Source organism: Paraglaciecola arctica, from assembly GCF_018861065.1.
GTDB classification, from domain to species: Bacteria; Pseudomonadota; Gammaproteobacteria; order Enterobacterales; family Alteromonadaceae; genus Paraglaciecola; species Paraglaciecola arctica_B.
Window position 1 is genome coordinate 106,072 of record NZ_JAHKQO010000019.1, and the last position, 57,671, is coordinate 163,742.

Genomic DNA, 57,671 nt, shown 5'->3' on the forward strand with positions numbered 1-57,671 from the left:
TTTCTTGCTGGGCTGCTCATGCAGCAATTTATCACTTTTTTGGAAAAAACAGAAAGTTAAGAGACCAAAAACTGAGTGGGGTTTACCAGCATTTTGTCCAGAATGAACACGACGAATTATTACGAGGTTTTGATCCCGCTTTTTACGCGCCACAATCACGTTATGGCGAAATAAGTTTGGCAGATTATGACTCCATACCTGGTTTGAATGTGTTAGCTAAGTCGCAAGAAGGTGGTGCTTACATAGTAGCGTCGGAAGATAAACGCTTGGTATTTGTAACTGGACATCCTGAATACGATCCTGAAAGTTTAAAACAAGAATACCAAAGAGATTTATCGACTAATGGTCAGCCGCAAATCCCAGTAAACTACTTTAAAGATAACGATCCTAACAAAGAGCCAATAGTGAATTGGCGAGCGCATGGCAGTTTATTGTTTACTAACTGGTTAAATTATTACGTTTACCAAAATACCCCTTACGATTTAACTCAGCTTTCTGAGTAGAACCTAAATTTTGTGGCTAAGAGCCAAGAATAAAGAGAATAACATTGAGTCAAAGAATTACTGAAAGCAAACTCATTGAAGCGGCAAATAATAGAATATTGTTGCTGGATGGGGCTATGGGCACCATGATCCAAGAACATAAATTAGAAGAAGCGGATTATCGCGGGGAACGTTTTGCTGATTGGCATTCTGATGTGAAAGGCAATAATGATTTATTAGTATTGAGTCAACCGAAAATTATTTATGACATTCATTGTGCTTATCTAGCTGCGGGCGCGGATATCATTGAGACCAATACCTTCAATGCCACCACTATCTCTATGGCCGATTATAATATGCAAGAATTGGCGAAAGAAATAAACATTGAAGCAACGAAATTAGCTAGGCAAGCGGCAGATAAGTTTACCGCGCAAACACCCGATAAACCTAGGTTTGTAGCAGGGGTGTTAGGACCAACTAGTCGCACCGCTTCGATTTCTCCCGATGTAAATGATCCTGCTAAACGTAACGTTACATTTGATGAATTAGTTGAAGCTTACGTAGAAGCCACCCATGGGTTGATTGAGGGTGGGGCAGATTTAATTATGGTTGAAACCATTTTTGATACTCTAAATGCTAAAGCGGCGGTGTTTGCTGTGCAGAGTGTGTTTGAAGAGCTTAATGTTGATTTGCCGGTGATGATTTCTGGCACTATTACCGATGCCTCAGGTCGTACTTTGTCTGGTCAAACGGCAGAGGCTTTTTACTATTCGATGAACCATGTTGAGCCATTCTCATTTGGTTTAAATTGTGCTCTAGGTCCCGATTTATTGCGTCAATATGTTGAGGAAATTTCCCAAGTATCAGAATGTTTTGTGTCTGCGCATCCTAATGCAGGTCTACCTAATGAATTTGGTGAATATGATATGGAAAGTGATGAGATGGCTTCACACATTAAAGAGTGGGCTGCGTCAGGATTATTAAATATAGTCGGCGGATGTTGTGGCAGTACTCCAAAACACATAGAGGCAATCGCGGATGCGGTAAAAGATTACCCACCTCGAAAAATTGTCAAACGAAAGGTAAAAATGCGCCTATCTGGTTTAGAAGCTTTTGTCCATTAGGCGGTTATTATGAGTATAAATGAAATAGATAAAAATCTGCCCATTGATACAGTGGCAAAATCCTCAGCAAACTTTATTAATGTAGGTGAACGTACCAACGTGACGGGTTCAGCGATGTTTAAGCGCTTAATCCTTAATGATGAGTATGAAAAAGCCTTAGATGTAGCTCGGCAACAAGTCGAAAATGGCGCGCAGATTATAGATGTCAATATGGATGAAGCCATGTTGGACTCAGAAGCCGCCATGACGCGCTTTTTAAATTTGATTGCGTCTGAACCTGATATTTCTCGGGTTCCAATCATGATTGACTCTTCTAAATGGTCAGTGATTGAGGCTGGTTTAAAGTGTGTGCAAGGCAAGGCCGTGGTTAACTCCATTAGTTTGAAGGAAGGTGAAGAGAACTTTCTGCATCAAGCCAAGCTTTTAAAACGTTATGGTGCCGCTACGGTTGTCATGGCATTTGACGAACAAGGTCAAGCAGATACTGAAGAAAGAAAATTTGAGATTTGTGAACGTAGTTATAAATTGCTCACCGAAAAAATTGGATTTCCTCCTCAGGATATTATTTTCGACCCTAATATCTTCGCGGTAGCAACGGGCATTGAAGAACATAATAATTATGCAGTAGATTTTATTAATGCTACTCGAAGAATCCGCCAATCTCTTCCACATGCTCATGTCTCGGGTGGGTTATCAAACGTTTCTTTTTCATTTAGAGGTAACAACCCAGTACGCGAAGCTATGCATTCGGTGTTTTTGTTTCACGCTATTAAAGCCGGAATGGATATGGGGATTGTTAATGCAGGGCAACTAGAAGTATACGACCAAATTCCAGAAGAGCTCAAAAAAGCGGTAGAAGATGTGATCTTAAATCGTCATGAGCACGCAACGGATGTGCTGCTAGAATTAGCACCCAAATATCAAGGTGATGGCAAAGCTGTTGTCAAAGACAACCTAGAATGGCGCAAATTACCGGTCAATAAACGTTTGGAGCATGCCTTGGTGCGCGGCATCATGGACTTTATTGAAGAAGATACAGAAGCGGCTCGCCTTGATGCCGATAGACCACTACACGTAATTGAAGGGCCTTTAATGGACGGTATGAATGTAGTGGGGGATTTATTCGGTGAGGGTAAAATGTTCCTCCCTCAGGTTGTTAAATCTGCACGAGTGATGAAAAAGGCGGTGTCATATCTCAATCCGTATATTGAATTAGAGAAAGACCAAGGCAGTAGTAACGGTAAAATTTTGTTAGCTACGGTAAAAGGGGATGTTCATGATATTGGGAAAAACATTGTTGGCGTAGTGCTGCAATGTAACAACTTTGAAATCATCGATCTTGGTGTAATGGTGCCTTGTGCAAAATTATTGCAAGTGGCAAGAGACGAAAATGTCGACATGATAGGCCTTTCAGGATTGATTACCCCTTCACTTGATGAAATGGTACACGTAGCAAAAGAAATGCAACGTTTAGACTTTGACTTACCACTGTTAATTGGTGGCGCAACCACTTCAAAAGCTCATACAGCTGTAAAAATTGAACACAACTATCAACATCCAGTGGTGTATGTGCCAAATGCCAGTCGAGCTGTAGGTGTTTGTCAAAAATTAATTACTACTGAAAATCGCGCATTATACGCAGAAGAATTAGCGCTCGATTATGAAAAAGTGCGTGTCCAACATGCCAAGAAAAAGCCTCGTACTCGACCGGTAACCTTAGAACAAGCGCGAGAAAATGGCTTTAACTATGATTGGGATACCTACCAGCCTCCGATTCCGAATAAGTTGGGTGTAACTAGTTTAAGTGTTGGTTTGGCGGAGTTAGTCGATTATATAGACTGGACACCATTTTTCTTAACTTGGTCGTTAGCAGGAAAGTACCCGCGTATTTTACAAGACGAGGTAGTGGGTAAAGAAGCCCAAAATCTATTTGATGATGCTCAAGTGATGCTCAAGAGTTTATGCAATAACCCAGAGCTAATCGCCAGAGGGGTGATGGGCATATTTCCTGCGAATCGAGTGCAAGATGATATTCAAATCTATGCTGATGAAAGTCGTAATAATGTGACGTTTGTAGCCCACCACCTGCGCCAACAAACCGAAAAACCCAAAGGTGCGAATAATTGTCTCAGTGATTTTATTGCGCCTAAGTCTTCAGGGAAAGCCGATTACCTAGGTGCCTTTGCGGTGACTGCAGGTACCTGGGAGGATGCTTTAGCAAAAGAATACGAAGATGCAGGTGATGATTATAACTCCATTATGATTAAATCTCTTGCCGATAGATTTGCTGAAGCTTTTGCTGAATATTTACATGAAAAAGTACGCAAAGAAATTTGGGGTTATGCACCAGATGAGAACTTATCTAACGAAGAGCTAATCCGCGAAAAGTATCAAGGAATAAGACCTGCTCCCGGTTACGCAGCTTGCCCAGAACATACTGAAAAACAATTGATCTGGGATTTGCTTGAAACAGAGAAAAACACCGGTATGAAACTGACCGAAAGTTACGCTATGTGGCCTGGAGCTGCGGTATCGGGATTTTATTTCTCGCACCCTGAGTGCAGATATTTTGCAGTAGCTCAAATTCAGGAAGATCAATTGTTAGATTATGCTGCTCGTAAAAACTGGAGTCGCTTAGAAGCTGAAAAATGGTTAGGTCCTAACCTCCAATAATGAATAAGGATTGAAATGACGGTGGATGAAAAACCCTTTAGCCAAGCCTGTGAAAACAATAAGCAACCTATCTTTGATGTATTGGGGCGCGTATTAACCAACAGAAAAAAGCTGTTAGAAATTGGTTCTGGTACAGGACAGCACGCAGCTTATTTTGCTCCTAGGCTCAGTCACTTGATATGGCAAACAAGTGATATGCCTATTAATCATGACGCTATTACGTCTTGGCTGGAAGATGTTCCTGTCAGCAACTTGTTACCGCCCATTTCTTTTACTGTGGGTATTAATAATTGGCCGTTAGGGGATTTTGATGCAGTGTATACCGCAAACACTACTCATATAATGCAGCCATCAGAATCAAAACTTATGATGCAGTTAGTCGCCGATGGTTTGCCTAAAGGCGGTGTTTTTTGCCAATATGGGCCGTTTAATTTCCAAGGGCGTTACACTAGTGAGTCTAATGCTGCCTTCGATCAACACCTAAAGGAACAAGGCTGTGGTGGAATTCGAGATGTTGACGAACTGGTGGAGTGGGCTAACTCAATGAATTTAATAGAAAAAATTTCAATGCCCGCCAATAATTTTATGTTGATTTGGCAAAAGAAATAGTGAAATTAAATTTAGTCTTCTGTTTGTCTAAATGGCAGAAGTTTTTCGGCTTCATTTCTATATTGTGAAATTTGAATATTTTCTTGTTGAATAAACCGTCCAATGGCATCTTGGAATGCGGGTTCTCTGAGAAAGTGATTGGAGTAACAGTATATGGGCTCGAATCCTCTCAGAATTTTATGTTCGCCTTGTGTACCAGGGTTAAAATGAGCGATGTCTTGTTCAATACAAAACTCTATACCTTGGTAATAGCAACATTCAAAATGTAAATTCTGTATATCTTGCAACGCACCCCAGTAACGTCCACATAGTTGATTTTTATCGTAAAAAAATAATGCACTTGCGATAGGTTGCTCTTCTTTTAAGGCGATGACTAGCATTAGATTGTTATGTAAGTCTTTAAAAATTTTCTTAAAAAAAGATTCAGTTAAATAGCCGTTATGACCACTACGTTTTAAGTAAGTTTGTTGGTAACAATGGTAAAAAAAGTCCATGAGTTCTTCGGTTAGACTTTCACCATGTAGACGTACCACTTTAACGCCTGAGTTTGCTATTTTTGAACGTTCTTTTTTTACATTTTTTCTTTTGCGGGAATTAAAATAAGTCAAATAATCTTCAAACGATGTGTATTGATTATTAAACCACTCAAACTGAATTGACCTACGTTGTAATTGTCCGTGGGGCTGCAATAACTCACTAAAATCTTGTTCAACAAACAACCAGTGCATGGACGACATACCATTTATCTCTAGTTGGTAATTGATTTCTTTACATAAAGTAGGCAGCAATTGTGATTTATCTACCTTTGAATCGAGCATTAACCTTGGTCCAGTCACTGGAGTGAAAGGGATCGCCGCCACCAACTTAGGGTAGTAATTTAATCCGTAGTGTCGATAGGTGTTTGCCCAAGCAAAATCAAACACATATTCACCATAACTATGAGTCTTTTTGTATAACGGAAGGATGCCTACAGCTAAGGCATTTTGATAAATCACCAAATGAAAAGGTTGCCACCCAGATTTTCCAGCAACCGAACCTGAAGTTTCCAAGGCATGTAAAAAGGTGTATTGGCAAAAAGGGCCACATTTACTTGCTAATTTATCCCAAACCGTTTGACCAATTTGTTCAACAGAGGTGTTAAATTTGAAAGTGTATTTAGAGCTTAAAATTGACAATTTTGAGGTTAACCTTTTGCTAAGTTTACTACCCTAATATGGCAGAAAATGATGCTAATATCATCAAATATACCATCCCAAGATTGGTTGTGGGGTGAGAACACAGTAAAGATTAATTACTCAAAAAGCTTTTGCAGCAGAATTTAGGTCATAATATCAGGTTACAAAAGATAACAAATTTCACTCTATATAATTTGCAAGATAGTGACTCAATTGCGAGAACATTGACTGGAGGCCACGTTAACAATGGTTTAGGTGAACGAAGAATATCTAAGAAAAGGACAAAAAACTGATTTTTGTAAAGGCATCAAGTGCAGCAATACTCGAATTTAATATTGATTGGTTCGAAATAGCAGTCAAAATTTTTTACAAAAATATACCAATAAACTTGCTAAAAATTTTAAACAACAACAGAAACAGCATAGATTTTTAAAATCTCAAGGTTTTACACCTGAACAAATTCGCAACGTAATTGAATCATCAAATGATTAACACTCTTTAGTGTTAACGCTAGCCTTAACAAAACACGACTAAACTGATATCTTTGGCGCGACTTCCAGTAATTATGCCGTGTTGGGCATAATAGAACCCCATTAATTATTAACATTTCAGGATTGTAAATGAGTAAAACAACCGCCGAGATCCGGTGCGCATTTTTAGATTTTTTTGCCGCAAGAGGACACCAAAAAGTATCAAGTTCATCTTTAGTTCCAGCAAATGATCCAACACTTTTGTTTACAAATGCAGGAATGAATCAATTTAAGGATGTGTTTTTAGGCACGGAATCTCGTAGTTATAACAAGGCAACTTCTTCGCAACGATGCGTGCGAGCGGGTGGTAAACATAATGATCTTGAGAATGTAGGTTATACAGCACGTCATCATACTTTTTTTGAAATGTTAGGTAACTTTAGCTTCGGCGACTACTTTAAAGCTGATGCAATACAGTATGCATGGGATTTTTTAACTAAAGAGTTAAAGCTGCCAGCTGAAAAGTTACTGGTCACTATCTACCACGAAGATGATGAGGCCTTTGATATTTGGGCGAATACCATAGGTATTCCAGAAGAAAAAATTATTCGTATCAGTACTTCTGATAATTTTTGGTCTATGGGTGATACGGGTCCATGTGGTCCATGTTCTGAAATCTTCTACGACCATGGTGAACATATCTGGGGTGGGCCTCCAGGAACGCCAGAAGAAGACGGTGATAGATTTATCGAAATCTGGAATCTGGTATTTATGCAATTTAATCGTCAAAGTGACGGGACTATGCAACCCTTGCCAAAACCTTCTATTGATACAGGAATGGGGTTAGAGCGAATTTCCGCTATTTTACAAAATGTACACAGTAATTATGAAATAGATATATTTCAGAATTTAATCGATGCTTCTGCCAAAATCGTGGGGGCAAACGATAAGCAAGACAAGTCTCTACGTGTTATTGCCGATCACATTCGTTCCTGCAGTTTCTTGATTTGTGATGGCATTATTCCATCGAACGAAGGACGTGGATATGTGTTGCGACGCATTATTCGAAGGGCTGTTCGTCACGGAAATAAACTCGGGGCACAAGGCATATTTTTCTATCGTCTTGTGGCAGCCTTAGAAGCTCAAATGGCTGATGCCTATCCAGAACTAACCTCTAACCGCGAACTAATTGAAAAAGTACTAAAAACAGAAGAAGAGCAGTTTTCTAGAACGCTTGAGCGCGGAATGAGTATCCTTAACGAGGCGCTTAACGAGTTAACTTCTGATCTAGTACCTGGCGAATTAGTCTTTAAGTTATATGATACCTACGGTTTTCCAGCAGACTTAACTAACGATATTGCTCGTGAGAAAGAGTTGCGGATTGATGAAGACGGTTTTCAAGCCGCCATGGCTGCTCAGCGCAAACGTGCACAACAAGCAAGTCAGTTTGATACCGATTACAATGAGCTACTAAAGTCTAATACCATTTCTGAATTTACAGGCTATGATCAGCTTAGTAGTCAAGCTGAGATAGTTGAATTATTTGCTAACGGCCAACAAGTAGAAAAACTACAAACTGGTGAAGAGGGAGTGGTTGTGCTCAACAAAACTCCTTTTTACGCGGAATCCGGCGGGCAAACTGGTGATAGCGGTATCCTTAAAAGCGCCGAAGGCAGTTTTATTGTAAAAGATACGGTGAAACTCGGTAATGCTATTGCCCATAAAGGTACGGCGCAATCGGACTTTAAACTGGGTGATTTGGTACAAGCTGAATTTGATCTACAGCGCAGAGAGTCAATAAAATTAAATCACAGCGCAACACATTTGTTACATGCAGCCTTGAAAAAAGTGTTGGGGGAGCACGTGAATCAGAAAGGTTCACTTGTCTCAGATGAGCGTTTTAGATTTGATTTTTCTCACTTTGAAGCGGTTACCAATGAAGAACTGCAAGGTGTAGAAACGTTAGTAAATGAGCAAATTAGAGCCAATCATTGTTTACAAACCAAATTAATGAATTTGGAAGAAGCGAAAGCTGCAGGTGCAATGGCTTTATTTGGTGAAAAATATGCTGAAGATGTACGTGTTGTGTCTATGGGGGATTTTTCTATGGAACTGTGCGGCGGAACACATGTCAATAGAACAGGTGACATTGGTCTCTTAAAAATTATATCTGAAAGCGGTATCGCTGCAGGAGTAAGAAGGATAGAAGCGGTTACTGGGGCGAAGGCGCTGGATTTTGTGCAGAATCAAACGCAAAAAATTAGCGACCTTGCAGGGTTATTAAAAACCGACTCTCAAGGCCTAACGGCTCGACTTCAGCAGGTATTAGATCAAAATAAATTAGTAGAAAAAGAGTTACTTAAGTTAAAGCAACAAATTGCCAGTAACGCCACGACAGATGTGTTGTCTGATGTCTTTGAAATTAAAGATGTGAAAGTACTGTCTACTCAATTACAAGGAGTTGAAGCTAAAGCGCTCAGGTCTATGGTCGATGATTTTAAGAATCAGCTGGGCAGTGCAGTGATTGTATTGGGAGTTGCTGAAGACAATAAAGTTAGCTTGATTGCAGGGGTAACCAAAGATTTAGTTTCCAAAGTTAAAGCGGGTGACTTAATTAATTTTGTTGCTCAACAAGTTGGAGGTAAAGGAGGCGGTCGTCCAGATATGGCACAAGCAGGTGGGTCGCAACCTCAAAATTTAGAAATAGCTATTGCGTCGGTAAAAGCGTGGTTAGAAGATAAATTGTAAAGAAATGAATTTTTCGGTTGTTTTTTGTAGTGACAGCAAAAATAGGGAAAAACCGATAGGGTAAGTTTTCTGGCTATGCTGATGATTTACACTAACTTTAAAGAAGGATTGTATTTTTAACGGAAAAGGAGCAATAGAATGCTAATTTTAACTCGTCGTGTTGGGGAAACTCTAATGGTTGGTGATGATGTCACTGTAACTGTTTTAGGGGTAAAAGGTAATCAGGTGCGAATAGGTGTGAATGCGCCAAAGGAAATATCTGTGCATCGTGAAGAAATTTATATGCGTATCCAAGCTGAAAAGAACGTTCAACTAGCAGCCCATGAGCAGGCAGTGAGTACTGACGAAGATTAGAAGTGATTGGAATAAAAAAAGCTGGGTAACCAGCTTTTTTTATGTCTCCAAAATTCGATTTTTTCCTTCAAATATGACAAATAATAAGCACTTAGCTAAGAATCGATTAAAATGCCAGCAAGCCGTCAATAACATCATAAAAAATGTTTGACTTACTCATGTGGATCGGTAAACTTCGGCTCCTCATTTAGGAGACGTTAACTCTTAGTAAGAGAAAGGCAGCACAATACTTCGAATTTTATTCTTAGTCTGTGATTCCAAAAATGAGTGTGTAATCTAAGTTCCGGAGAGGTGGGTGAGTGGCTGAAACCAGTTCCCTGCTAAGGAACCGTACGTTTATTCGTACCGAGGGTTCGAATCCCTCCCTCTCCGCCATTGGACTTAATTAGAAAACAGTTATGCGCGTGTAGCTCAGCTGGATAGAGTACCTGGCTACGAACCAGGTGGTCGGAGGTTCGAATCCTTCCACGCGCACCATATTCAAAAGATTTTTTAGAAGATAACTAAAAGTTGGTTATACTTCTAAAGCAAACCGGTTAAAGCGCGTGTAGCTCAGCTGGATAGAGTACCTGGCTACGAACCAGGTGGTCGGAGGTTCGAATCCTTCCACGCGCACCAACTATTAAAGCCCTTAAAGTTTATTCTTTAAGGGCTTTTTTATTTCCGTAAAATACTTTTCAATTTTGCTGTTAATCAAACTGAATAGGTGGTTCGTATTAAGTTGTGATGGGCCAATGAAAATCGGTTGATAGTGATAATCTATGATTGGGTAGGTATTCACTATATCCGAATATTTTCTTATTCTTTATGCACTTTTCCTCTTGGCAGTTTGTTGTGTTTTCTCAGGCCCCATGGTACTTATTCCTTATGTAATGTTAAAAAATGAAGGTTTTGTTTTTATGCAACCTGAAGTCGCAAATGCGCTAGCTGAAGCCGCCAATTTATTATTAGTTGGAATGGTAGTGGTATTTCTATTCTTATCAATGTTAATTGGAGCCATTACCTTAATTGCTTGGCTGGTTAAATTAGTGCCTGATGAGTCATTAAAACCGATAGAAAACCAAGGCAAATTGACAAACAATACCTCAGCCAATAATCAAACTGTATCTCCAAAGATAGTCGCCGCGATCAGCGCAGCAATCTTTCAACATAGACAGTCTCACTAGTTAAAATTTTTTAAGGAATTAACTCCATGCGTAAACCTCTAGCGATTACAGATGTTGTATTGCGTGATGCCCATCAATCATTATTCGCAACCAGAATGCGTCTCGAAGACATGCTGCCAATAGCAAATAAGTTAGATGATATTGGATACTGGTCATTAGAAACATGGGGAGGCGCGACCTTTGATGCTTGCATTCGTTATTTAGGAGAAGATCCTTGGGAGCGTATTCGTCAGTTAAAAAACGCCATGCCTAAAACTAAACAACAAATGTTATTGCGAGGTCAGAATCTTTTAGGGTATCGGCATTACGCAGATGATGTAGTAGAAAAATTTGTGGAGCGAGCGCATGCAAACGGTGTAGACGTTTTTCGAATTTTTGATGCGATGAACGATATTCGTAATCTAGAAACTGCGGTTAAAGCGGCGATTAAACAAGGAGCTCATGCTCAGGGCACTATGTCGTATACAGTGTCCCCAGTTCATTCATTACAAACTTGGTTGGATATGGCCAACGAACTGCAAGATATGGGCGTGCATTCTATTTGTATAAAAGACATGGCAGGTTTGCTAAAACCTTACGAATGTGAAGAGCTTGTGTCTAAATTAAAAGAGTCAATTGAAGTACCTATTGCGATGCATTGTCATTCCACAACAGGTTTAAGTGTCGCCACTTATCAAAAAGCGATTGATGCCGGTATTGATATTTTAGACACGTCTATTTCATCAATGAGTATGACTTACGGCCACACGGCAACAGAAACCATAGTATCTATTGTTGAAGGAACAGATCGTGATACAGGTTTGGCATTGCCTGCTTTTACCGAAATTGCGAGTTATTTCCGTGATGTGCGCAAAAAGTATTCGCAGTTTGAAGGTAGTCTTAAAGGTGTAGATGCACGTATTCTGATTGCGCAAGTTCCTGGCGGCATGTTGACTAACATGGAAAGCCAGTTAAAAGAGCAGGGAGCCGAAGATAAAATGGATGAGGTACTGCTGGAAATTCCAAGGGTTCGAGAAGATTTGGGCTTTATTCCCTTGGTTACTCCTACATCGCAGATAGTGGGTACTCAATCCGTGATTAATGTGCTCACGGGAGAGCGTTATAAGAGTATTAGTAAAGAAACGGCTGGAGTACTTAAAGGTGAATACGGAGCCACTTCTGCCGCTGTTAATAAGGAACTTCAAGCCAGAGTATTGGAAGGTAAGGATGCTATTACATGTCGTCCTGCTGACCTAATCAAAGACGAGTTACAAACGCTTACCTCTGAACTAACTGATATCGCCCAAAAAGAGTCTATTCAAACTGCAGACAATTTAGTGGATGATGTATTAACCTACGCGTTGTTCCCACAAATTGGATTAAAATTTCTTAAGAATAGAAACAACCCTGATGCATTTGAGCCAATACCAGGTCAAGAACAGGCTGTTTCAACTGAACCTACCTCTTGCGTTGCAGTTGAGACTAAAAGCTCAGGTGCGGCTTATTCAGTGCGTGTTGACGGTCAATTATTTGAAGTTGAAGTGGCGCAAAGTGGAGAATTGACTCAGGTACAAGCCGTTACTAACTCAGCGCCTCAAAAGGCAAGTACTGCTACATCTGAGCAAGTTTTAAATTCACCGTTAGCTGGAAATATATTTAAAGTGCTTGTCAAAGAGGGTGATTCAGTCAATTCAGGTGACGTTGTCATCATCATGGAAGCGATGAAGATGGAAACCGAAATCCGTGCTTCGGTAACAGGCATCATTTCTAAAATCTCTACCAAAGAGGGTGATGCCGTGCAATCAGGTCAGCCTCTATTAGCTATAGGGTAGGGAATTCAAATGGAAAAGCTCGAGTTATTATGGCGTAGCACTTCACTAGCTCATTTTGAGTTAGGGCAAGTGATCATGATGAGCGTTGGTGCATTGTTACTTTATTTAGCTATTGTAAAGAAGTTTGAACCATTGTTGCTGCTGCCAATTGGCTTTGGTGCAGTCTTAACTAATATTCCATTAGCCGGTTTTAGTGATCCCGGTGGTTTGCTTTATATTGTTTACCATGTAGGGATTGATTCTGGGGTTTTTCCATTGCTTATTTTTATGGGCGTGGGAGCTATGACGGACTTTAGTGCGTTGATTGCTAACCCGAGAATGTTACTACTTGGGGCTGCGGCTCAATTTGGGATTTTCGGAACGTTATTTGGAGCTATTGCTTTGAATATGGTTCCTGGCTTTGAGTTTTCGTTACAAGATGCCGCGGCTATTGCCATTATAGGTGGCGCTGACGGACCAACCGCAATATTTTTAGCCTCAAAACTCGCTCCGGACTTGTTAGGAGCTATTGCTGTAGCAGCCTATTCTTACATGGCCCTAGTGCCCATTATCCAGCCACCAATTATGCGGCTTCTCACCAATGCCGAAGAAAGAAAAATTGAAATGCCGCAACTTAGAACTGTATCTAAGCGCGAAAAAATTATCTTTCCTTTGGCGGTACTCTTTTTGTGCGCTTTATTTTTACCAACAGCCACGCCTTTAGTGGGCATGTTTTGTTTAGGTAATTTAATGAAAGAATCAGGAGTGGTAGATAGATTAAGTAATAGTGCACAAAATGAGTTAATTAACGTGGTAACTATCTTTTTAGGACTCGCGGTTGGCTCTAAACTATCAGCTGATAAATTTTTGACGGTTGAAACCTTAGGTATATTGGCCTTAGGCGCAATAGCTTTCTCTATAGGAACTGCTGCGGGTATATTAATGGCAAAGGCAATGAGTAAGTTAAGTAGTCAGAGAATTAACCCGTTGATTGGAGCCGCAGGTGTATCAGCTGTTCCTATGGCCGCAAGAGTGGTTAATAAGGTGGGGCTTGAAGCAAATCACCATAATTTTCTGTTAATGCATGCTATGGGACCAAATGTAGCTGGAGTGTTAGGTTCGGCGGTAGCAGCTGGGATATTGTTAGCTTTAGTTGGATAATCAATGAAAAGTGCTGGGTAAATTGACGAGTAACCTAAGCGTCAGTTACTTAGCACTTTAATGGTTAAAGGTGGTGGCGATTTACTAAGGCCTGATGTGAATCAACTAACTTTTTGGTATATTCATCTTTAGGCCAATTAAATATTACGTCAGTTTTGCCTGATTCCACTACTTTGCCTTCTTTCATAATGATAACTTTGTCAGATATATGCCTTACAATACCCAAATTGTGAGAAATAAAGATAAATCCTAATCCTAAATCAAGCTGAAGTTTCATTAGTAAGTTTACGGCTTGCGAGCGTACTGACGGATCTAATGCTGCAAAAGGCTCATCTGCGACAATCACTTTAGGATTAAGTATGAGTGCGCGGGCCAGCGCTATTCTTTGGCGTTGCCCATCTGACAACATGTGTCGGTAAAAAAAGCGATGTTCAGACATTAAGCCAACTTGTCTTAAAGTACGCTCTATAAGAGATGTACGCTCTTGAGCATTGAGTTTGGTATTAAGACGCAGAGGTTCTTCCAAAATAGAACCTAGGGTTAATCCGGGATTAAGGGACTCATTGCTGTTTTGAAAAATCATTCTTATATCATGGCATCGAACACTAATATCTGATTTATTGATGTCCATTCCGTTCATAAAAATTTTGCCACTTTTAGGTGTTTCGATACCCACAAGTAGTTTGGCCAACAAGGATTTTCCTGAACTATTGTTGCCAACAATAGCCAAGGTTTCTCCCTCCTTAAGATTGAAACTTACCGGACCAAGATCAAAGGTTACTTCACTTTTTGACCACATCTTTTTAATGCGATTTTGGAAGGTTAGATCCCTAACATTTATTAGATCCATTACTTAGCTTCCCAATGTAGAGGAAAGTGACAACTATAAAAATGAGTATGCACCCGCCGAATTTGAGGTATTGCAACGCATTCTCTCCGAGCTCTGGGGCAACGAGGGCCTAATCGACAACCTATAGGTAAATTATGTAATGTTGGTATAGTGCCATCCAAAGAGCTAAGAGGGGACTTTGGAGGCAAGTCTTTTCGAAAGCTTGGGGCACTATTTAGCAGCGCCTGCGTGTAGGGGTGAAAGGCGCGTTTCCTCAGTTGCAACAGATCGCCACTTTCAACCGTTTGTCCACAATATAAAACAGTCATATAACTTGCCATGTTGGATATGGCTAATAAATCGTGGCTAACGAATAATACACTGGTACTTTTAACTTGATTAACTCTAGAAAGTAACTTCAATATTTGGGTTTTTGCGGTTACTTCCATACCCCTAGTGGGATCATCGGCAATAATTAACTTCGGTTCTGAAGCCAGTGCCATGGCAATCATAAATTTCTGTACTACATCGTTGGGGATCTGATGTGGGTAACTGCTTAAGCATAGTTGATGATTTTTAATACCTACTTTATGCAGTAAGTTTATCGCGAGTTCTCGCTTTTGTTTATTGCGTTGCCAAAACCAAGTTTTAGTTAGATTGTCAGTCGGAAGCATTTCTTGCAGTTGTTGACCTAGGGTTAGTAAGGGGTCAAGGGAATTAATTGGGTTTTGGAAAATCACAGAGATATCTTTGCGAATAATTTTACGCCTTGCTTTAACCGTCATGGTTAATAAATTTTGACCTTTCCATGTCATTCGGTCCGCTGTAATTCTCCAGCGCACCGGCAGTGCTCCAACAATCGCTTTGACTATTAAGCTTTTACCAGAGCCTGATTCACCTACCAAGGCGTGAATTTGCTTTTCATGGATGACCATGTTTATTTTATCAAGTGCCTTTACCCAGCTTCCTGAAATATCAATTTCTAATGTCAGGTTTTTGATATCAAGCAATACCATTAGTGTAATAACCTATTTCTAAGGGCTGATCGCAAACCATCACCCACTAAATTGATAGAAATTATCATAATAAATAAGGCTCCACCCGGTACCGCAATTGTCCAAGGTGCAATGTAAGCGACTTCAATACCTTCTAAAAGCATCGCCCCTAGTTCTGAAGAAGGGGCTTGTGCTCCTAATTTGAGAAACCCTAGAGCACTTATGTCTAAAATAGAAACAGACAGCGCTAGTGTGCCTTGAACAACTAACATCTCCCCCATATTGGGTAAGATAGAATGCATAAAAATGTGGGTTTTGCTCGCTCCATCGAGTTTGGCGGCCATAATATATTCTTTGGATAATTCGTGTCTTATAAAGTCGCGAGTTTGATGCACAAATTGCGGAATCAGAGCAAGAGCAATCGCCCACATACTATTGACGAGTCCAGTCCCTAAAATAGCGATAATAATGATGGCGATGAGTAAGGTGGGAATGGCTTGTATTGAGTCTAGTGTGTGGTTAATAAAACTTGAACGAAACCCTTTGCTCATTCCGGCTAACGCGCCTAATCCTACACCCAAAAACATGGCAACTACGACTAACAACAAACTAATACCAAAGGTTGTTCTGCACCCATAAATAATTCGCGACAATAAATCACGGCCTAATGCATCCGTCCCGAATAAATGGCTAATACCACCGTTAGGATACCAAGACGGTGGGATCAATAAATCACCTATTTGTTGCATATTCGGATCGAAAGGGGCCAACAGCGGACAAAAAATTGTGATAATCAAAAAAAATGCAAAACAAAACAAACCAGCAACAGCAATATGATTCTTTTTAAACTCCATCCAAGTGTACTGCAATGGAGAGGGATAATGTTCTTCTTGATATAAACTAGATTGTGGCACGTTCAGCCCTTCTGCGTCTTGGATCAGTGAGACGAATAGTAAGATCAATCGACATGGTAAAAATCACAACCAGAACTGAAACCGCTAACATTCCAGCCCTAATTGCGGGGTAGTCTTGCTGATAAATAGCTTGTATGAGCCAATTTCCAATACCGGGCCAAGAAAAAATACTTTCAACAATCATCGCGTTAGTTAACAGTGTGGGAAATTGCATCGCTAACAGCGGTAAAATGGGAATCAACGCATTTCTTACCCCGTGACGCATTAACACTTGTCGAGGAGTTAAACCTCTTGCGTAGGCTGCTAATATAAATTCACTGTTTAAGGTTTTGATTACTGAACGTCGAGTAATACGTATGATAAGTGTTGTTGTGACAACCGCAATTGATAAAGTGGGCAAAATAAGATGGCGCAATGCGCTAGTGAGCGCTGCACTTTTATCAATCGAATCAGATAATAAAATATCGATTAAAATAAAGCCTGTGGCTCTCGGGATTTCAAATAATAAGCTAATACGACCAGAAAGTGGAAACCATCCTAATTGCAAAGAAAAGAATAGAATCAATATCAAAGCTAACCAGAATACCGGAATAGAATATCCTAATAAGCTTACCGACAGTAAACTATAGTCAGTAAATTTATGATGCCGTAAGGCGGCTAAAAAACCTAGCGGTAATCCAATGAAAAAGGAAAGAAAAAGTGCATAGGCGCTTAGCTCTATACTCGCAGGGAGATAGTGACTGACATCTTCAATTAGCGGTAAACCAGAACTAAAACTCACCCCCCAATTTCCGGCAAATAACTCGCCCATGTAGTGCCAATATTGAACCAATATATTGGCGTCGACGGCGTATTTCAACTCACTATTTTGACGTTCGGTTAACTCAAGGAGTCTTAGGCCAGTAAGATTCTCTATGGCTTGGCCTGGAAATAAATATGCCAAGATAAATGACAATAAACTTAATACAAACAGGGTAGCCAAGACTAAGTTGGTGTAACGCAGCAAAACTTTTGTCATTAGAGTTTTTTCACTCCACCAAAACGCACACCACCATAGGGATTAATGACCAATCCTTGTAATTCTTTCCTGTGGGCTTGATATCTAGAAGCATGAGCAATAGGGATCAAAGGCAATTGTTCCGCCAAAAGTTCATTGGCTTGGCCATAAAAATAAGTGCGTTCACTGATGTCGGTGTATTGCAAAGCTTTGTTAATCAATAAATCGTATTCTTGTGAACACCACATTGCTCTGTTGGTGCCTGACTCGATTGCTGCGCAAGATAATAATGGTCGGTAAAAATTATCTGGATCACCGTTGTCGGCAGACCAACCAATCAGCACTGAGTCATGTATGCCCTGTGTTAAACGTTCTCTAAAAGTTGACCATTCGTAGCTGATAATATTGACTTGTATGCCAACTTCTTGCAGGTAAGCTTGTATTAGCTCGGCCATTTTAGTTGCATTGGGATTGTAAGCTCGTTGCACTGGCATCGCCCATACCGTCATAGAGAAATTTTCGGGGATCCCTTGCTCACGCAATAACTTTTTGGCTGCGATAGGATTATAACTAAGCGCTTTTACGTCAGACTGAAACGCCCAAGAGGTAGGAGGCACAATATTTTTTGCCAGAATAGCGCTATTAAAATAAATAGCCTCAATCAACGCGTTTTTATCAATTGCCATTCCTAGAGCTCGACGCACTTCTGGATTATTAAATGGTGCTTTAGAAGTATTAAATGCCCAAAAACCAATGTTTAAACCAGGCTTTTCATCTAATACTAACGCATCTTGCTGTTTGATTACTTCTAATTCACTGTGTGCTGGCAACGCAATGGCATCGCATTCGGCGGTAATAAGTTTAGCAAGTCTGAGTGAGCTGGAAGGTGTGATATCAAAAATGAGTTTGTCGGTTAACTGGATATTGCGCCAATATTTTGGGTGTTTTGTATAACGTATGTAGCGGTCCTGACGGAAACTAGCCAGTTGATAAGGACCCGTGCCCACTGGTTTATGATCAATTAACTCTTTTTGATTTCGAGAAATTAATTTGTCGGCATATTCCGCAGACAAAATTACCGCGAAATCTGTAGCGAGGTTGGCTAAAAATGAACTTTCAGGTTTGTTGAGGGTTATTTCTACTCGATAACCATTTAAACGCGTTACTTTTGTTATTAAGTCGGCGAGTTTTAGACTATCAGTGTAGGGGTATCTACCGCCAGATATCTGGTGAAAAGGGTGCGTCATCAAGCGCCAACGATCGATACTAAACAATACATCGTCAGCGTTAAAATAACGCGTTGGCGTAAACGTTTGAGTGTCGTGAAACGATACCTTACGCCTCAATTGAAAAGTATAGGTTTTGCCATCATCGCTAATTAGCCAACTGGTAGCTAGCGCTGGGACGAAGTCGCCAGTTACTGGGTCAAAATCAATTAATCTATCATAGATTTGGTGAGATGATGCATCCACAGTTGTGCCGGAAGTATCTAGTTGCGGATTGAAATTTGCAGGACTTCCTTCTGAACAATACACAATACCATTGGGGTCTGTTTTAGATAGAAGGAGACCATCGCAAGCACATAAGCAGATACTCGATAACATTATCAAGGCGGTTTTGACCCAATGGTTTATATTGCGCTTTTCGATAATATTCACGAAATCAGCTTAACCCAAGTCTTCATTAGTTTGCTCTAACAAATTATATTTTTTTAGATAGCCACGTAATTGATGGTAGGTTAAACCTAATTTTTCGGCGGTTTTCTTTTGATTAAATTGACTATCTGCCAAAGCTTGGTTAATTAAATCTATCTCAAAGTCTTGAGACAATTCCTTTAGATCGACTGGAAATTCAAAGCTTGGGTTTGTTTTTAATTCCTCAGTTGTTGTAATGTCTGCTATAGGTTCAGGTAAGTTGTCTGGTGGTGAAACCACTTCTGGTTGATTAATTCTATCCTGTGTTTTAACTCTCTTTTGAGGGCGGTAATTAGACTCAAATGGATCCAATACGATATTATGTACAGGTAAATTGGGGTTGTTGCTACGGTATACCGCTCGTTCAACCACGTTTTTAAGTTCGCGGATATTGCCTGGCCAGTTGTAATCCAATAGCGTGCGTTTGGCTTTTTCAGTAAAACCGCTGAATAGTTCCATATCTAATTCTCTAGCCATATTGATAGCAAAATGCTCAGCTAACATCATTATATCTTCTCTACGCTCGCGTAAAGGAGGAAGAGTAATCACGTCAAATGCTAACCTGTCCAGTAAATCGGCTCTGAATTCGCCTGATTCAGCTAGAGAAGGCAAGTCTTCGTTAGTCGCCGCCACTAACCTAACATCAACTTTCACACTTCGTGAGCCACCTACACGTTCGAACTCCCCATATTCAATCACGCGCAGAAGTTTTTCTTGCACCATTCCTGACGTATTGGCGAGCTCATCCAAAAACAAAGTGCCGTTATTGGCAGATTCGAATCGTCCTTCTCGGCGTTTTGCTGCACCAGTGAAGGCTCCTGCTTCGTAACCAAACAATTCACTTTCTAACAAACTTTCGTTCAGTGCCGCACAATTAAGTGTTAAATAGTTTTGTTCCCAGCGCTTTGACAAAAAATGCATACGTGCAGCAACTAGCTCTTTTCCCGTGCCTCTTTCCCCGATAATTAATACCGGTTTATTGAGTGGTGCGATCTGTGAAATTTGTTCCAACACTTCTAAAAAGTTATTAGAGTGACCTAGCAAGTTATCCTGTTGGCGAAAACGGCTCATCAATATCCTCAAAAAGTGGTCTAAACGACTAACTAATCGTCTGCTTACAAAATATTGTAGATCTCAGCGACCAGCGTGTAAATTAATATTTCTTTAAAATCAATAATTTAGTTTAAATACTATGTTGGCCTAGTAATTGAATACCATTTACTAAGAAAAACCAATAATCCAGTTAAGTAATAGTATTTAACGTACATTTGATAAAAGAGGTAAAGACTATGGGTATCTTCTCGCGTTTCACAGACATAGTGAACTCAAATATTAATTCGATTTTAGATAAGGCCGAAGATCCGGAAAAAATGGTTCGCTTAATTATTCAGGAAATGGAAGACACATTAGTTGAGGTGCGTTCTGCTTCAGCAAAGACGCTAGCAAGTAAAAAAGAGATTGCGTCGCAAATAGGCAAGGTACAAAACGAAGCTAAGGATTGGAAAGCAAAAGCAGAATTGGCTATCAGTAAAGATAGAGAAGATTTGGCTAGAGCCGCGTTGCAAGAAAAGAAAAAATGTGACGAACATGCCAAAGCCTTGTCTTCAGAACTTACTGTGGTTGATGAGCAGATTGTTAAGTTACAAAGTGAAGTGGGGCAATTACAAGATAAATTGGCCGATGCAAAAGCGCGTCAGAAGGCAATTATACTTAGACAAAAAACGGTTAGCTCTAGGCTTGAAGTGAAAAAAACCTTAGACAACGGCAAAGTGGATGCTGCAATGGGACGTTTCGAACAGTATGAACGCAAAATTGATGATCTCGAATCACAGGTTGATGCTTACGATTTAGGTAAAAAGACCCTAGCAGATGAGTTCGCTGAACTTGAATCTGATGATGAAATTGATGATGAATTGGCAGCTTTGAAGAAAAAAATGCAAAGTAAATCATCTGCTAGTAAAAAATAAGACCTATTTGAGCTGAAAGGAGATAAATTGTGGAAGACGTGATTGGAATCATAATAGCACCTATCATTATATTTATGATCTTTGTCGCTCCGATATGGTTGATAATGCATTATCGGAGCAAAAAACAAATGAGTCAGGGACTGACTGAAGATGAATATGGCACATTGCAAGAGTTAGCCGACAGGGCCGAAAAAATGGCCGAGCGCATCCATACATTAGAATCTATTTTGGATGCTGAGGCGCCAGAGTGGAGGAATAAGGTATGAGGACATATGGCACTTTGCATAGGGATCCAACGAAAGGAAAAATTGCAGGGGTATGTGCTGGAATAGCAGAGTACTTTGGTATGGAGATCTGGTTAGTGCGAATACTCACACTAACAGGTTTTTTCTTACTCGGAGGGCCATTTTTCTTCGTTGGATATATTGCCGCTTGGTTTATCTTAGAAAAAAAGCCGAAGGGATATACTGCTAGACCTAAAGACCATGAGTTCACGGCTAAAGGCTTTCAAAGCAAATCACAAGGTAAAGGGTGGCATAATGTTGATGAACAAGAATCAGAAAAAGTTGTGGTGAAATCTAAGGTTTGGCAAGCAGGTGAATCACCTAAACAGGCTTTTATTGATATTAAACAACGTTTTGAAAAAAACGAAGACAGACTAAGAAAAATGGAGACCTATGTGACATCATCTGAATTCCAACTCAACCGAGAATTAAGTAAATTATAACCAATTCAAAGGGCTAACCTGATGTTAGCCCAAACGGTTAGTTTTTTTAAATCAATAAAAGGTTGATAGATTTTTTATGCAAACGTCTTTTTTTCAACATGCTAGCGTTCAACTCTCCAAACAAAAACTAAAAACAACGGCTGCTAGATTAGTTAATCATCATGTTAATTTGGCGGTAACAGGTTTGAGTGGTAGCGGTAAAACCGCCTTTATTACATCCTTAGTCAATCAATTAATAGAAGCGAATGAATCTGCACATTTACCCTTTTTTTCGGTCGTTCGAGAATCACGATTGATAGGAGTAAAAAGGGATGTGCAACCTAATTTAACGCTTAATCGTTTTGCCTACGAAGATGCAATGTCTAAACTTACCCAACCTTCTCCGCAGTGGCCTTCTTCGACCAAAGGCATTTCCCAAGTTAGGCTGAAAATAAAGTACAAGAAGAGCCAGGGCTTTAGCAAATATTTAACTGAAGACGCCACACTAACACTAGATATTACCGATTACCCTGGTGAATGGTTACTCGACTTACCTCTATTAGACATGAGCTTTTTGCAATGGTCAGCCCATTGCGAGGAGGAGCTCAACGATCCTAACAGAAATGAGTTAGCGCAAGATTTTTTCAATGCTGTGGCTGAGCTGGATTTAATGGCTAAAGGCGACGAATTAGCACTACAACACATTGCTCAGTTATATACAAAATATCTAAATGATTGCCAAGCTCATGGCTATCAACTTTTGCAACCTGGTCGATTTATATTACCAGGAGAATTGTCAGGGGCACCGGTTTTGCATTTTTTTCCGATTGCGAGTAAACAATTGGAACAACAGGATGTTGATTTCAGTAATCTTATCAAAGGCAGTAATGCTGAGTTATTGGTGCAACGTTATGAGCACTATAAAACTCAAGTGGTACAACCATTTTACAAAGAGCATTTTAAACGCTTCGACAGGCAAGTGGTTTTAGTGGATTGTTTGTCAGCATTAAATCGAGGGTTTCATAGTTATCAAGATTTGCAAAAAGCATTAGATTGGTTAATGGGGAGCTTCCAATATGGTTCCTCAAATATTCTTAATCGCTTGTTCCAACCCAAAATTGACAAGTTAGTGTTTGCAGCTAGTAAGGCCGATCACATTACGCCAGACCAACAAACCAATTTGGTAAAGTTATTAGAAAGCATGTTGCATAGCGCACGAAAACAAATTCAGTTTGATGGCGTGGTAACCGAGTCGACAGCAATCGCTGCGATTCGCGCTTCCAAATCTGGACTAGGGCAGTTAAATGGGGAAAGTATTCCGGTGCTGCAAGGTACAAGTAAACAAGGAACAGCCATAACATTGTTTCCCGGCGAAGTACCGCAACATTGCCCAGAGCCTGAATTCTGGTTGCAACAACAATTTGAGTTTCCTAAATTGTCTCCGCCAGTAATGAAGGCTGAACATGTATTACCCCATCTTAGAATGGATCAAATACTCGATTTTCTGCTAGGGGATAAATTACTATGACGCCGTCTTCTATATCTCAAGAGTCGCTAAAAGGAAACTCCGCGAATAAAATTAAAGGAGCCCACGTTTTTGAGAATCAAGATGCCGATAAAGCGACTAAACCAAACGTAAAACCCGCAATTATGGTTACTGATCTTGAGTCAGTTGAGGTAACTGACGAGGCTATTCCTGATAGCTTATCAATGCCGTACCCAGAAGAATTAACCTCTAAAAAAAGAGGGCGAAAATGGACAGTACTATTATTTGTCATCATATTATTAGCGAGTAGCGCAGAATTAGTCTTATTTGTTATCGCTATGGTTGAACAAATGGATTGGTTAGCTGGTGTTTGGCTAGCTATCTTTTCGGTTTTGGGCATTGTATGCATGCGACAAATCTATATTGAATACCGAGGACTCAAACAACTTAAACGTCAAGAAATAGTGCGTGCTCAATCTGAGCAAATGGCCGCTACTAGTGTAATTGGATTGGCAGAACAACATTGCCTGAAAATTGCCGACAGTCTGCCAAAGAATTACCAGAGTTTGGTTGTTTCTTGGCGCGATAGTATTGATTCCCATCATTCCGATAGTGAGGTGTTAGCTTTGTTTGAACACCAAGTGTTAGCCCCTATCGATAAACTGGCGTTAAAACAAGTCAGCAGTAATGCCTCAGCAGCGAGTGTCATGATAGCGGTGAGTCCTTTTGCCTTGCTGGATATGTTGATAGTACTTTGGCGGAATATTCGCATGATAAACCAAGTTAGCAACATTTATGGATTACATTTGGGCTATTGGGGTCGAATAAGTTTGATCCGTAATATTTTCCATACAATGTTGTATGCAGGGGCCGCTGAAATTTTATCTGATGCGGGTAACTACGCTTTAGGTGCCGGACTAACCGGTAAAATTTCCACGCGTATTGCACAAGGAATGGGGGCCGGAGTACTTACTGCGCGGATAGGTCTAAAAGCCATTAATGAAAGTCGTCCATTGCCTTGGTTAAAAGAAACCAAACCGGGTTTATCAGGTATTAGCAAGCAGCTGTTAGCCGACCTAAACTCTCGTCTAGGCTGATAATTTGTAGCCTTGTTAGTGAATTTTAGCCCGTAAGATGTTAATGGTTTGTAAGCTTTTATTTACAAAGTTATTACTGGGCTAATGTTGAGCCAAGGCTTTCGATTTATGAGGGGATGAGTACAATTTTGCATGGAATAGCTAACAAATTAGTGTGATTTTATGTCAAAAAAAACTCGTTATGAGTCTCATCAACCGGATGAGAGAGGCCTCGTAAATTGGAGCGAGAAAGAAAATAAAGTTTGGTCAGCATTGTTGCAAAAACAATCAGAATTGCTTGAAGGTCGAGCATGTGATGAATATATTCACGGACTAGAGTTACTTAACTTACCTACTGAACGAATCCCTCAATTATCAGAAGTCAATTCAACTTTGTTAAAAACAACAGGGTGGCAAGTTAAACAAGTACCATCTTTGATAAATTTTGATGATTTCTTTCGATTATTGGCGAACAAACAATTCCCTGTCGCGACATTTATACGCTCGGATGAAGAGTTTGAGTACCTACAAGAGCCTGATATATTCCATGAAATTTTTGGGCATTGTCCCTTATTAACTAATCCAGCTTTTGCGCATTTTACGCATACCTATGGAAAACTCGGCTACAGTGCAAGTAAACTGGATAGGGCATTTTTAGCTAGGCTGTATTGGTTTACCGTTGAGTTTGGGTTAGTCAATACGACTAAAGGTACTCGAATTTACGGGGGAGGGCTTTTATCGTCACCTGGCGAGACAATTCATGCTCTTGAATCAGGTGATTGTGTGCACTGTGCAATGCAGCCATTAGATGCCTTAAGAACCCCTTACCGTATTGATATTATGCAACCGATTTATTATGTGCTGGACTCCTTTGACTCACTTTTTGATATCGCTGAAATGGATATCATGACTTTGGTCGAAAGAGCCAAAAGTTTAGGATTGTTTGCGCCAAGGTTTTTACCAAAACAGAAACAAGCCGGTTGATAGAGAGACAAGTCTAAACATCCTTTCATTAATTGTTGGACCCTTATTTGCGCCTATACACGAATAGGCGCAATTAAAAACTGTTGCCGCCTGATACTAACCAACTAAGTATTACTCAATGTTATCTCTATATTTCTTGGCGATTTTGTTCCTATTGATTATTGCGAATAGCAATCTGTTATCAAACTAAAACAGACTTGAGCAGGATCGGTAATATTTGACCCAATATATATCGTTAGCTAAACAAGGTTCTTCACCTTGTATCAAGTGAAGGCTAATAACGCTGTCTAACCTTAATCAATTGTAATAATATCTTTACGTTTACCCTGTTTGGGTTGGTCTAGTTGAGTATTAAATGAGGTTGTAAATGCGCTTAGAAGTAAACTGCCAAGATCGCTTAGGAATTGCCCAAGACGTATTAGATATATTAGTCGAACATGAAATTGATCTGCGCGGGATTGAGATAGATGAACAAGGGAAAATATTCTTAAATTTTCCCAATATGGAATTTGCAGACTTTCAACACTTGATGCCCCAAATACGAAAAATAGAGGGGATAGAAGATGTAAAAACCACGCCATTTATGCCTATAGAAAGAGAGCAATACCAACTTAAGGCACTACTGCAGACCTTACCTGACCCCGTTTTTTCGGTTGATACCAAAGGTAGAATTATCCTAATCAATGATGCCGTAGTAACAAATTTAGAAATTCCCAGAAGTGAAATTATCGGTAGTGATATCGCTGACTTACTAAAAGGATTTAACGTTATTCGTTGGTTGGAAGGTAAAAACCCCCAATCCCAAGCACAAAGGATTCGATTCTCAGAACAAGATTATTTGCTTGATATGTTGCCTGTTATGGTTCCAGACTCGGATGGCGAAGGTATATTAGCAGGCGCAGTTTTTATGCTGAAGTCAGAACTTCGTTTAGGCCAGCAACTCACTGTGTTTCATAAAGCGAGCGTAGACAGTTTTATTTCGATTCAAGCAGATAGCAAAGCAATGAAAAACGTAGTTAAAGAAGCCAAAAGGATGGCTGAATTGGATGGGCCTATTATTATTTTCGGTGAGACTGGAACTGGCAAAGAAATGCTTGCGAAAGAATGCCACGAAGCGAGTAGACGCCATGAAGGCCAGTTTTTAAGACTAAATTGTGCCTCTTTGCCAGATAACGTAGCTGAGAATGAGTTATTTGGATGTACCCAACAGGGGAGTAATCAAGATGAAGCTAAAGTTGGTTTACTTGAACTCGCTACTGGAGGCACTTTGTTCTTGGATGAAGTAGGGGATATGTCACTGCAACTACAGGCGATATTATTGCGAGTCTTACAAAACAATAGTTACCGAAGAATAGGAGAGGAAAACGAACGCCCAATCGATGTGAGAATAATTTGTTCGACACAAAAAGATCTAGGAAAGTTAATGCAGGACGGCGTGTTTAGGGAAGATTTGTTTTATCGACTAAATGTTCTGAGTTTAGTGCTACCGCCACTGAGAGAGCGTAAGTCAGATATTATCGCTTTAGCCGAGCGTTTCATCAAACAGCACAGTGTTAAATTAGGTCGCAAAACACCCAAAATGACCAAAGCTTGTGTTGATTATTTACATACCTATCCTTGGCCAGGAAATGTAAAGCAGCTTGAAAACGCGCTTTACCGAGCGGTTTCTTTATTAGAAGGCAACGAATTAGACCGAGAGAACATTCAATTGCCTTCGTGCTCAGCTACAGCAAGTTTTGTATCAGAAGAATTTTCGGGAAGTTTAGATGATGAGGTTAAGCGTTTTGAAAAAGATATTTTAATGCGCTTGTATCCTAGTTATCCAAGTACTAGGCAATTGGCAAAAAAGCTAGGTTTGAGTCATACGGCCGTTGCCAATAAATTGCGAGACTATGGCATTAATAGAAAAACTGTAAAAATAGTGTGAGTGACTTTTTTGAAAAATTGGGGCTATTGATAATGCTAGATAGCCCAATAAGAAATCGAAGTCTGTTGTGTTAAAAGCGCCTGCTAGTAAAAAACTAGCAGATTCATCTATAAATTTTTAATTGGCAATTCAGTGGTATTTTTTACTTGTTTTAGGGCAAAAGTAGAGCTTAGGTGGTCAACTAGGGGAAGGTTAGTCAATTTGGTTTTAAGTAAATGTTCATATTCTTCAATACTTTCTACTACCACCTTCAGTAAATAGTCTTTATCGCCACTTGTGGTATGACATTCAACTATTGATTCAATACTTTGTACCGCTTTTTCAAAGTCATTTAAGGATTCACCATCATGATTTTTTAGGGTGACATAAATAAAAACTGACACGCCTAAATTTAACTTCTTGTTATCTAATAAGGTAACTTTCTGCAAAATAATTTTGTCAGCTTCTAGACGTTTTACTCTTCTCCAACAGGGAGTATGTGACAAACCCACTTTTTGACTTAAGTCTGCCATTGATACCGTCGCGTCCTTTTGCATTACTCGCAAAATTTCCCGATCGAATTTATCTAATTTCATAAAATATCTTTTTAACTAAGAGAAAAAAACTAAGCTCGTAGCATGATGAAAGTTTAATTCTTTTTCAAGACAAAAATGAGGATATTTATCCTAGTGTCTCATTTCTTTTACGATTTATTCTTATAACTGAATTGGTTGCTTTAAAAAGTCGCAAAAGACGTCCTATATCTTTCGCGATATGATCGCTTTATTAGTCTAGAAAACGAGAGAATAAAATGTCGGTTTTTGAGCATAGCGAATTTGACGAACATGAACACGTAGCTTTTCATCAAGATAAAGTCTCAGGATTAAAAGCAATCATTGCTGTGCATAATTCGAATCTTGGAAACGCCTTAGGTGGTTGTCGAATGTGGCCGTATATGAGTGATGAAGAAGCGGTGCGAGATGTTTTGAGGTTATCTAAAGGTATGACCTATAAAGCGGCGATGGCTGGCCTGAAACAAGGAGGAGGCAAAGCCGTAATTTTTGGTAACCCGCGTACTGAAAAAACGCCTGAAAAAATGTTAGCTATGGGTAAATTTATTGATAGTTTGTCAGGGCAATATATCAGTGCTGAAGACTCAGGTTTAACAGTTGATGATTTGAAATTAATGGGGCAACAAACTGATTTTGTCTCAGGAATACAGGCTAAGTATCATATCAATTCTGAACCCGCCGACGGTAATCCGGCACCCTCAACAGCTTACGGCGTCTACGTTGGTTTAAAGGCAACGGTTAAATATTCAATGAATTCAGATTTAAAAGATGTGAAAGTGGCAATTCAGGGATTAGGTCATGTGGGAATTCGTTTAGCTAAACATTTACATAACCAAGGTGCCAAGTTATATGTGACTGATATTCATCCGGAAAATATTGAAAAAGCCGTGAATGAGTTCTCTGCGGTTGCCGTAGCGCCTAATGATATCTACGACCTAGATGTTGATGTATTTGCCCCCTGTGCCATGGGAGCCGTACTTAATGAAGAAAATATCGATAAATTGAACGTGAAAGTCATTGCTGGGGCTGCAAATAATCAATTGGCAAAAGAATCACTCGGACAATTATTAACTGACAAGGGCATAGTGTACGCTCCAGATTATGTGATAAACGCAGGTGGCATAATTGACATTTACCATCAGTCAATCGCTAGCTCTGATAGAGAGTTGAGAGAGCATATCGAAAAAATAAGCAATACGCTCCTAGAAATATACCATCGCGCTCAGTCGCAAGGAATTGCCACTAATATTGTCGCCAATGAAATTGCCGAAGAACGATTTGGTAAATAATTAAATTGTCCTTAAAAGTGGGTTGCATATAACATTAGCTTTGTTCATAATGCGCCCGCCTTAATGAGAACAACAAGTTTTGAGTAAGGTTTTTCAATGGTGACCTTTCGGTCCCCTCGCAATGATACTTTGTGAACCCGGTCAGGCCTGGAAGGGAGCAGCCGCAGCAAACGACTCATGTGCCGAGGTGTGGCTGGAAGGGCACCACCAATCCTACGGATACCATTTTGTTTCAATGTGTACAAGTGTACCTTTGATACGCTTCGATGTTCATCAAAAAATCCAAATGAGTTCATTTACTTGACAGCATCAGTGTGTTCTATAATCTGCTGTGTTTGTGGTAAATATAGGTTTGTTTAATGAGTAAAAATACGGTCAGCAAAAATCTTCCCTCTGAAATGCTTGCGCACGAACTAACTCGGGCTGCTAAGGCTTTGGAAATCGGCGATTTTAGACTGGTCATAGAGATTACTAAAGGGTTGTTGCGTACCGACAATAAAATACCCGAAGCGCATTTTTTGATTGCCAGAGTGGCGATCGAAACGCAACAATTGGAAATTGCTTTAAAAGCCCTTGAAACCGCGGTAGAACTTGATGCTTTGGCCTCAGAGTATTGGGCGTTTTTGGCATTGGTCTATTGTCAAATTGGTAACATGGCGAAAGCTGAAAAATCGGTATTTAGAGCTCAGCAAATCGGTAGTAACCAATCTTATGTATTGCATCCTATGGCACATGTAATGAGTGTGTTAGGACACACCACCGAAGCAATACAAAATTTAAAAAAGGCGACGCAATTATCTCCTGAACACTCTGTATATCATAGAGCGCTGGGTGTCAGTTTGTTGGAAGCTGGTGACTTAACAGGTGCCCAACAATCACTCTACGAAGCCGTGAGAATTAATAAATACGATGCAGAGTCTTGGTGGAGCTTGTCTTCATTGGTGAAGGCAAAAGACAATGATATGGCAGAGCAAATAGTTGCCATTATGGCGGGGACTAATGTTAATCCCAGACAGCGCGCGTTTTTAGGTTATGCTGCAGGCAAATTATTTGAAGATACACAGTGTTGGCAGCAAGCGTTTAAAGCCTTTGAGTTTGGCGCCAAGGCCAAACGGAGTCTTGTGGATTATGATCATTCTCATGCCCAAAACACTTTTGCAACTATTAAAGCTGTGTGTACTAGTGATTGGTTACAAACCGCAGTTGATGAGAATAATGAAATCGCCCCAATATTTATTGTAGGGCAACCAAGAACGGGCACTACCCTGGTCGACCGAATTATTTCTAGTCATAGTCTAGTGCATTCGGCTGGTGAGCCTTTGCAAATGGCGATGTCGCTACGGGCGATATCAGCCACCCGTACCAAAGAGTTTGTTTCTGCAGAATTAATAAGTAACGCTAGGAATATTAAAGGGGCAGATTTAGCTGAATCTTATCTGTCTGGTTTAGCCAATCTACGTGGAAAAACGCCATATTTCATCGATAAATTTCCGATGAACTTTATGTTGTTAGGGTTTATTGTAAAAGCTTTTCCTAAGGCCAAAATAATTCACGTTACTCGAGGGCCAGTCGACACATGTTTTTCGGTATTTAAGCAACTATTCGAAGAAGTTTATCCACACAGTTATGGTCAAGTTGAGATGGCTGAACATTATGTTATGTATCGAGATTTAATGAAGCATTGGCATCAAATTATGCCAGGAAAGATTTTTGATATTGCCTATGAAAATGTCGTTTCTGACAATGAAGGGCAAGCACGTGACTTGCTGCACTTTTTAGGTCTTGAATGGGAAGACGCATGTACAGATTTTGAAAAAAATAATACAGCTGTCGTCACTGCTAGCGCTGCACAAGTGCGTGAAAAAACCCACAGACGTTCAGTTGACCGATGGAAGCAATATAAGAAACAACTTTCACCTACACTAAAAGTATTAGAGGCTGCGGGCATTGTGTCTTCATAGTACATCAAGCCTTTGTGTAACCTATTATTTGAATACCACGCAGTTCGCCCATCTATTATTTTCCTTTATTTTGTCTCAGCTCTATTTTGCTCCATAAAATTTATCGCCTGACTTACCGCATTACTCGCATTCATTTCCATTTGTTGGCGTTCACTTGGCGCCAAATAAAAAGACATGTCGACTTCAAATCTAATATAACGAGGAGGGATTTGATTTAATGCAAGACAACATAAGTCAGCTAAATAATCTTCATCTTTAGACTTGTCCAAACCTAAAAACTGAATTCTCTCTAACACTAAGTGCTCGTAATAGTTATGAATATCATCGTCTAGTTTCATACTTTTGACCTTACAAGTGAATTTCGCGTTTACCGCCTACTATAAACATTAACTGGCTATTTGGCACAGTAGTCGTTCAATAAAACTTTCTATATTTACCTTTACACCAACGTTATCTTTGAAAATTAAGCGTATATTGACGTTAATTTAGTACGTTTATTCCAAAACAATCTGTTTTGGTTGAAATCTAAACTAAAATTTACTCGGTTGGTACGAAAATGCAGCTTTTTTATATATCTTATAATCTAACGCATTACTATAGTTGACCCTAATCCCTACTTCCGTATATTATCTGTTGTGAGGTTCACTACCTTTTTTATATTAAAAGTCGTTTTAACGACAACACACACTTATTGTGGTCCAGGGAGACATACATGTTTAAATTTAAAAAGAGTGCAGCAGCTCTAGCTGTAACTGCATGCTTGGGAGTGTCACTTCCAGCGCTAGCAAATAATACCAACGGTGCCATTACTGGTAATTCAGTTACTACTTCTGGAAACGTTTTAACTGGCGTAACAGTTTCAATCGAAAACTTAGATACAGGCCTTTCGCGTACTGTAGTTTCCAATGATGACGGTGCTTTCCGTTTTCCATTGCTTCCACCAGGGCCGTATAAAATTGTTGCTGAGAAAGATGGTTTTACTACAACCGTTGAAGAAAGTGTTCGAGTAGGTATTAGTGGTAAAGTTAACCTTAACTTAGCACTAAACGATGCAAGCATGGAACGAATCGAAGTTTCTGGCTCTGCGATTTCATTAGTTGATATTACGAGTAACAGTACTGGTATCGTAGTTGACTCAGTTACGCTTGAGAAGGTTCCAGTTCCTCGTGATTTGACAAGTGTTGCGTTATTAGCGCCAGGTACAACTAAAGGTGATTCTAACTTTGGTAACGTACCTTCGATTGGCGGTGCCTCTGCTGCTGAAAATGCGTATTACGTAAACGGTCTTAACCTAACTAACTTCAGAACAGGTGTGGGTTCAAGTAATCCTCCATTTGAAATGTTCGATACTTTTGAAGTGAAAACTGGTGGTTACTCGGCAGAATATGGTCGTGTAACTGGTGGTGTTATTAACGCTAAAACTAAAAGCGGTACTAATGACTTCAAATGGGGTGTCAACGTATTTATTGAGCCTGATGGTCTTCGTGAAGATAAGCCTAATGCCGTTAATGCCCTTGGTCAAACTAACATTGATAACTCAGGCGACGAAAATACCGCTTGGGATGTCAACTTATGGGCCAGTGGCGCAATAGTTGAAGATACTTTATTCTTCTACGTACTTTATAACCCGCGTTCAGATGTGTTTGATTACCTAGGGCGAGAAAATCAAGTTGGTGACGATCTAGTTCGTAGTGTTTTTAAAGATGAAGATGAAGATGCCTTCTGGGGCGCTAAAATTGACTGGTATATTAACGAAAACAATATACTCGAAGTAACTGGCTTTTCTGACAAAAGTGATGAGCTAAATTACACTTATACCAGCACTAATGGCGTATTAGATGAAGGTGTTTATGGTACAACCCAAACAGGTGGTGACAACTATAGCATCAAGTACACTAGTATACTGACTGACGATTTCTCAATCTCTGCAATGTATGGTATCAACGAAGCCAACAGAACCACTTCAAGTCCATTGGATGCTAACCCAGCAATTTATCGTCGATTCGATAGTACTGGTGCGTTTGTTAGAGGTGGTAACTTTGGTAACTTCAATATTGATGTAGGTTCTGATGAACGTGAAGTCTTCCGTATTGATGCTGACTGGTATATCGGTGACCACGAAATACGTTTCGGTGTAGATTCAGAAACCTTAACTGCAACCGCAAATACTACTAACTCTGGTGGTAATTATTATCTTATTTATGTAGATGACGTAACCGATCCAGCCAATCCTACTCCTTATGAAGTGCGCAGACGTACTTATATAGCTGGTGGTGACTTTGAATCTAAAAACTTTGCTTATTACATTCAAGATCAATGGCAAGCAACTGACAAACTAGTTATTAATGCTGGTTTACGTAATGATTCTTTCGAAAACTTTAACGGTGCCGGTGAATCGTTTATTGAGCTAAGTAATCAGTGGGCACTTCGTTTAGGTGCAGTTTACGACGTAAATGGAGACGGCGATTCTAAAGCTTATTTCAGTTATGGTCGTTATTACTTACCAATTGCGGCAAACACCAACATTCGTTTGTCTGGTGCAGAAACTTATATTCACGACTTTAGAGCATTTGAAGGTTTCGCCGATGCGTCAATAGACCTTCCTAACTTTAATGACAGTGGTACAGCTACTTCTCCGCAACAAGTGTTTTCTGACGGTGATGTACCCACTACAGCTGCGATCGTAGACCAATCTATAGATCCAATGTATTCTGATGAGTATATTGCTGGTTATCAGTTCCAGTTGTCTGACGATTGGAGCATGGCGGTTCAAGGTACTTACCGTGAATTGGCAACTACTATTGAAGATGTTGCGATTGACTATGGCTTTAATCAATATTTAGAACGTGAGTTCGGTAGATCTTGTGAAGAGTGTTCTGGTTTCCATTATTATATTCTAACTAACCCTGGTACTGATTTAACTTTCCAAGCTGATGATGGTGAAACTTACACTATCCCTGCTGATGACTTAAATTACCCAGAATCTATTCGTAAGTATGCGTCTGTCGATGTTACTTTTGAAAGAGCGTGGGACGGTGTTTGGATGTTAAACGCTGCTTATACCTGGTCTCATAGCTGGGGTAATAACGAAGGTTATATTCGTTCAGATAATGGACAAGACGATGCGGGTCTAACGACTTTGTTTGACCAACCTGGTTTGTTAGACGGTGCTAATGGTAACCTTCCTAATGATAGACGCCATGCGATAAAATTATTTGGTTCGTATCAAGTAACTGAAGAGTTGAACTTAGGTATCAATGCTAAATGGCAGTCTGGTCGTCCGAAGAATGCATTTGGTTATCACCCAACAGATGTATTTGCTCAGGCTTACGGTTCTGAATCATTCTTTGCTGACGGTGAGTTAGTACCACGTGGTTCTTTAGGTACTACTAGTTCTGTATTAGAAATAGATGTAACAGCTAGTTATAATGTTCCAATCGGCGAAGATTATGATTTAACGCTACGTGCGGATATCTTTAATATACTTAATAGTGACACTGCAACAGAAGTTGCCGAAATCTACGACCAAGAAACTTCAGCTGGTGCTGGAACTGGACTCGTTAGCCCTGAGTTTGGATTACCTTCAAACTGGCAAACACCTCGTTTCGTTCGTTTAAGTGCCTCTCTAAGATTCTAAACTCAGTTTTGAAACCTTAGTTACAAAGCCCTGCAATAGCAGGGCTTTTTTATTATAGTAGTGAAATATTTATAGTTATGGTGAGGTAACCTCAGCGAATGAATGATGTAAAAAATATATTGAATAACTTGGTTAGCGCTGTAAAAGTTGGCGACTCTCATAAAGCTTATGATTGTTTAGCGTTGTTACTATCAGAAAAACCTAATTTGAATGCGAGTTGGTTGGGGGTAGCCAGAATGGCGCTATTATCTGGCCAAGTGACTTCAGCTCGAAAAGCTCTAGCGCTATTTGAAGCGAACGCTCAAAAACCTTTTGCTGATAGATTACAGCAACTAGCAATGTTGATTGAAAGTGGGCAAGTTCAATTAGCGTTTGAAAAAGCGTTAGAGTTAGCCACGGAAAACCCTAATAGACCAGAAATTTACCACTTTTTGAGTACAGTTGCGATGCAGCTAGGTAAAAAAGAGATGGCTATTGAGTATGCAGAACTTGTGTTAAAACAATGGAATACATCTGGACAAACGTGGTTAATCTTAGCGTCACTTGAAAAGGCTTCACAGGGCTCAAGTATACTTAGACGTTTGTTAGAGGTTAAGAACTCGATAGATGAGACCGCTAACCAAGCTTCAAAATCGTGTTTTTACGCCGCTTTATGTAAAGTGTATTTTGATCTCACGGATTTTGAAAAAGCTTTTGAATATGCGTCAAAAGCCAATGATTACCTATTAAAAATACAGACATATCCAATAACTGACGACTCCCAAAATGTTCGTTATATAGCGTCACAACACAGTAGTTTTGTCGATACCTCGCCTACCAAAAGGAAAGTTGACGCAGACAACCCCATATTTGTTGTAGGGCTACCTCGAAGTGGCACAAGTTTGCTAGAGCAGATGTTGTGCAGCCACTCAAATATAATTGATGGGGGCGAATTCAATGGTATGGAACGGGCCTCGAGATGTTTAACTAAGGGATTGGCTATCGGCAGTCGAGCTGAACAACTAGACGTCAATGTTGTTGAAAAACATACTCAAGAGATTCGCCGAGCATATTTGCAATATGCCCATGAAAAATTTGGTTCAGAAGGTGTTGTGGTAGATAAAAGTATGACAAATAACCGATATATATGGTTAATCAAAAAGGTATTTCCCGATTCACCGATAATATTTATAAAAAGAAACACCCTAGATACGGCTTGGTCTTGTTATAGAACACACTTCAGCAGTGGTTTTTCGTGGTCAACCAGTTTGGAAAATATGGGAGAATATTTTTCTCTCGAAGAAGATTTGAATCGTCTTTGGTTGCAAAAATTTAAATCGTCAATTCTTCAAATTAGTTATCAAAATCTAGTCGAACAACCCCAAGCCCTGCTACAGGAAGTTTGCGAGTTTTGTGGATTAGAATTCGAAAATTCTATGTTACATTTTTACGAGAGTAAACGAGCTGTGTTTACCGCCAGTGTTGCACAAGTTCGCGAAGAGGTCCACCAAGAGGCTATCGGATTCGGTAAGAAAATTGAACGCGAACTTAAGCCATTTATTGAACATTATCGGTATTAGGTTACTGAGTTTGATTAATCGATTTGGTGACCTTTATACTAGGGCTCTGAAGATAGAGCGTTAGACAAGTATAATTTAGCTAGCTAATTCTCATATTTTTATATGAGCAAAAAATAAGCTAGCTGATACCTGTGGCTGGGAATGGCGACATTAGTCTCTGTAATATTGCAACTATTTATTTTAAATAAATGTGTACTATAACCCTAAGTACCTCCTTGACAATTTGCTAACTTCCGTGTGAATATTCTCTAGTCTTAGTCTTTAATGTATTGAATTCTAAGCCCCTTAAACAACAGAGCTTAATAGCCCCTTGTCAACAAATTTTATAGCTTGACGAGGATTTAAAACAAAAGAATTGGTTGGGAATTATGTCCAAAATGAGCAAGAGAAACCTTATTGCTTCTGCCGTCGTTAGTGCTGTTGCACTCGGTAGCAGCGCCGTTGTCTCTGCAGACCCGTTAAACGAGCTTCATAAAGAAGAAGCTAAAATTCACGCGGCTGCAGCGAAATCCCAAGAGAAGATAAACAACTTGTACGAACAGTCACAGGAATTGTTTATTGAGTATCGTGGTGTCGTTGACGAAACAGAAAATTTGAAAGTGTATAACGATTACGTTGCAACACTTGTTGCTGATCAGCAAAGAAGTATCGATTCACTACAAACTCAGATTGATGGTATTGATGGCGTTAAACGTGGCGTAGTTCCGCTTATGTTTAGAATGATTGATAGTCTTGAGAAGTTTATTGAGCTAGATGTGCCTATTAACCTAGAAGAGCGAAAAGAGCGTGTAGAACGTTTACGCGATGTTATGGCAAATTCTAACGTAACTACGTCAGAACAGTTCCGTCAGGTAATTGAAGCTTACCAAATTGAAAATCAAATGGGTGCAGCAAGTTCAATTCGTGCCTACCAAGGTACATTGGATTATCAAGGAACTGAAATCACAGTTGATTTTTTCAACCTTGGTAGAACTGCTCACCTAGCATTGTCTCTTGATGGCAAAAGTGCATGGGTTTGGGATAACGACGCTAGAGCTTGGGAAGTGTTAGGTGCCGAATATTTAAGCGCAGTGGTTACTGCTGTTAAAATGGCAAACAAATTGTTGCCACCTGATCTTCTTAAATTACCAATCAAAGCTGCGGAGTAATATTGATGAAAACTGTATTTAAATCCATATTAGCTGCCGCGACGATCGCTTTAGTGGCTTCTTCTGCACAAGCAGCGACATCTCTTGAAGGACTTCTTCAAGAAGTTAAGAAAAACCGTGTATCTGAAGCACGTATAAACAAACAACGTGAAGCAGAGTTTCAGTCTGCTCGTGCCGACAAGCAAGCTTTATTAAGAAAGGCACAAGCTGATCTAAAAGCAGAAAGAGCGCGTGAAGCACGTTTGAAAAAGGCATTTGCTGATAACGAAGTTAAACTAGCTGAAAAAGAAGTCGAATTGACAACTGCAACAGGTACTTTAGGTGAGATGTTTGGTGTGGTTCGTCAGGCATCAGCAGAAGCATACGGTCAGATTTCAACTTCTATTGTGAGTGCTGAATTCCCAGGACGTGGTGCGTTTTTAAAACGTATGTCTGAAGAAGCTAAAGGCCTTCCTAATATCAAAGAACTAGAAGACCTATGGTTTGCGTTACAAACTGAAATGACTGAACAGGGTAGTGTTTCTCGCTTTACAACTGAAGTTGTTAGCTTGGACGGCGGTTCTACACAACAAGAAGTCATTCGAGTTGGTACATTCAACCTAATTGGTGAAGAAGGTTATTTGGTTTACGACTACGAAAATGAAATGGTACAACCATTAGGTCGTCAACCAGATGGATATCTAGTTGATTCTGCACTTGATCTTAGAAATGCGACCTCAGGTTTGGTTCCATTCTATGCTGATCCTTCAAGTGGCGCGATATTGGGGCTATTGAAAGAAAAAGCAACAATGGAAGAGCGTTACCATGCTGGTGGTCCAGTAGGTTACACAATCACTGTTATGTTATTTATCGGTTTGATTATCGGATTGTATAAAGTTGTTACTCTTACCCTAGTAGGTGGCAAGATGAAAGCACAACTTAAAAATATATCGAATCCTTCAAGTGGCAACCCTCTTGGTCGTATACTTCAAGTATATGGTGAGAATAAAACAGCCGATGCCGAAAGCTTAGAGTTGAAATTAGACGAAGCTATACTTAAAGAGCTACCTAGAATCGAAAGTGGTGTAAACATCATCAAGATCTTTGCTGCAATTGCACCACTGTTAGGTTTGTTAGGTACCGTTATAGGTATGATTGAGACTTTCCAACAAATTACTTTGTTCGGAACAGGTGACCCTAAACTAATGGCTGGCAGTATCTCAATGGCATTGGTAACTACTGCGTTAGGTATTATCGCTGCATTACCATTGTTGCTTACTCATAGTATTGTTGCTGGACGTAGTAAATCTATCGTACATATTCTTGATGAGCAGACTGCGGGTATCATAGCTACTCACGCTGAGTCGGAGAAAGCCTAAGATGTTATTTCTGATAGAACAATGGGAGTCTGTCAGGGATTTTATAGCTGCTGGCGGTGACGTATTGTACGTTGTCGCAGCCGCGCTCTTTCTAATGTGGGCATTTATGATAGAGCGCTTCTGGTATTTGGCTTCGGTCTTCCCAAAAATGAGAGATGAAATTATCTCTAACTGGGATGCTCGAGAAGACACTACCTCATGGTATGCGCATAGAATTCGTGACACATGGATTTCACAAGCTTCAGATGGCCTAGATGCGAGAATGTTGCTAATTAAAACACTCGTGGCTATGTGCCCTTTGATTGGTTTGTTGGGAACAGTTACCGGCATGATCGGTGTGTTTGAAACCATGGCAACTCAGGGTACAAGTAACCCTCGTCTAATGGCTGCAGGGATATCTATGGCTACTATTCCGACTATGGCTGGAATGGTTGCTGCTTTATCTGGTGTTTTCTTTAGCTCTCGTTTAGAAGCTAAAGTTAAAATAGCTAGAGAAAAGCTAGTAGATGCCTTACCCCATCATTAAAGAGAGGATCTTATGGGTCGTAAAGTTCGAGTAGAAGAAGATGCAGCAATTGATATGACACCTATGCTTGACATAGTGTTCATCATGTTGATCTTCTTCATTGTTACTACTGTTTTTGTTAAAGAAGCGGGTATTACTGTTAATAAGCCTAATGGTTCACTTGCTGTTATGCCTAAAAATGCAAACATTTTTATCGCTGTGTCTGAAGATGGTAAAGTTTGGATCGATAAACGTCAGGTTGAAACGGATTTAGTTCGTTCAAATTTGGAGCGTTTAATGGCCGAGCAACCATCTGACGTGATAATTATTCAAGCGGATAAGGAAGCTGAACACGGACTTGTTGTAGAGGTTATGGATCAAATCAAAGCTGCAGGTATTGATCGTATCTCAATAGCAACGGAAGGTGGTAGTTAATATGGGTCGATTAATAATTTCTATATTTATTGGTGCTGTAATAGCATTTGGCCTGTTTATTTTAATGGCAGAGTTGATTTCTAACTCTGGAAGGCCGCCACCCGAAGCTGGTGAGACAGTTGTAATTGATATTGTAATGTCAACGCCAGATGATGCGACACAATTAAGACAAAGGGTACCACCACCACCACCGCCGCCGCCTAAACAGCCTCCGAAAATTGAGCCTGTTGAACCGGATGTAGCTGAAGTGAACACTGATGGATTAGGTTTTAATATGCCTAGTGTTGATGTGGGAGGCGCTTCCGTTAATATTGGTAGTGTAGGTGCAATGCGTGACGGAGATGCTACTCCTATTGTAAGGATTGAACCTAAGTATCCGGTTCAAGCTGCTCGAGATGGAAAAGAAGGTTGGGTTAAACTGTCTTTTACTATCAATGAAGTAGGTGGTGTTGAAGATGTTAAAGTTATTGATGCGGATCCAAAACGTGTGTTTGACCGTGAAGCAAGACGAGCATTAGGTAAATGGAAATACAAGCCCAAAATTGAAGATGGTAAACCGATGAAACAATTCGGTCTAACAGTGCAACTAGACTTTAAGTTGGATAAATCATAATGAATAAACATCTAAAACATTTATGTGTGGTTTCGGTGATTTCTGTTGCCACTATTATTCCGATGAGTGTTTCGGCACAAGTATCATCTCCAATTGTTTGTCCTGATTATAAGCGCGGAACTACGAATATTCCTGGCCAAAAAGTCGGGAAAAAAGTAGGGAAGGCGTTAGAAGCTTACAATAATGATCTAATCGACGAAGCACTAGATATTCTCTATGAAATCGACGCTTCGGATACTTTTGATAGAGCATTTACTGATAGATTTATCGGTAACTTGCTTGCCACTCAAAGTGGTAAAGCCGAAAAAGCGATAGATTATTTGCAGAAAGCTGTTGCACCTAAAAAGTTAAATGATGCTGAACAGGTGGGTACAATTAAGTTAATTGCTGACTTAAGTCTTCAGGAAGAACAATATGATAGTGCGATTAAGTATTATCAAGAGTGGATGAAGGTAACCTGTAAAGAAGATTTTGACGTCTATTTTAGAATGGCTAATGCTTATTATCAGACAGGTCGGTTTGCTGAAATTATTGCGCCTATTAATAAGGCAATAGCCTTAGCTGAAAAGCCTAATAAAACTGCTTATGCGCTTAAAATGACTTCTTATTACAATCGTAAGATGTATAAAGAGACCATTGAAGTGCAAGAGGAAACTGTTCGAATATTCCCTGATGACAAAGCACAGTGGACGCAACTAGGCTTTTTCTACATGCTTGTAGAAGATCATAAAAAGGCATTGTCTACTTTTGAGATTGCTTATAATCAAGGCTTTTTGACTAAAGCTGCCGAGATAAAAGCCCTAAGTCAGTTGTATTCAATGAATGACATACCTGTAAAAGCGGCGCAAGTATTGGAAAAGCATATTAAGTCTGGATTAGTTAAAAAAGACGAAAGAATGCTTACTAGTGTTGCATCCTCTTATCAACAGGCTAAAGAGTTTAAAGAAGCTGCGGACTATTATGGTCAATCAGCTGTGTTGAGTTCTGATCCTGATTTGTACCAGAAACAAGGCATGGTTTATTATGCAATGGAAAGGTATAACGATGCGATCAAGGCTTTGCAAAAAGCTTTGGATGCTGGGTCTGATAAAAAGGGCGCGATTCATCTAGCGATGATGCAAGCTAACTTTGATAAAGGTGATTTTAAGTCTGCCTATGCTCATGTATTGGAAGCAAAAAAGGATAACTCCACTGCTCGAAATGCAAGAAGTTGGGAACCTTATATTAAGGAAAAGGCGAAAAACCGAAAAATTAAGCTTTAAATAAAAAGCTCCTTTGGGAGCTTTTTTTATGTTTAAATTTTGTTCTATAGATTGAAAGTAGTACCTTCATTTACCGCGTTCAAACCCTTTACAGTAGTCAATACCAGAAATTTTAATGCAATACTTCATCTCAGTTTTTGTTAGTGCGTTCTTAGTCTTTCAAATACAACCAATCATTTCAAAAACGATATTACCGTGGTTTGGTGGTGGTGCCAGCGTTTGGACTACCTGCATGTTGTTTTTTCAATTTTTCTTGTTAGTTGGTTACATATACGCTTATGTACTTACAAAAACCTTAAGAATCAAAACACAGGTCGTCGTACATTTAATCTTGCTGGCGCTGGGTGTGATATTTCTGCCATTTGGCATACATGATATACACAATATTGAGGTAGCTGCTACTCCTACTTGGGGAGTCCTAACGGTACTATTTATTAGTCTCGGTTTTCCGTATTTAATGTTGTCGGCCAATACGCCATTATTACAACATTGGTTTAGTAGCGATGTTAATAATGTTAATCCCTATAGGCTTTACGCCATCTCGAATGTGGGATCATTTTTAGCGCTAATTAGTTATCCGATTGTATTTGAGCCTTTTATGTCTCTCGACGGGCAACTTGAATTATGGTCAAGTATTTATTGTGTATTCGTCGCATTGGTCGTTTGGATATTTTATGTAGTCGTGATTAAGTCTCAGAGCCAGAAACTTAATAATGCAAAACAACTCGTCAATTCAAAGGTTGGTTTTTCCCAGGTTACGTTATGGTTTTTGCTAGCAGCTTTGGGTGTTGTTTTGTTAGTTTCAACAACCAACGCGTTAACACAAAACGTGCCACCAGTACCCTTTTTATGGATTGTTCCATTGGCTATCTATTTATTAACTTATGTCATGGCGTTCAGCAGTCTGAGACTATATTTAAGGGTCATCTGGATCCCTTGTTTTATGGTGTTGTCGTTTGTTGCCTTGTTAATTTATATTATAGGCGGGCAATTTGACTTTGTTACCCAGTTAATCATTTATCTACTGATCTTGTTGTGCGGTTGTATGATTTGTCATGGAGAATTGAACGCTCTTAAACCACGTCAAGGCAATACCACTTTGTTTTATCTGTTTTTATCAGCGGGAGGTGTTTTTGGCAGTTTCTTGGTGACCTTCGTTGCTAAGGAGTTGTTCGATGAGTTTTTAGAGTTTCCCCTAGCCATTGTCAGTGTGTTGTTGGTCGTGGCGGCTTCATTGTGGTGGGTCCGTAAGGATGAGATAACACAATTAAATAAAGGGCACATTGCTGCAGTAAATCAACTTTTCTTATTGTCGATTGGTAGTTTAGTTGTGGCTTTGGTTTGGTTATTGGTTTTTATTAACCTCAATAGTCAATATCAGCAATATGACGTGGCTAAGGATCGGAATTTCTACGGCATACTTTCAGTGAAAGATATCAATGAAGGTAAAGTTAAAGAGAGAAGGCTCGTAGATGGCACTACCTCTCATGGAAGTCAATCATTACCACTTACGCCATCCCCGGTGCCTTTGAGCTATTATCGTCCGGGGACGGGGGGCCAACTCATCATTGATGAGCTTTCAAACGTTAAAAATTTACAAGTTGGTGTGATTGGTTTAGGGGTAGGGGCACTAGCTGCTTATGGTCGACCTGGCGACCTATATACTTTTTATGAGCTAAACCCGTTAGTCTCTGTGTATGCTAATAGATATTTTAAGTATTTGGAAAATGCCCAAGCCGATGTTGAAGTTAAGCTAGGTGATGCCCGTGTGACTTTGCAAAATGAATTAGACAGCGGACAAAGAAATAACTTTGATTTGCTTATCATAGACGCTTTCTCTGGAGATTTAATTCCGACTCATTTGATGACCCATGAAGCATTCATGTTATATCAACAGCATATCAAAACTTCAGGAGTGATAGCGTTACACATATCCAATAGGCATTTATCATTGTTACCAGTTATTGCACATCACAGTAGAAGCTTAAAAATGCAAATGATGCTGTTTGATACTCCTGGTGGTGGTTATGAACATGATGCCCAATGGGTCGTGTTAACCAATAATCGGCAATTAACTGAATCACCACGTCTAATGGATAAGCAGACGCCTATTATTAGTAGCCAATATCAAAGTGTGGTGTGGACAGATGATTACTCGAGTTTATTACCTATTTTAAAAGTCTTAAATTAGCCGTTTATAAAGCATTTCGTAACATCTGCTTAAAGCTAATCTTTAACCTTTGTTCAATGTGTTTTTTACCACTTAGCTTAAATTTTTCGCAAAGTTCCTTGTCGGTCTTATTTTGTAAAAATGCGGCCACCAACAAGGCTTGTTTATCAATGTCTATTCTTGAAAAATCTAGTGGACTGTTAATTAAGTATTCTCTTAGTAGCCGTTTGCAAGTTGAATAAGTTCGTTTTCCAGATGCAAATTGTTCGATTATCTCTAATTCCTTAGAAAAACTTATAGCTGTAGATGGCATAAATATTAGAAGTTGTTTAATTAACCCTTCGGACATCCATTGAAAGTTTTTGTCCAACTGGTATATCAACTCTTGGTAGAATTCTTTATTCAGGTTCTTGATTCGTTGCTGTTGTTTGTCTGCCAACGCTTTAATGCAAATACCGCTGTGCTCACCACTTGATATCTCGGGTTTTGAGCTAAGCTTCGTGAGTACAAACTCACTAGAGTGCCAAAATCTTAAGATGTCACTATTGCAGCCAAATGAAGTGGTCAAAAACTCAATGTTGTGTTGTATGGCTTGTTGCTCTACAAAGTTAATTAACTTTTTTCCATAACCTTTACGCTGATATTCTGGTTCGATAGCAATTCTACTAATTCTCCATTGTCGCGCTAAGACAAAAGATGCCATGTTATAGGATGAAGTTATACTCTGGGCCACTAAGTGCCCTTTAACACGCCTACTACAATTGGCGATATTATCAGCGAGCTCACCGAAAAAGCGTCCACCTTCCTCTATTATTTGAACCACACCGAGCAAAGTGACGCCCTTGGTCAATATGAAGCACTGTAATTCAGGTGCGTCTAACATACGTTGTAAATCATCTTGACTGGTTTGGTAGTGGGCGTTTATTAATAACCTAAACAGATCCGCTAGTAGGTCTTTATCGTCGATTAGTTCTTGCTTTGAAATGCCGCGGCAGATTATCGGTTGATTGGTTTCGTCATGAATTTTAGCTTCATGCTTGGTATTATGAAATAAAGTATTAAACCAAAACTGTTCTAGTGTGTCTCCCTTATACCAGCGTATTGGTTGTGAAATTTCGACTCTTTTGTAATCGGGTTTTAATTGCGAGAGCTGCTTCAAAAAGCGCATTTCGAAGCCTCTACCACTACCTTCATAGCCGTGTATTGTTGAACTAAAAACGATGCGAGAGAACTTTTTCGCCAGTTTACACAATAAATGAATAGGCATTGCAGAGGCTTCATCAACTAGCAAAAGGTCTATATGACTATTTTCTTCTAAAATGACATCTATAGGTTTAAAAGTTAACGAACCAGACAGGTACGACACACTATTCGAGCTCTCAGTGACTTCGGGTAGTAGTCGTTTTATATGAAAGAATACTTGTTCGATATTATTAATATGCGGTGCGGTTATACATATAGTTTTAGCCGATGAGCGGATTAAATCAGCTGCGGCTATACCTAAGGCTGATGATTTACCTCTGCCTCTATCTGCGGTTAGTACTAAAGGTCGATTTCTATGTCCCAAAGCTACTTTACGAATACTTTCTACTGCTAACTGTTGTTCATTAAATAGGTTATCCCATGTATTGTTTGGTACATAACTAACGCTGCCAGAAAAACCTACCTTAGATAATAATGCCACCGTTTTATCCTCCTTTAAGGAAGAGATTAAGTGTTGTATAAAATAGCTGTGTGTATATTTTTGATTAAAACCAAATGAAATACGATTTATTAATTCCGGATCCGCATAACTTGGCCATTGGCATAGTTCCGGACACAAAATAATCATTAGGCCATTTGCCTTAATAGTGCCGCTTAGTGCCATTGCTGTGTTGGCTCTGAATCCACTAAAACAATTCAATATAACCCATTGGTATTCGTGACCTAATTTAGAACGATAGTTTTTTATGCTAATACAGTCATTCTCAGATTCAGTGTCTCCAACCCACAAAATGTCTTTAATATTATTGCGGTCAACTAAGGAATTTGCCGTGTCTACGGTCCACTGTTCTTGTCCCGTGATGACTAATAATTGCCTATGGCATGACTTAGCTTGACGTTGTTGACACCACTGGATTAGTTGCTCGGGTAAATTCACTAAAACTACTTATAAGAGGTTTGAATAAGTTTGCTAGTGTAAGCAAAGTTACTCAAAAATACGAATGTGGTTTTTGTCTCATAGGGCGAGGTCACTGCTTGGTGAAGTTCAATTCAGGTAAATAAAATGTATTTTTCTCAACAAATGGGGCGTTTGATAGAGTGGGCAAATTCGATTTTTAACTTACAAATTACTATTCGCATATTGCGAAGCATATTTTGCCTGTTACACTAGTCGCGCTTAATACGAAGTAACCAACAACCATTTTGTATTAAGTCACCAAGGGGAGCCATCTGGCTGAGAATTGACTTCATGCTCATAGACCCTAATACCTGATCCGGATAATGCCGGCGTAGGAATGGTAAGACAAATATATCCCCATTTACCTGCCGTACACCCGGATCTTTTCAAACCATACTGAAGAGATCCCACTAAATGAATTTTAGTAGACGTAAACTGGCTAGTGTCATTAGCCTAATAATGGTTAATTCCATTGCCATCGCGCAACAAATAGAAAATCCACCTGCCTCAAGCGATATTGAAACTATCACCGTTCAAGGTGCAATGTCTGCTACACCATTGTCAAAAATGGCAACGAGTATTTCAGTTTTAAATGAATATGAAATTGCTGAGCGTCAAGGGCAACATATCGAAGATATATTTAACCGAGCTGCAAACGTTAATTTCGCCAGTGGTGCGAGCCGAGGTCGCTTTGTACAAATACGGGGGATTGGTGAACGTAGTCAATTTACCGACCCAGTTAATCCATCAGTTGGCTATTTAGTTGATGGTATTAACTATTCTGGTTTACTAGCTGGCGCCAGTACATTTGATATCGCTCAAATTGAGATTTTTAAAGGACCTAATAGTGCTCGATTCGGTGCAGATGGTCTTGCGGGAATGATTAATGTTATTAGTAAAGAAACAACCGATGAGTTTAGTTTTAGTTCACAAGTTGGCTTTGCGAATTATGATAGTTGGAATATCGGTGCTGCGGTTGGTGGGGCATTGAGTAATTCGGTAAGTGGTCGTTTGTCGGTACATCAAAATAGTAGTGATGGATTTATAACTAACACTTGGCTGGGTCGTGAAGACACCAACAATGTTGATGAGTTTACTACTCGAGGCAAACTTAGTTGGCAAGTAAGTGATGAGCTTTCGATTAATACAGTTGTTCATCTCATTGATGTGGACAACGGTTACGACGCTTTTTCACTTAACTTAGACAGAACAACCTTATCAGACGAACCCGGTTTCGATACTCAAGAAAGTGAGGCATTAGGTATCACTATCGATTACCAAGGGTTAGATTTCGCTGATGTTCAAATTCAAACAAGTGTCTTAGAGGCGGAGCTCGGGTATGGATATGACGAAGACTGGAGCTATGTTGGAATCGCACCCGGCTGGGAATATTCGTCTACGGATTATTATTTTAGAGACCGTCAAGATAGCTCATTTGAATTGAAGTTGAGTAGTAAATCTAGGAACCAAAACGCGTGGGTGATTGGCGCATATTATTCGAATGAAAGCGAAGATCTCAATAGGCAATTTTTTGATTTTGACCTTTGGCAAGAATCGGCTTTTGATAGTGAGGTTGAGCGCATCGATAGTGCCATATTTGGACAATACAAATATGTGTTATCAGATACTCAATGGCTTACAACTAGCTTACGCTTCGCGTCTCAATCACTCGATTATCTTGACTCCAAGCTAATCGACGAGTCAATTGACCATTCGGATTGGGGAGCTGAAATTAGCTATCATCAAACAGTTGGTCAAAACAGCATGATTTACGGAAGTTTGCTGCGCAGTTTTAAGATGGGTGGAGTAAATGGTCAATCATTAAGTAAAGTAGACGATGAAGACGTCGCAGATTTCAAACAAGACATACTCGACAACGCCATTTTTGATGCCGAATCTCTCGTAGGGATAGAGTTTGGTATTAAAGGTTCAAATAAAGACGGTAGTCTTGTATTGGATTTTGCTACTTTTTATCAAAAACGTGATGACATTCAATATAAAAACTCGATAGTCAATGAGCAATCATTTGTTGATTTTTATGACAATGCTGCTGATGGGGAAAATTACGGTCTTGAAGTTAGTATTAACTACATGATTTCTGATTCTTTTGATGCTTTTGCGAATATAGGATATTTGGAAACTGAAATTAGTAAAATTACGCGACAGGACGGGACAAGTATCGATGGCAGAGACCAAGCCCACGCACCTACCTACCATATCAATGCTGGGCTAAATTGGCAGCTCTTCGAAAGCGTTAATTGGTTAATTGAGTTGGACGCAAAAGATGAATTCTTCTACTCATTCAGTCATGACAATCGATCTGAAAGTGTTGTCCTCACCCACACCAGTTTAGATTTCCGGTTAAGCAATTGGCAAGTTAGTTTGTATGCACGTAACTTATTTGACGAACAATACGCGAATCGCGGATTTTCGTTCGGCAATGATCCTAGAGATGAATATGCCAGCCATATTTACGAACAGTTTGGAGAGCCCCGACGCTTAGGCGTTAATGTTAGGTATCAATATTAGTCATATCTAAAAAAGCCAAGCTAATAATCGTTTGGCTTTTCTAAGGAGTTATTATGAAATTAGTTGCAGAAATATCTATGTATCCTCTTAACGAGCAATATATCCCACCTATTCAGGAGTTTATTGACCGCTTAAATAGTTATGAAAATATAAAAGTTGTCACCTCGGCTACTAACACAATTGTGAGCGGTGAGTATCTATCTACGATGCAATTGTTAGCAGTTGAAATGCAGCGCAGTCACGAAAAAGTAGGGCAGGCTATTTTCGTTTGCAAATTCTTGAATGGCGAAAAAATGAGTACTGAAATCTAATGGACAGTTTTCTTGCACAACTTGCAGCAACGTCAATATTAGAGGGAGTAGCGGTAGTTTTGGCTGTTGCTTATGTATGGTTAGCTGCGAGGCAAAATATATGGTGCTGGCCTTGTGCTTTGGTCAGTACCGGCATATACATTTGGTTGTTTTGGAATGTATCTTTGCCTTTTCATACCGCGCTGAATTTTTATTATTTGATTATGGCTGTCTATGGAATGTACAAGTGGCGCGATAATACGGCAGATAGTATTTCGGTGCAATCTTGGTCAATCTATAAACATATTGTATCTATTATCGGATTGGCCGTTTGTGCAATAATTTTAAGTCATTTTGCGAATTCTGTGTTGGATGCGAATTATATATATCTTGATGCTTTCATAACGGTGTTTAGTCTGTTTACAACAGTTTTAGTGGCCCATAAGGTGCGAGAAAATTGGTTGTATTGGATTGTTATCAATCTGTTTGCTGCGTATCTTTATTTTGCCAAAGACTTAGCGTTAACTGCAATATTGTTTGTCTGCTACACCGGCTTTGCGATATATGGCTTTATGCAATGGCGTCTCACTCCTGCTAACGTTCAAAGCCGACACGAGGCTGCATGAAAGACTTAAAGTTTGAGATGTTAGCTGAGCTAAGAGAATTGAAATTTGTTCACTCTGACTTTCAACTCATCGCTCTTAATGGGGGAGCGGTTAACAGCAGTTATACTCTGCAAACACCCGACCAAAAGTATTTCGTTAAAACGTTCGAGTCAGATAAAATCGCTAACTTGGATAGAAAAAAGCTATTTGATATTCAAACTGAACTTGCTGCTAAGGGAATGGCTGTTAAACCGGTTTATTTATCAGATTCACTGAGTTTTCAAATTGATCAGTGGCTTGATTCGACTACCTTAGATCAAGTCGGGGATTCTAGCTTAATTATTACTAAAGGTTTGGCGGCCGCATTATCCAAGTTACATAACATCAAAATAGATGCCCCATTACTGGATTTGCCAAGCCAATGGCAACATTATTTGAATCTCATTGACGTAGAGATATCAGATTCGATGCAGCAAAAGCTCGATACTTATACGTCCACTTGGTATCAAGCGTGCGCAACTAAAACAGTGTTTTGTCACAATGATTTAGCCTTATCCCACGTTACTCATGAGCACCCCAATAAGATTTTTGACTGGGAATACTGCGCTATATCATGTCCGTATTTTGATATAGCATCATGTGCTGTTGTAAATGGTTTTAGCTGCACAAACGAAGCCAGTTTATGCGCATTCTATGCCCAATATAGTCATCAACGATTATCCGAAGTGGTTGATAAGGTGACTCGTATGAAACCCTTAGTTGAGCTTACCTACAAACTTTGGTATCAAGCTGCTAGGGTCTGAAAGTGAGCTTTGCTATTCAACGTAACGCGTTTTTAGTTCATTAAGTGCGCAGTCAAACAGCAGAAACCGATACTGAAAGCAAAATCACTTTACCTTTTGTTATCCGTCAGTATAATTCAGCCCGTCAGCAGGAGTGTAGTTCCAATTGGTAGAACAGCGGTCTCCAAAACCGATGGTTGGGGGTTCGAATCCCTCCACTCCTGCCACTTTTAAATCGTCAGTTATTTCAAGTCAATTCATGCTAGTCTGTTTAAATGGAATCTACCTCTCATCTTGCATTAAGTGAATACCAACGTGCCATTTTAAATGAAATGGGGATCACATCATGGAAGTTAACTGATACAAACCTCGATCAAATTCAAGACGACAATCAAAAAAACGACCTTATTGAATCGGCGCCTGAAGTTGTGTCGCGAACTGACGCCTTAGTCAAGTTAAAACAACTTAAAGCACAAACACAGAAAAACCAAAGTAAAGAAAGTACAGATTGTGTATTAGTGACCTGTTCGCAAAGTGCAACTAAACATCAAATTTTTGCAGATGTACTACTCGCACTAGGACTCGAAACTAAAGAGATTAAATACGTTGCAACTGAGCAACTCAGCGACTTCTCTGATTTCCCGCTAAGTTGGAATCTAGCTGAAAAGGTAAGTTTTGAGAATAATCAATTGATTACTCCGACATTGACAGAATTAAGTGATCCGAGCATAAAAAAGCGACTTTGGATGCAAATTCAAAACGCCAGTTTAGCAATTGAAAATTAACCGATGTTGGATGATTTGAATCCGATGCAGCCCCATTTCTCGCATTTAACAGCACAAAATTGTGGTCCATATTATGAACTTCATAAACAAGGGCAATTCTCTCCTTGGACCCGCAGAATATTCGAAGACTGTTTAACTAAGCCTTACTTTGCATATTCCTTGGATCAAGATAATCAACCATTAGGTTACTATATTGGAATGCAAGTGTTAGACGAAGTGACATTAATGGACATAGTCGTAGGGTCAACTCATCGAGGAAAAGGTGTGGGACGAACCTTATTAAGTCATCTTATGGAGCATTGTCACCAAAATAAAATCCAACAAATTTGGCTAGAAGTTCGCGAATCTAATTCTGTTGCAATCAGCCTCTATGAAAACGCGGGCTTTATGTTGGTAGAGCAGAGAATGAATTATTATCCAAGTAAAAAAGGTAAGGAAGACGCTTTGATAATGTGTTGTTACTTAGGGTAAACCGAAAAATTCAAATGCTTATTAATAAAGGATGAGAGGGGGGACGTCCCCCCAACTTATATTTAACGACGTGCTGCCGTAACATTTAGGTTTTCTGTCGAGTCTTGGCGGTCAACCGCTAACTTCACAAACTTAGAAGAGTTGTAGTTACAGCCTACACACATAGCGATAAATTGGTTCATGCTTGGCGCACCGATATTCTTTTCCCAATTTTCGTAAGTCTTACGTGTTTTTACATTAGCTAACTTAGCCATTTTGACAGTAGTTAACCCAGCATCAAGACGCATTTTTCTTAGATCTGCACCGTTAATATACATTTTTTGGTTCCTCTTGTGATTATTGATACTACAGCAAAGAAATAGATAATTATTATTGTTGTTCTCTGCTTTCATGTTCATGGTAAGAGTACAAATAAAAATGTGGATTTGACTCCACGAGGTGAAATAATTTCTCTTTATTGGGTAAGTTTATGATTCGTATAGTTATTAAGTATTAGTTCTATAAAAAATAGTTTCGCCTCCATAGAGGCGAAAGAATCTTTAGTTAGCAGCATGCCCAATTGAAAAGTCAGCCACCAATTTTTATGCGTTGCTTACCGGAGGTTTGGTTTTAGCACCTATGGCCACGATAAATTCAGCATTGCTGACCGGAGGCTTAGTTTTAGCACCTATGGCCGCAATGAATTCAACATTGCTAACTGGAGGTTTGGTTTTGGCACCTATTGCAGCAATGAATTCAACGTTGCTGACCGGAGGTTTGGTTTTGGCACCTATTGCTGCAATGAATTCAACGTTGTTGACTGGAGGTTTGGTTTTGGCACCTATTGCAGCAATGAATTCAACATCGCTAACTGGAGGCTTAGTTTTAGCACCTATTGCAGCAATGAATTCAACGTTGTTGACTGGAGGCTTGGTTTTAGCACCTATTGCAGCAATGAATTCAACGTTGTTGACTGGAGGCTTGGTTTTAGCACCTATTGCTGCAATGAATTCAACGTTGTCGACTTGAGGCTTGGTTTTAGCACCTATTGCAGCAATGAATTCAACGTTGCTAACTGGAGGTTTGGTTTTGGCGCCTATGGCTGCAATGTATTCAGCGGTGTTCGCTGGTGGCTTGGTTTTAGCACCAATCGCTGAAATAGAATCGTTTGATATGACTAATCCGATAATCAATAGAAACATATTTAAATATAAATTTTTCATTTTAAAACTCCTGTTGATTTAGACAAAATTGCCTAAAAACAATTATGAAGGTTTTAAAATGGAATGTAGAGCTTTATGCTTTAATTAACTTTGGAAAAAGTTGTTTGTAACTTTCGTTGAAAGTCGCCCAAATCAGCAAAGTAGAGAGGGCATGTATCACATAGGGCAACGATTCGTAGGCCAACAATGCGTTTTGAAACCCCAAAATGTGTCTAAGGTAATATTCTAACAAAACCGTCGCTTGAGCGATGATAATCAATGCGTTAATTTTATAGAGTACCCAATCTAAGTTTATTGATTTGGCTTTTGGGGAGATATAGTGCTCGACCATATTTACCCTAAGAAAAACCAAATGCCTAACCGAAATACAAATAATAATGATACAAACATACCAAAACGTTTGCGGGGGATCGTAGGCAACGACAAACCAATATACTTCTGTTGACACACCTAAAACTATACATAACAGCAAAATCTTGGATGTCCAGTCATACCAAAAGTAATAAACTAACCAAAAGCCAGATAGGTAAATGAGCCCTTTGATAATGTAACTACTGGGTAAATATAGCCAAGCAAACTCTTCTACTATGTGTTGTAAAAATATGATTGCAATGACACTTAAGACGTTTACGTCTTGCCTACATAAAATTGCTGTAAACAGAATGACGCCAAGAAATAGTCTGTCGAAAACCAGAGCATTTCCAAACGTATAAATACTGGCAGAGACAAACAACACTCCAAAAAGAGCTGTTATTAATCTAGGAAGATAGGCGCGTAAAATCATGCGCCTAGACTAAAACAAGATTAGCTTAAGTTAAAGCCAAAATAGTCCATAACTGTAGAGAAGAAAGATTCACGAGTTTGTTCCGAAGCCGTTTGCCGACAAATAGACCACCACTTATTCACCACTGCAACTCCAATGTTGTCCATGGTTTCAGGTTTGTCATTTTCAATAGCAGAGACAGTTTCACGGCTAATGCCCACTCGGTGAGCAAGTTCTTCTTGCGTGTAGCCCGCTTCTTTACGTAAAGACCTAAGTTGAGCACCACTAAACATTTTTCTACGAGACATGTTAAGTCGTTTCCTGATGGTGTACGGTGAATTTTAATTATTTTATTCGGCTACTTTTTGCCCAGCTACCTAATAAAACACCTAAATTAGTTAACTTTATTAAAACATTGATTAAATTATGGCAAAAAATTTACCAGTGCCAAATATAAATTAAACGAAGGTTTTAGTAAATAGTAAGGCTAATAACAAATAGTACCAATATCTGCTTTTTTTATAGTTAAAAGCACGATATCAGATCAAAGCAGTCTCTAAACCATAAAATGAGTTCTGATAAGCGACTTTTTTATCGGAGTCATATACAATGCGCGGCCAAATTATTTAGTAATTACATCACTTAAGAGTATTCCATGTCTTTCCAACAAGAAGTTGATAAACGCCGCACTTTTGCGATTATCTCTCACCCGGATGCGGGTAAAACTACCATTACCGAAAAAGTACTGTTATTCGGGAACGCTTTACAAAAAGCAGGGACTGTTAAAGGTAAAAAGTCAGGGCAACATGCCAAGTCTGACTGGATGGAAATGGAAAAAGAGCGGGGTATATCGGTCACTACTTCAGTGATGCAATTCCCTTATCGCGACCACCTAGTTAATTTATTAGATACCCCGGGCCATGAAGATTTTTCTGAAGATACCTATCGTACATTAACTGCGGTTGATTCATGCTTGATGGTTATTGATGCCGCTAAAGGTGTAGAAGCACGTACCATTAAATTAATGGACGTGACCCGGTTACGCGATACGCCAATTATCACTTTTATGAATAAACTGGATAGGGATACTCGTGATCCTATCGATTTACTAGATGAAGTAGAAAATGTACTCAATATAAAATGTGCACCTATTACCTGGCCAATCGGCATGGGTAAAGAGTTTAAAGGTGTGTATCACTTACTTCGCGATGAAACTATCCTGTATAAAACTGGTATGGGACACACCATTCAAGACGTACGTATAGTGAAAGGTTTAGATAATCCTGAGCTAGATGTCGCAATTGGTACTTACGCAGAAGAATTGCGTGACATGCTTGAACTCGTTCAAGGTGCATCTCACGAATTTAATCACGAAGAGTTTTTAGCGGGTGAGTTGACTCCAGTCTTTTTTGGCACGGCTATGGGCAACTTTGGGGTTGATCATATGTTAGATGGCTTAATTGAATGGGCACCGTTGCCTCAAGGCCGTGAAACCAGTGATCGTAAAGTGGAATCGAGCGAGCAAAAATTCAGTGGTTTTGTGTTTAAAATTCAAGCGAATATGGACCCAAAACACCGGGACCGCATTGCATTTTGCCGAATCGTGTCAGGTAAGTATGAAAAAGGCATGAAAATGCATCACAGCCGCATAGGTAAAGATGTACGAATTTCTGACGCTTTAACCTTTCTGGCCGGCGACAGAGCTTTATTAGAAGAAGCTTACGCAGGTGATATCATTGGTTTACACAATCATGGATCAATTCAAATTGGCGATACGTTTACCGCTGGCGAAAAATTCCGATTTGCCGGTATTCCGAACTTTGCCCCTGAATTATTTAAACGTATCCGTTTGAAAGACCCTCTTAAACAAAAACAATTGCAAAAAGGTTTGATTCAGCTTTCTGAAGAAGGGGCGGTGCAAGTCTTTAGGCCATTACAAAACAATGACCTAATTGTTGGTGCGGTAGGTGTCTTGCAGTTTGATGTTGTAGTCGCCAGATTAAAAGGCGAATACAACGTTGATGCGATGTACGAACATATTAATGTTTACACTGCACAATGGGTAACAGCCGAAACTCCAGCTAAATTAGATGACTTTAGGCGTAAAGCCGAAGCCAATTTAGCCTTAGATGGTGGCGATAATTTAGCTTATATTGCGCCAACTCGGGTGAATTTATCTTTAGCACAAGAACGTTATCCCGAAATCGAATTCCATAATACTAGAGAGCACTAACCTAGGCAGGTTAGATAGATATTAAACATGAATATACAAACACTTTTATTAGCAAAATTTAAAGCTGCGCTGATCGCAATTGGCGCACCAGAAAACTCTCCAGCACCACTGAGTCGCAGCACTCGCGCTGGATTTGGACATTACCAATTTAATGGTGCCATGGCATTATCAAAAGTCTTGAATCAAAAGCCGCGAGATATTGCACAAAAACTTGTCGAGGCTGTTGATCTGAAGGACGAAGCAGAAAAGCTCGAAATTGCAGGACCAGGATTCATTAATATTTACTTGAATCCTCTATGGCTAGCGCAACAACTGCAGGTAGCAAACGCTGATAATCGTCTTGGTATCGAAGCTGAGAAACAGCAAACCGTAGTGGTTGATTACTCCGCACCTAACCTCGCCAAAGAGATGCACGTTGGACATTTGCGTAGCACCATTATTGGCGATGCCGTTACCAAAACATTAGAGTTTTTGGGACACAAAGTGATACGTCAAAATCATATGGGAGATTGGGGGACGCAGTTTGGCATGTTAATAACCCACCTTAATGATAAGTTAGCCGCTGATGGTGTGGCTGAAACTGCGCTGTCTGATTTAGAAGATTTTTACCGAGCGGCTAAAGTTCGTTTTGATAGTGAAGACGGTTTTGCTGATAGGGCCCGTGAAAACGTAGTCAAATTGCAAAGTGGTGACTCTGAATGTTTATCTCTATGGAAAACTTTTGTCTCCATTTCAATTGCTCATAGTGAGCAGGTTTACGACAAACTTAACGTGAGTCTCAAACGTAGCGATATAATGGGCGAAAGTGCCTACAATAAAGATTTAGCGGCAACTGTCGCTGAGCTTAAGTCCTCTGGCATAGTGGTCGAAAGTCAAGGTGCGCAAGTGGCATTTTTGCAAGAAATGGCCGACAAAGAAGGTAATCCAGCTGCTTATATTGTACAAAAGTCGGGTGGCGGATATTTGTATGCCACTACAGATCTAGCGGCTATTCGTTATCGAAATGGTGTTTTAGGTGCGGACCGCACACTAATTTTTACTGACGTTCGTCAGTCTTTACATTTTAAACAAACAGAACTGGTTGCCCGAAAAGCTGGATTTATCAATGATAATCAAAGCTATGAGCATTGCCCGTTTGGTATGATGTTAGGTAGCGATGGAAAACCTTTTAAAACTCGAACCGGTGGTACGGTTAAGTTGGCTGAACTATTAGATGAAGCGATAGAGCGCGCTGAAGAACTGATCAACAAACGTGAATCCGATTTAACCGCCGAAGAGCGTAAGGTTGTCGCTGACAAAGTCGGTATCGGAGCAGTCAAATACGCTGACTTAAGTAAAAACCGTACTACGGATTACATCTTTAATTGGGACAGCATGCTCAGTTTCGAAGGTAATACCGCGCCTTATTTACAATATGCCTACGCTCGTATTCAAAGCATTTTTAGAAAAGCCGATTTAGATATAGAGAATTTGCAACAAGATATCCAACTAGATGCGGCGCAAGAACAACTGCTAGCTGTGAAGTTAATGCAATATATTGAAGCCATTGAGCAAGTTGCAAGCGAAGCAACACCCCATGTATTGTGTAGCTACATCTATGAGTTAGCCAGTTTGTTTATGAGTTTCTATGAAGCTTGCCCAATATTAAAAGAGGGCATTGATGAAAAAACCAGAAATAGTCGTTTAATGTTAGCTCTATTGACAGCCAAAACTTTGCAGTCTGGATTGGATTTGTTAGGTATTGAAACGATGAAAAAAATGTAATGAGCTGATTAATAGGAGTGGGCGAGTTACTTACACTGACCTCACCATTAGTTCTGATATATTTATCTAATTTGAGACAAACAACATGGTTAAAATTCTGGCTTTTGCTGGTAGTGGTAGAAAAGATTCAGTCAATAAAAAAGTCGTCGCTATTGCCGCTAAAGGCGCGCAAGAAGCCGGTGCTGAGGTAACGATTGTTAATTTAGAAGACTTTGATCTGCCTATTTTTAATGAAGATTTAGAAGCAGAAAAAGGTATGCCGGTTGAGGCG

The 57,671-nt window shown here is 39.7% G+C and carries 51 protein-coding genes, 4 tRNA genes, 1 other RNA gene and 1 riboswitch (2 of these 57 only partly in view); of the genes, 42 read left to right on the forward strand and 14 right to left on the reverse strand.

The genetic code is table 11. The annotated features are described in order from the left end of the window. The 4 genes in view from metA to KO534_RS07970 are tightly spaced (at most 44 nt apart) and all read left to right on the forward strand, a layout consistent with a single transcriptional unit that may run on beyond the window. On the forward strand, positions 1-503 hold the 3' portion of the coding sequence (metA, locus tag KO534_RS07955) for a homoserine O-acetyltransferase MetA (protein ID WP_215929118.1). Its footprint begins 418 nt before the window's first position; 503 of the gene's 921 nt are visible here — the last part of the coding sequence; the start codon falls outside the window, past its left edge; the stop codon is at positions 501-503. Positions 504-547: 44 nt separating this feature from the next. Then, a complete protein-coding gene (locus KO534_RS07960; protein ID WP_215929119.1) occupies positions 548-1,606 on the forward strand; it encodes a homocysteine S-methyltransferase family protein in 1,059 nt (352 codons plus the stop codon). 9 nt (positions 1,607-1,615) lie between these two features. After that, positions 1,616-4,279, forward strand: coding sequence for a methionine synthase (gene metH, locus KO534_RS07965; protein WP_252732019.1), 2,664 nt, complete (start codon positions 1,616-1,618; stop codon positions 4,277-4,279). A gap of 15 nt (positions 4,280-4,294) precedes the next feature. Continuing rightward, entirely contained in the window at positions 4,295-4,888 is a 594-nt protein-coding gene (locus KO534_RS07970) for a DUF938 domain-containing protein (protein ID WP_215929120.1), read from the forward strand. Between the two features lie 11 nt (positions 4,889-4,899). Here the strand turns inward: KO534_RS07970 and KO534_RS07975 are convergent, their stop codons facing one another. Then, entirely contained in the window at positions 4,900-6,063 is a 1,164-nt protein-coding gene (locus tag KO534_RS07975; RefSeq protein WP_215929121.1) for a GNAT family N-acetyltransferase, read from the reverse strand. A 339-nt stretch (positions 6,064-6,402) separates the two neighbouring features. On the opposite strand from KO534_RS07975, the gene KO534_RS23680 reads away from it, so the two are divergent. From KO534_RS23680 to KO534_RS08020, 9 genes are all read left to right on the forward strand, one after another. Further along, entirely contained in the window at positions 6,403-6,555 is a 153-nt protein-coding gene (locus tag KO534_RS23680) for a RecX family transcriptional regulator (RefSeq protein WP_215929122.1), read from the forward strand. A 128-nt stretch (positions 6,556-6,683) separates the two neighbouring features. After that, positions 6,684-9,281 (forward strand): alanine--tRNA ligase, encoded by a 2,598-nt coding sequence (gene alaS, locus KO534_RS07985; RefSeq protein ID WP_215929123.1) that lies wholly within the window; start codon positions 6,684-6,686, stop codon positions 9,279-9,281. A 138-nt stretch (positions 9,282-9,419) separates the two neighbouring features. Then, on the forward strand, positions 9,420-9,635 hold the full coding sequence (gene csrA, locus KO534_RS07990) for a carbon storage regulator CsrA (protein ID WP_215929124.1): 216 nt from the start codon (positions 9,420-9,422) through the stop codon (positions 9,633-9,635). Between the two features lie 285 nt (positions 9,636-9,920). Further along, positions 9,921-10,010: transfer RNA gene (locus KO534_RS07995), tRNA-Ser, on the forward strand. A 25-nt stretch (positions 10,011-10,035) separates the two neighbouring features. Continuing rightward, positions 10,036-10,112, forward strand: a tRNA-Arg gene (locus KO534_RS08000). 64 nt (positions 10,113-10,176) lie between these two features. Further along, positions 10,177-10,253: transfer RNA gene (locus KO534_RS08005), tRNA-Arg, on the forward strand. A gap of 281 nt (positions 10,254-10,534) precedes the next feature. After that, complete coding sequence (locus tag KO534_RS08010) at positions 10,535-10,801, forward strand: OadG family protein (protein ID WP_215929125.1); 267 nt, start codon at positions 10,535-10,537, stop codon at positions 10,799-10,801. Between the two features lie 26 nt (positions 10,802-10,827). Then, a complete protein-coding gene (gene oadA / locus KO534_RS08015) occupies positions 10,828-12,612 on the forward strand; it encodes a sodium-extruding oxaloacetate decarboxylase subunit alpha (protein WP_215929126.1) in 1,785 nt (594 codons plus the stop codon). 9 nt (positions 12,613-12,621) lie between these two features. Continuing rightward, the gene (locus KO534_RS08020) at positions 12,622-13,752 is read left to right on the forward strand and encodes a sodium ion-translocating decarboxylase subunit beta (RefSeq protein ID WP_215929127.1); all 1,131 of its coding nucleotides are present in this window, start codon (positions 12,622-12,624) and stop codon (positions 13,750-13,752) included. Between the two features lie 64 nt (positions 13,753-13,816). Here the strand turns inward: KO534_RS08020 and KO534_RS08025 are convergent, their stop codons facing one another. From KO534_RS08025 to pspF, 6 genes are all read right to left on the reverse strand, one after another. Further along, positions 13,817-14,602, reverse strand: a complete 786-nt coding sequence (locus KO534_RS08025) for a peptide ABC transporter ATP-binding protein (RefSeq protein WP_215929128.1) — start codon at positions 14,600-14,602, stop codon at positions 13,817-13,819. After that, positions 14,602-15,597 (reverse strand): oligopeptide/dipeptide ABC transporter ATP-binding protein, encoded by a 996-nt coding sequence (locus tag KO534_RS08030; protein WP_215929129.1) that lies wholly within the window; start codon positions 15,595-15,597, stop codon positions 14,602-14,604. Before KO534_RS08030 ends, KO534_RS08025 begins: the two co-directional genes overlap by 1 nt. Continuing rightward, positions 15,597-16,490, reverse strand: coding sequence for an ABC transporter permease subunit (locus tag KO534_RS08035; RefSeq protein ID WP_215929130.1), 894 nt, complete (start codon positions 16,488-16,490; stop codon positions 15,597-15,599). Before KO534_RS08035 ends, KO534_RS08030 begins: the two co-directional genes overlap by 1 nt. Beyond that, positions 16,477-17,508: an ABC transporter permease gene (locus tag KO534_RS08040; RefSeq protein WP_215929131.1), complete on the reverse strand. Its 1,032-nt coding sequence runs from the start codon at positions 17,506-17,508 to the stop codon at positions 16,477-16,479. Before KO534_RS08040 ends, KO534_RS08035 begins: the two co-directional genes overlap by 14 nt. Continuing rightward, on the reverse strand, positions 17,508-19,091 hold the full coding sequence (locus tag KO534_RS08045) for an ABC transporter substrate-binding protein (protein ID WP_215929210.1): 1,584 nt from the start codon (positions 19,089-19,091) through the stop codon (positions 17,508-17,510). The genes KO534_RS08040 and KO534_RS08045 overlap by 1 nt, the downstream gene beginning before the upstream one ends. 63 nt (positions 19,092-19,154) lie before the next feature. Further along, the gene (pspF, locus tag KO534_RS08050; RefSeq protein WP_215929132.1) at positions 19,155-20,252 is read right to left on the reverse strand and encodes a phage shock protein operon transcriptional activator; all 1,098 of its coding nucleotides are present in this window, start codon (positions 20,250-20,252) and stop codon (positions 19,155-19,157) included. Positions 20,253-20,470: 218 nt separating this feature from the next. Between pspF and pspA the strand changes: the two genes are divergently transcribed. The 7 genes from pspA (at position 20,471) to tyrR (ending at position 27,327) form a co-directional block, all read left to right on the forward strand. Further along, on the forward strand, positions 20,471-21,148 hold the full coding sequence (gene pspA / locus KO534_RS08055) for a phage shock protein PspA (protein WP_215929133.1): 678 nt from the start codon (positions 20,471-20,473) through the stop codon (positions 21,146-21,148). Between the two features lie 29 nt (positions 21,149-21,177). Beyond that, positions 21,178-21,414: an envelope stress response membrane protein PspB gene (gene pspB / locus KO534_RS08060; RefSeq protein ID WP_215929134.1), complete on the forward strand. Its 237-nt coding sequence runs from the start codon at positions 21,178-21,180 to the stop codon at positions 21,412-21,414. Beyond that, on the forward strand, positions 21,411-21,875 hold the full coding sequence (gene pspC, locus KO534_RS08065; RefSeq protein ID WP_215929135.1) for an envelope stress response membrane protein PspC: 465 nt from the start codon (positions 21,411-21,413) through the stop codon (positions 21,873-21,875). Before pspB ends, pspC begins: the two co-directional genes overlap by 4 nt. Positions 21,876-21,951: 76 nt before the next feature. Further along, positions 21,952-23,382, forward strand: a complete 1,431-nt coding sequence (locus tag KO534_RS08070) for a YcjX family protein (RefSeq protein ID WP_215929136.1) — start codon at positions 21,952-21,954, stop codon at positions 23,380-23,382. After that, a complete protein-coding gene (locus KO534_RS08075) occupies positions 23,379-24,437 on the forward strand; it encodes a YcjF family protein (RefSeq protein ID WP_215929137.1) in 1,059 nt (352 codons plus the stop codon). The genes KO534_RS08070 and KO534_RS08075 overlap by 4 nt, the downstream gene beginning before the upstream one ends. Before the next feature lie 162 nt (positions 24,438-24,599). Further along, positions 24,600-25,400: a phenylalanine 4-monooxygenase gene (gene phhA, locus KO534_RS08080; protein ID WP_215929138.1), complete on the forward strand. Its 801-nt coding sequence runs from the start codon at positions 24,600-24,602 to the stop codon at positions 25,398-25,400. A gap of 367 nt (positions 25,401-25,767) precedes the next feature. Continuing rightward, positions 25,768-27,327 (forward strand): transcriptional regulator TyrR, encoded by a 1,560-nt coding sequence (gene tyrR / locus KO534_RS08085; protein WP_215929139.1) that lies wholly within the window; start codon positions 25,768-25,770, stop codon positions 27,325-27,327. A 107-nt stretch (positions 27,328-27,434) separates the two neighbouring features. Here the strand turns inward: tyrR and KO534_RS08090 are convergent, their stop codons facing one another. Beyond that, positions 27,435-27,902 carry an Lrp/AsnC family transcriptional regulator gene (locus KO534_RS08090; RefSeq protein ID WP_215929140.1) on the reverse strand — a complete coding sequence of 156 codons (468 nt, stop codon included), beginning with the start codon at positions 27,900-27,902 and terminating at the stop codon, positions 27,435-27,437. A gap of 215 nt (positions 27,903-28,117) precedes the next feature. On the opposite strand from KO534_RS08090, the gene KO534_RS08095 reads away from it, so the two are divergent. The 3 genes from KO534_RS08095 (at position 28,118) to KO534_RS08105 (ending at position 31,128) form a co-directional block, all read left to right on the forward strand. Beyond that, positions 28,118-29,167, forward strand: coding sequence for a Glu/Leu/Phe/Val dehydrogenase dimerization domain-containing protein (locus KO534_RS08095; protein ID WP_215929141.1), 1,050 nt, complete (start codon positions 28,118-28,120; stop codon positions 29,165-29,167). A 105-nt stretch (positions 29,168-29,272) separates the two neighbouring features. After that, positions 29,273-29,369, forward strand: an RNA gene (ffs, locus tag KO534_RS08100) — signal recognition particle sRNA small type. A gap of 157 nt (positions 29,370-29,526) precedes the next feature. Continuing rightward, on the forward strand, positions 29,527-31,128 hold the full coding sequence (locus KO534_RS08105; protein WP_215929142.1) for a tetratricopeptide repeat-containing sulfotransferase family protein: 1,602 nt from the start codon (positions 29,527-29,529) through the stop codon (positions 31,126-31,128). A gap of 65 nt (positions 31,129-31,193) precedes the next feature. Here KO534_RS08105 and KO534_RS08110 read toward each other — a convergent pair whose 3' ends face one another. Continuing rightward, positions 31,194-31,466, reverse strand: a complete 273-nt coding sequence (locus KO534_RS08110; protein ID WP_215929143.1) for a late competence development ComFB family protein — start codon at positions 31,464-31,466, stop codon at positions 31,194-31,196. 374 nt (positions 31,467-31,840) lie between these two features. On the opposite strand from KO534_RS08110, the gene KO534_RS08115 reads away from it, so the two are divergent. From KO534_RS08115 to KO534_RS08155, 9 genes are all read left to right on the forward strand, one after another. Continuing rightward, complete coding sequence (locus KO534_RS08115) at positions 31,841-34,765, forward strand: TonB-dependent receptor (RefSeq protein ID WP_215929144.1); 2,925 nt, start codon at positions 31,841-31,843, stop codon at positions 34,763-34,765. Between the two features lie 98 nt (positions 34,766-34,863). After that, on the forward strand, positions 34,864-36,324 hold the full coding sequence (locus tag KO534_RS08120) for a tetratricopeptide repeat-containing sulfotransferase family protein (RefSeq protein ID WP_215929145.1): 1,461 nt from the start codon (positions 34,864-34,866) through the stop codon (positions 36,322-36,324). 377 nt (positions 36,325-36,701) lie between these two features. Further along, positions 36,702-37,472 (forward strand): DUF3450 domain-containing protein, encoded by a 771-nt coding sequence (locus KO534_RS08125; protein ID WP_215929146.1) that lies wholly within the window; start codon positions 36,702-36,704, stop codon positions 37,470-37,472. Between the two features lie 5 nt (positions 37,473-37,477). After that, the gene (locus KO534_RS08130; protein ID WP_215929147.1) at positions 37,478-38,830 is read left to right on the forward strand and encodes a MotA/TolQ/ExbB proton channel family protein; all 1,353 of its coding nucleotides are present in this window, start codon (positions 37,478-37,480) and stop codon (positions 38,828-38,830) included. Between the two features lies 1 nt (position 38,831). After that, a complete protein-coding gene (locus KO534_RS08135) occupies positions 38,832-39,356 on the forward strand; it encodes a MotA/TolQ/ExbB proton channel family protein (protein WP_215929148.1) in 525 nt (174 codons plus the stop codon). A 12-nt stretch (positions 39,357-39,368) separates the two neighbouring features. Next, positions 39,369-39,770, forward strand: coding sequence for an ExbD/TolR family protein (locus KO534_RS08140; RefSeq protein ID WP_215929149.1), 402 nt, complete (start codon positions 39,369-39,371; stop codon positions 39,768-39,770). 1 nt (position 39,771) lies between these two features. Continuing rightward, on the forward strand, positions 39,772-40,383 hold the full coding sequence (locus tag KO534_RS08145) for an energy transducer TonB (RefSeq protein ID WP_215929150.1): 612 nt from the start codon (positions 39,772-39,774) through the stop codon (positions 40,381-40,383). Then, positions 40,383-41,645, forward strand: a complete 1,263-nt coding sequence (locus KO534_RS08150) for a tetratricopeptide repeat protein (RefSeq protein WP_215929151.1) — start codon at positions 40,383-40,385, stop codon at positions 41,643-41,645. The genes KO534_RS08145 and KO534_RS08150 overlap by 1 nt, the downstream gene beginning before the upstream one ends. Before the next feature lie 115 nt (positions 41,646-41,760). Next, positions 41,761-43,836, forward strand: coding sequence for a hypothetical protein (locus KO534_RS08155; protein WP_215929152.1), 2,076 nt, complete (start codon positions 41,761-41,763; stop codon positions 43,834-43,836). A 4-nt stretch (positions 43,837-43,840) separates the two neighbouring features. Here KO534_RS08155 and KO534_RS08160 read toward each other — a convergent pair whose 3' ends face one another. Next, positions 43,841-45,955 (reverse strand): tRNA(Met) cytidine acetyltransferase TmcA, encoded by a 2,115-nt coding sequence (locus KO534_RS08160; RefSeq protein ID WP_215929153.1) that lies wholly within the window; start codon positions 45,953-45,955, stop codon positions 43,841-43,843. 272 nt (positions 45,956-46,227) lie between these two features. Continuing rightward, positions 46,228-46,331: riboswitch (TPP riboswitch) on the forward strand. 59 nt (positions 46,332-46,390) lie between these two features. Here KO534_RS08160 and KO534_RS08165 point away from each other — a divergent pair. The 7 genes from KO534_RS08165 (at position 46,391) to rimI (ending at position 51,438) form a co-directional block, all read left to right on the forward strand. Continuing rightward, positions 46,391-48,505 carry a TonB-dependent receptor gene (locus KO534_RS08165; RefSeq protein WP_215929154.1) on the forward strand — a complete coding sequence of 705 codons (2,115 nt, stop codon included), beginning with the start codon at positions 46,391-46,393 and terminating at the stop codon, positions 48,503-48,505. A gap of 53 nt (positions 48,506-48,558) precedes the next feature. Continuing rightward, entirely contained in the window at positions 48,559-48,816 is a 258-nt protein-coding gene (locus tag KO534_RS08170; RefSeq protein ID WP_215929155.1) for a hypothetical protein, read from the forward strand. After that, on the forward strand, positions 48,816-49,421 hold the full coding sequence (pnuC, locus tag KO534_RS08175) for a nicotinamide riboside transporter PnuC (RefSeq protein WP_215929156.1): 606 nt from the start codon (positions 48,816-48,818) through the stop codon (positions 49,419-49,421). Before KO534_RS08170 ends, pnuC begins: the two co-directional genes overlap by 1 nt. Beyond that, positions 49,418-50,203, forward strand: coding sequence for a phosphotransferase (locus KO534_RS08180; RefSeq protein ID WP_215929157.1), 786 nt, complete (start codon positions 49,418-49,420; stop codon positions 50,201-50,203). Before pnuC ends, KO534_RS08180 begins: the two co-directional genes overlap by 4 nt. 129 nt (positions 50,204-50,332) lie before the next feature. Further along, positions 50,333-50,409 (forward strand) — tRNA-Trp (locus tag KO534_RS08185). Between the two features lie 48 nt (positions 50,410-50,457). Beyond that, positions 50,458-50,967, forward strand: a complete 510-nt coding sequence (locus tag KO534_RS08190; RefSeq protein ID WP_215929158.1) for a DNA polymerase III subunit psi — start codon at positions 50,458-50,460, stop codon at positions 50,965-50,967. 24 nt (positions 50,968-50,991) lie between these two features. Continuing rightward, entirely contained in the window at positions 50,992-51,438 is a 447-nt protein-coding gene (gene rimI, locus KO534_RS08195; protein WP_215929159.1) for a ribosomal protein S18-alanine N-acetyltransferase, read from the forward strand. 62 nt (positions 51,439-51,500) lie between these two features. Here the strand turns inward: rimI and KO534_RS08200 are convergent, their stop codons facing one another. The 4 genes from KO534_RS08200 to KO534_RS08215 all read right to left on the reverse strand — a co-directional run bounded on the left by KO534_RS08200 (position 51,501) and on the right by KO534_RS08215 (position 53,711). After that, positions 51,501-51,755: a helix-turn-helix transcriptional regulator gene (locus KO534_RS08200; protein ID WP_215929160.1), complete on the reverse strand. Its 255-nt coding sequence runs from the start codon at positions 51,753-51,755 to the stop codon at positions 51,501-51,503. A gap of 264 nt (positions 51,756-52,019) precedes the next feature. Then, on the reverse strand, positions 52,020-52,640 hold the full coding sequence (locus tag KO534_RS08205; RefSeq protein WP_215929161.1) for a hypothetical protein: 621 nt from the start codon (positions 52,638-52,640) through the stop codon (positions 52,020-52,022). A gap of 73 nt (positions 52,641-52,713) precedes the next feature. Then, complete coding sequence (locus KO534_RS08210) at positions 52,714-53,424, reverse strand: hypothetical protein (protein ID WP_215929162.1); 711 nt, start codon at positions 53,422-53,424, stop codon at positions 52,714-52,716. A 20-nt stretch (positions 53,425-53,444) separates the two neighbouring features. After that, on the reverse strand, positions 53,445-53,711 hold the full coding sequence (locus KO534_RS08215; RefSeq protein ID WP_215929163.1) for a helix-turn-helix domain-containing protein: 267 nt from the start codon (positions 53,709-53,711) through the stop codon (positions 53,445-53,447). 347 nt (positions 53,712-54,058) lie between these two features. Here KO534_RS08215 and prfC point away from each other — a divergent pair, with 347 nt between their 5' ends. From prfC to KO534_RS08230, 3 genes are all read left to right on the forward strand, one after another. After that, positions 54,059-55,636 (forward strand): peptide chain release factor 3, encoded by a 1,578-nt coding sequence (prfC, locus tag KO534_RS08220; RefSeq protein WP_215929164.1) that lies wholly within the window; start codon positions 54,059-54,061, stop codon positions 55,634-55,636. A 27-nt stretch (positions 55,637-55,663) separates the two neighbouring features. Next, positions 55,664-57,400 (forward strand): arginine--tRNA ligase, encoded by a 1,737-nt coding sequence (gene argS, locus KO534_RS08225; RefSeq protein ID WP_215929165.1) that lies wholly within the window; start codon positions 55,664-55,666, stop codon positions 57,398-57,400. A gap of 85 nt (positions 57,401-57,485) precedes the next feature. After that, positions 57,486-57,671, forward strand: the 5' portion of a protein-coding gene (locus KO534_RS08230; protein ID WP_215929166.1) for an NADPH-dependent FMN reductase. It continues 387 nt past the right edge of the window; the window shows 186 of its 573 coding nt (coding positions 1-186); it begins with the start codon at positions 57,486-57,488; its stop codon lies beyond the right edge, outside the window.

What these genes read in the sequence shown, in the direction of transcription:
- metH (WP_252732019.1), top strand. Translation starts at nt 1,616, where the DNA reads ATGAGTATAAATGAAATAGATAAAAATCTGCCCATTGATACAGTGGCA.
- KO534_RS07970 (WP_215929120.1), top strand. Translation starts at nt 4,295, where the DNA reads ATGACGGTGGATGAAAAACCCTTTAGCCAAGCCTGTGAAAACAATAAG.
- alaS (WP_215929123.1), top strand. Translation starts at nt 6,684, where the DNA reads ATGAGTAAAACAACCGCCGAGATCCGGTGCGCATTTTTAGATTTTTTT.
- csrA (WP_215929124.1), top strand. Translation starts at nt 9,420, where the DNA reads ATGCTAATTTTAACTCGTCGTGTTGGGGAAACTCTAATGGTTGGTGAT.
- KO534_RS08010 (WP_215929125.1), top strand. Translation starts at nt 10,535, where the DNA reads ATGCAACCTGAAGTCGCAAATGCGCTAGCTGAAGCCGCCAATTTATTA.
- oadA (WP_215929126.1), top strand. Translation starts at nt 10,828, where the DNA reads ATGCGTAAACCTCTAGCGATTACAGATGTTGTATTGCGTGATGCCCAT.
- KO534_RS08020 (WP_215929127.1), top strand. Translation starts at nt 12,622, where the DNA reads ATGGAAAAGCTCGAGTTATTATGGCGTAGCACTTCACTAGCTCATTTT.
- KO534_RS08025 (WP_215929128.1), bottom strand. Translation starts at nt 14,602, where the DNA reads ATGGATCTAATAAATGTTAGGGATCTAACCTTCCAAAATCGCATTAAA.
- KO534_RS08030 (WP_215929129.1), bottom strand. Translation starts at nt 15,597, where the DNA reads ATGGTATTGCTTGATATCAAAAACCTGACATTAGAAATTGATATTTCA.
- KO534_RS08040 (WP_215929131.1), bottom strand. Translation starts at nt 17,508, where the DNA reads ATGACAAAAGTTTTGCTGCGTTACACCAACTTAGTCTTGGCTACCCTG.
- KO534_RS08045 (WP_215929210.1), bottom strand. Translation starts at nt 19,091, where the DNA reads ATGTTATCGAGTATCTGCTTATGTGCTTGCGATGGTCTCCTTCTATCT.
- pspF (WP_215929132.1), bottom strand. Translation starts at nt 20,252, where the DNA reads ATGAGCCGTTTTCGCCAACAGGATAACTTGCTAGGTCACTCTAATAAC.
- pspA (WP_215929133.1), top strand. Translation starts at nt 20,471, where the DNA reads ATGGGTATCTTCTCGCGTTTCACAGACATAGTGAACTCAAATATTAAT.
- pspC (WP_215929135.1), top strand. Translation starts at nt 21,411, where the DNA reads ATGAGGACATATGGCACTTTGCATAGGGATCCAACGAAAGGAAAAATT.
- KO534_RS08070 (WP_215929136.1), top strand. Translation starts at nt 21,952, where the DNA reads ATGCAAACGTCTTTTTTTCAACATGCTAGCGTTCAACTCTCCAAACAA.
- KO534_RS08075 (WP_215929137.1), top strand. Translation starts at nt 23,379, where the DNA reads ATGACGCCGTCTTCTATATCTCAAGAGTCGCTAAAAGGAAACTCCGCG.
- phhA (WP_215929138.1), top strand. Translation starts at nt 24,600, where the DNA reads ATGTCAAAAAAAACTCGTTATGAGTCTCATCAACCGGATGAGAGAGGC.
- tyrR (WP_215929139.1), top strand. Translation starts at nt 25,768, where the DNA reads ATGCGCTTAGAAGTAAACTGCCAAGATCGCTTAGGAATTGCCCAAGAC.
- KO534_RS08090 (WP_215929140.1), bottom strand. Translation starts at nt 27,902, where the DNA reads ATGAAATTAGATAAATTCGATCGGGAAATTTTGCGAGTAATGCAAAAG.
- KO534_RS08095 (WP_215929141.1), top strand. Translation starts at nt 28,118, where the DNA reads ATGTCGGTTTTTGAGCATAGCGAATTTGACGAACATGAACACGTAGCT.
- KO534_RS08105 (WP_215929142.1), top strand. Translation starts at nt 29,527, where the DNA reads ATGAGTAAAAATACGGTCAGCAAAAATCTTCCCTCTGAAATGCTTGCG.
- KO534_RS08110 (WP_215929143.1), bottom strand. Translation starts at nt 31,466, where the DNA reads ATGAAACTAGACGATGATATTCATAACTATTACGAGCACTTAGTGTTA.
- KO534_RS08115 (WP_215929144.1), top strand. Translation starts at nt 31,841, where the DNA reads ATGTTTAAATTTAAAAAGAGTGCAGCAGCTCTAGCTGTAACTGCATGC.
- KO534_RS08120 (WP_215929145.1), top strand. Translation starts at nt 34,864, where the DNA reads ATGAATGATGTAAAAAATATATTGAATAACTTGGTTAGCGCTGTAAAA.
- KO534_RS08125 (WP_215929146.1), top strand. Translation starts at nt 36,702, where the DNA reads ATGAGCAAGAGAAACCTTATTGCTTCTGCCGTCGTTAGTGCTGTTGCA.
- KO534_RS08130 (WP_215929147.1), top strand. Translation starts at nt 37,478, where the DNA reads ATGAAAACTGTATTTAAATCCATATTAGCTGCCGCGACGATCGCTTTA.
- KO534_RS08135 (WP_215929148.1), top strand. Translation starts at nt 38,832, where the DNA reads ATGTTATTTCTGATAGAACAATGGGAGTCTGTCAGGGATTTTATAGCT.
- KO534_RS08140 (WP_215929149.1), top strand. Translation starts at nt 39,369, where the DNA reads ATGGGTCGTAAAGTTCGAGTAGAAGAAGATGCAGCAATTGATATGACA.
- KO534_RS08145 (WP_215929150.1), top strand. Translation starts at nt 39,772, where the DNA reads ATGGGTCGATTAATAATTTCTATATTTATTGGTGCTGTAATAGCATTT.
- KO534_RS08150 (WP_215929151.1), top strand. Translation starts at nt 40,383, where the DNA reads ATGAATAAACATCTAAAACATTTATGTGTGGTTTCGGTGATTTCTGTT.
- KO534_RS08155 (WP_215929152.1), top strand. Translation starts at nt 41,761, where the DNA reads ATGCAATACTTCATCTCAGTTTTTGTTAGTGCGTTCTTAGTCTTTCAA.
- KO534_RS08165 (WP_215929154.1), top strand. Translation starts at nt 46,391, where the DNA reads ATGAATTTTAGTAGACGTAAACTGGCTAGTGTCATTAGCCTAATAATG.
- KO534_RS08170 (WP_215929155.1), top strand. Translation starts at nt 48,559, where the DNA reads ATGAAATTAGTTGCAGAAATATCTATGTATCCTCTTAACGAGCAATAT.
- pnuC (WP_215929156.1), top strand. Translation starts at nt 48,816, where the DNA reads ATGGACAGTTTTCTTGCACAACTTGCAGCAACGTCAATATTAGAGGGA.
- KO534_RS08180 (WP_215929157.1), top strand. Translation starts at nt 49,418, where the DNA reads ATGAAAGACTTAAAGTTTGAGATGTTAGCTGAGCTAAGAGAATTGAAA.
- KO534_RS08190 (WP_215929158.1), top strand. Translation starts at nt 50,458, where the DNA reads ATGGAATCTACCTCTCATCTTGCATTAAGTGAATACCAACGTGCCATT.
- rimI (WP_215929159.1), top strand. Translation starts at nt 50,992, where the DNA reads ATGCAGCCCCATTTCTCGCATTTAACAGCACAAAATTGTGGTCCATAT.
- KO534_RS08200 (WP_215929160.1), bottom strand. Translation starts at nt 51,755, where the DNA reads ATGTATATTAACGGTGCAGATCTAAGAAAAATGCGTCTTGATGCTGGG.
- KO534_RS08205 (WP_215929161.1), bottom strand. Translation starts at nt 52,640, where the DNA reads ATGAAAAATTTATATTTAAATATGTTTCTATTGATTATCGGATTAGTC.
- KO534_RS08210 (WP_215929162.1), bottom strand. Translation starts at nt 53,424, where the DNA reads ATGATTTTACGCGCCTATCTTCCTAGATTAATAACAGCTCTTTTTGGA.
- KO534_RS08215 (WP_215929163.1), bottom strand. Translation starts at nt 53,711, where the DNA reads ATGTCTCGTAGAAAAATGTTTAGTGGTGCTCAACTTAGGTCTTTACGT.
- prfC (WP_215929164.1), top strand. Translation starts at nt 54,059, where the DNA reads ATGTCTTTCCAACAAGAAGTTGATAAACGCCGCACTTTTGCGATTATC.
- argS (WP_215929165.1), top strand. Translation starts at nt 55,664, where the DNA reads ATGAATATACAAACACTTTTATTAGCAAAATTTAAAGCTGCGCTGATC.